40 protein-coding genes and 1 tRNA gene are annotated in these 46610 nt (G+C 48.0%); 18 read left to right on the plus strand and 23 right to left on the minus strand.

Translation table 11 applies throughout. The annotated features are described in order from the left end of the window. Window positions 1-267: LON peptidase substrate-binding domain-containing protein (locus ACFW2W_RS15115; protein WP_378179516.1), on the plus strand; the 267-nt coding region annotated here is incomplete at its 5' end. 92 nt (window positions 268-359) lie between these two features. Here the strand turns inward: ACFW2W_RS15115 and ACFW2W_RS15120 are convergent. After that, the gene (locus tag ACFW2W_RS15120) at window positions 360-1760 is read right to left on the minus strand and encodes a hypothetical protein (protein WP_378179518.1); all 1401 of its coding nucleotides are present in this window, start codon (window positions 1758-1760) and stop codon (window positions 360-362) included. A 71-nt stretch (window positions 1761-1831) separates the two neighbouring features. After that, window positions 1832-2677, minus strand: a complete 846-nt coding sequence (gene pheA / locus ACFW2W_RS15125) for a prephenate dehydratase (protein ID WP_378179520.1) — start codon at window positions 2675-2677, stop codon at window positions 1832-1834. A gap of 322 nt (window positions 2678-2999) precedes the next feature. On the opposite strand from pheA, the gene ACFW2W_RS15130 reads away from it, so the two are divergent. After that, window positions 3000-3581: a DUF1997 domain-containing protein gene (locus tag ACFW2W_RS15130; protein WP_378179522.1), complete on the plus strand. Its 582-nt coding sequence runs from the start codon at window positions 3000-3002 to the stop codon at window positions 3579-3581. Between the two features lie 104 nt (window positions 3582-3685). On the opposite strand, the gene ACFW2W_RS15135 is transcribed toward ACFW2W_RS15130, so the two are convergent. Continuing rightward, on the minus strand, window positions 3686-4315 hold the full coding sequence (locus ACFW2W_RS15135; RefSeq protein ID WP_378179601.1) for a ribonuclease HII: 630 nt from the start codon (window positions 4313-4315) through the stop codon (window positions 3686-3688). A gap of 189 nt (window positions 4316-4504) precedes the next feature. Then, a complete protein-coding gene (locus ACFW2W_RS15140; protein ID WP_378179524.1) occupies window positions 4505-6700 on the minus strand; it encodes an Rne/Rng family ribonuclease in 2196 nt (731 codons plus the stop codon). A 203-nt stretch (window positions 6701-6903) separates the two neighbouring features. Here ACFW2W_RS15140 and ACFW2W_RS15145 point away from each other — a divergent pair, with 203 nt between their 5' ends. After that, window positions 6904-7041: a hypothetical protein gene (locus tag ACFW2W_RS15145; protein ID WP_378179526.1), complete on the plus strand. Its 138-nt coding sequence runs from the start codon at window positions 6904-6906 to the stop codon at window positions 7039-7041. Window positions 7042-7334: 293 nt separating this feature from the next. Here the strand turns inward: ACFW2W_RS15145 and ACFW2W_RS15150 are convergent, their stop codons facing one another. Beyond that, window positions 7335-8504, minus strand: coding sequence for a cysteine desulfurase family protein (locus ACFW2W_RS15150; RefSeq protein ID WP_378179528.1), 1170 nt, complete (start codon window positions 8502-8504; stop codon window positions 7335-7337). Window positions 8505-8606: 102 nt separating this feature from the next. Between ACFW2W_RS15150 and ACFW2W_RS15155 the strand changes: the two genes are divergently transcribed. Continuing rightward, window positions 8607-9161: a Uma2 family endonuclease gene (locus ACFW2W_RS15155; protein WP_378179530.1), complete on the plus strand. Its 555-nt coding sequence runs from the start codon at window positions 8607-8609 to the stop codon at window positions 9159-9161. 60 nt (window positions 9162-9221) lie between these two features. Here the strand turns inward: ACFW2W_RS15155 and ACFW2W_RS15160 are convergent, their stop codons facing one another. The 5 genes from ACFW2W_RS15160 to ACFW2W_RS15180 form a co-directional block, all read right to left on the minus strand. After that, window positions 9222-11294 (minus strand): protein kinase, encoded by a 2073-nt coding sequence (locus tag ACFW2W_RS15160; protein WP_378179532.1) that lies wholly within the window; start codon window positions 11292-11294, stop codon window positions 9222-9224. A gap of 121 nt (window positions 11295-11415) precedes the next feature. Further along, entirely contained in the window at window positions 11416-13482 is a 2067-nt protein-coding gene (locus ACFW2W_RS15165; RefSeq protein ID WP_378179534.1) for a protein kinase, read from the minus strand. Between the two features lie 24 nt (window positions 13483-13506). Further along, on the minus strand, window positions 13507-13764 hold the full coding sequence (locus ACFW2W_RS15170; RefSeq protein WP_378179536.1) for a hypothetical protein: 258 nt from the start codon (window positions 13762-13764) through the stop codon (window positions 13507-13509). 91 nt (window positions 13765-13855) lie between these two features. Further along, window positions 13856-14287 (minus strand): phosphomannose isomerase type II C-terminal cupin domain, encoded by a 432-nt coding sequence (locus ACFW2W_RS15175; protein ID WP_378179538.1) that lies wholly within the window; start codon window positions 14285-14287, stop codon window positions 13856-13858. Between the two features lie 232 nt (window positions 14288-14519). Beyond that, window positions 14520-16694 (minus strand): phosphodiester glycosidase family protein, encoded by a 2175-nt coding sequence (locus ACFW2W_RS15180; RefSeq protein WP_378179540.1) that lies wholly within the window; start codon window positions 16692-16694, stop codon window positions 14520-14522. Window positions 16695-17473: 779 nt separating this feature from the next. Here ACFW2W_RS15180 and ACFW2W_RS15185 point away from each other — a divergent pair. Further along, entirely contained in the window at window positions 17474-22126 is a 4653-nt protein-coding gene (locus tag ACFW2W_RS15185) for a glutamate synthase-related protein (protein ID WP_378179542.1), read from the plus strand. Between the two features lie 99 nt (window positions 22127-22225). On the opposite strand, the gene ACFW2W_RS15190 is transcribed toward ACFW2W_RS15185, so the two are convergent. The 3 genes from ACFW2W_RS15190 to ACFW2W_RS15200 form a co-directional block, all read right to left on the minus strand. Then, window positions 22226-23203, minus strand: coding sequence for a polysaccharide deacetylase family protein (locus ACFW2W_RS15190; RefSeq protein ID WP_378179544.1), 978 nt, complete (start codon window positions 23201-23203; stop codon window positions 22226-22228). A 368-nt stretch (window positions 23204-23571) separates the two neighbouring features. Beyond that, the gene (locus tag ACFW2W_RS15195; RefSeq protein WP_378179604.1) at window positions 23572-25131 is read right to left on the minus strand and encodes a bifunctional pantoate--beta-alanine ligase/(d)CMP kinase; all 1560 of its coding nucleotides are present in this window, start codon (window positions 25129-25131) and stop codon (window positions 23572-23574) included. A gap of 347 nt (window positions 25132-25478) precedes the next feature. Next, the gene (locus ACFW2W_RS15200; RefSeq protein ID WP_378179546.1) at window positions 25479-26696 is read right to left on the minus strand and encodes a septal ring lytic transglycosylase RlpA family protein; all 1218 of its coding nucleotides are present in this window, start codon (window positions 26694-26696) and stop codon (window positions 25479-25481) included. A gap of 439 nt (window positions 26697-27135) precedes the next feature. Between ACFW2W_RS15200 and purM the strand changes: the two genes are divergently transcribed. After that, complete coding sequence (gene purM, locus ACFW2W_RS15205; RefSeq protein ID WP_378179548.1) at window positions 27136-28188, plus strand: phosphoribosylformylglycinamidine cyclo-ligase; 1053 nt, start codon at window positions 27136-27138, stop codon at window positions 28186-28188. Between the two features lie 2 nt (window positions 28189-28190). On the opposite strand, the gene ACFW2W_RS15210 is transcribed toward purM, so the two are convergent. Further along, window positions 28191-28262: transfer RNA gene (locus ACFW2W_RS15210), tRNA-Cys, on the minus strand. A gap of 463 nt (window positions 28263-28725) precedes the next feature. On the opposite strand from ACFW2W_RS15210, the gene cpdA reads away from it, so the two are divergent. The 5 genes from cpdA to ACFW2W_RS15235 all read left to right on the plus strand — a co-directional run bounded on the left by cpdA (window position 28726) and on the right by ACFW2W_RS15235 (window position 31464). After that, on the plus strand, window positions 28726-29523 hold the full coding sequence (gene cpdA / locus ACFW2W_RS15215) for a 3',5'-cyclic-AMP phosphodiesterase (RefSeq protein WP_378179549.1): 798 nt from the start codon (window positions 28726-28728) through the stop codon (window positions 29521-29523). 248 nt (window positions 29524-29771) lie between these two features. Beyond that, window positions 29772-30656: an AAA family ATPase gene (locus ACFW2W_RS15220; RefSeq protein WP_378179552.1), complete on the plus strand. Its 885-nt coding sequence runs from the start codon at window positions 29772-29774 to the stop codon at window positions 30654-30656. 3 nt (window positions 30657-30659) lie between these two features. Continuing rightward, complete coding sequence (locus ACFW2W_RS15225; RefSeq protein WP_378179555.1) at window positions 30660-30884, plus strand: hypothetical protein; 225 nt, start codon at window positions 30660-30662, stop codon at window positions 30882-30884. 8 nt (window positions 30885-30892) lie between these two features. Next, complete coding sequence (locus tag ACFW2W_RS15230) at window positions 30893-31099, plus strand: hypothetical protein (protein ID WP_378179558.1); 207 nt, start codon at window positions 30893-30895, stop codon at window positions 31097-31099. Next, window positions 31099-31464 carry a hypothetical protein gene (locus tag ACFW2W_RS15235; protein WP_378179561.1) on the plus strand — a complete coding sequence of 122 codons (366 nt, stop codon included), beginning with the start codon at window positions 31099-31101 and terminating at the stop codon, window positions 31462-31464. The genes ACFW2W_RS15230 and ACFW2W_RS15235 overlap by 1 nt, the downstream gene beginning before the upstream one ends. A gap of 176 nt (window positions 31465-31640) precedes the next feature. Here the strand turns inward: ACFW2W_RS15235 and ACFW2W_RS15240 are convergent, their stop codons facing one another. Then, complete coding sequence (locus ACFW2W_RS15240; protein WP_378179564.1) at window positions 31641-32171, minus strand: hypothetical protein; 531 nt, start codon at window positions 32169-32171, stop codon at window positions 31641-31643. A 300-nt stretch (window positions 32172-32471) separates the two neighbouring features. Here ACFW2W_RS15240 and ACFW2W_RS15245 point away from each other — a divergent pair, with 300 nt between their 5' ends. Both ACFW2W_RS15245 and ACFW2W_RS15250 read left to right on the plus strand, forming a co-directional pair. Further along, window positions 32472-34517 carry a GAF domain-containing protein gene (locus ACFW2W_RS15245; RefSeq protein ID WP_378179567.1) on the plus strand — a complete coding sequence of 682 codons (2046 nt, stop codon included), beginning with the start codon at window positions 32472-32474 and terminating at the stop codon, window positions 34515-34517. 946 nt (window positions 34518-35463) lie between these two features. After that, window positions 35464-37671, plus strand: coding sequence for a PAS domain-containing protein (locus ACFW2W_RS15250; protein WP_378179570.1), 2208 nt, complete (start codon window positions 35464-35466; stop codon window positions 37669-37671). Window positions 37672-37780: 109 nt separating this feature from the next. Here ACFW2W_RS15250 and ACFW2W_RS15255 read toward each other — a convergent pair whose 3' ends face one another. The 3 genes from ACFW2W_RS15255 to ACFW2W_RS15265 form a co-directional block, all read right to left on the minus strand. Then, window positions 37781-38257, minus strand: a complete 477-nt coding sequence (locus ACFW2W_RS15255) for a peptidoglycan-binding protein (protein ID WP_378179573.1) — start codon at window positions 38255-38257, stop codon at window positions 37781-37783. 834 nt (window positions 38258-39091) lie between these two features. Next, window positions 39092-39769 (minus strand): response regulator, encoded by a 678-nt coding sequence (locus ACFW2W_RS15260; protein ID WP_378179576.1) that lies wholly within the window; start codon window positions 39767-39769, stop codon window positions 39092-39094. 183 nt (window positions 39770-39952) lie between these two features. Further along, complete coding sequence (locus ACFW2W_RS15265) at window positions 39953-40567, minus strand: hypothetical protein (RefSeq protein ID WP_378179579.1); 615 nt, start codon at window positions 40565-40567, stop codon at window positions 39953-39955. A 176-nt stretch (window positions 40568-40743) separates the two neighbouring features. Between ACFW2W_RS15265 and ACFW2W_RS15270 the strand changes: the two genes are divergently transcribed. From ACFW2W_RS15270 to ACFW2W_RS15280, 3 genes are all read left to right on the plus strand, one after another. Next, window positions 40744-41091 carry a hypothetical protein gene (locus ACFW2W_RS15270; RefSeq protein WP_378179607.1) on the plus strand — a complete coding sequence of 116 codons (348 nt, stop codon included), beginning with the start codon at window positions 40744-40746 and terminating at the stop codon, window positions 41089-41091. Between the two features lie 103 nt (window positions 41092-41194). After that, window positions 41195-42706 carry an AAA family ATPase gene (locus ACFW2W_RS15275; protein WP_378179582.1) on the plus strand — a complete coding sequence of 504 codons (1512 nt, stop codon included), beginning with the start codon at window positions 41195-41197 and terminating at the stop codon, window positions 42704-42706. Between the two features lie 145 nt (window positions 42707-42851). Next, window positions 42852-43205: a DUF1257 domain-containing protein gene (locus ACFW2W_RS15280; protein WP_190415354.1), complete on the plus strand. Its 354-nt coding sequence runs from the start codon at window positions 42852-42854 to the stop codon at window positions 43203-43205. A gap of 283 nt (window positions 43206-43488) precedes the next feature. Here the strand turns inward: ACFW2W_RS15280 and ACFW2W_RS15285 are convergent, their stop codons facing one another. From ACFW2W_RS15285 to ACFW2W_RS15295, 3 genes are all read right to left on the minus strand, one after another. Beyond that, entirely contained in the window at window positions 43489-43875 is a 387-nt protein-coding gene (locus ACFW2W_RS15285) for a DUF6887 family protein (protein ID WP_378179586.1), read from the minus strand. Window positions 43876-43891: 16 nt separating this feature from the next. Next, window positions 43892-44155: a DUF6888 family protein gene (locus tag ACFW2W_RS15290; protein WP_378179610.1), complete on the minus strand. Its 264-nt coding sequence runs from the start codon at window positions 44153-44155 to the stop codon at window positions 43892-43894. A gap of 210 nt (window positions 44156-44365) precedes the next feature. Beyond that, window positions 44366-44569: a hypothetical protein gene (locus ACFW2W_RS15295; protein WP_378179589.1), complete on the minus strand. Its 204-nt coding sequence runs from the start codon at window positions 44567-44569 to the stop codon at window positions 44366-44368. A gap of 127 nt (window positions 44570-44696) precedes the next feature. On the opposite strand from ACFW2W_RS15295, the gene ACFW2W_RS15300 reads away from it, so the two are divergent. After that, complete coding sequence (locus ACFW2W_RS15300; RefSeq protein ID WP_378179613.1) at window positions 44697-44909, plus strand: helix-turn-helix domain-containing protein; 213 nt, start codon at window positions 44697-44699, stop codon at window positions 44907-44909. Between the two features lie 73 nt (window positions 44910-44982). On the opposite strand, the gene ACFW2W_RS15305 is transcribed toward ACFW2W_RS15300, so the two are convergent. Further along, complete coding sequence (locus ACFW2W_RS15305; protein WP_378179592.1) at window positions 44983-45171, minus strand: hypothetical protein; 189 nt, start codon at window positions 45169-45171, stop codon at window positions 44983-44985. A 78-nt stretch (window positions 45172-45249) separates the two neighbouring features. On the opposite strand from ACFW2W_RS15305, the gene ACFW2W_RS15310 reads away from it, so the two are divergent. Then, on the plus strand, window positions 45250-45846 hold the full coding sequence (locus tag ACFW2W_RS15310) for a COP23 domain-containing protein (protein ID WP_378179595.1): 597 nt from the start codon (window positions 45250-45252) through the stop codon (window positions 45844-45846). 123 nt (window positions 45847-45969) lie between these two features. Here the strand turns inward: ACFW2W_RS15310 and ACFW2W_RS15315 are convergent. After that, window positions 45970-46610, minus strand: a 641-nt coding sequence (locus tag ACFW2W_RS15315) for a tetratricopeptide repeat protein (protein ID WP_378179598.1), incomplete at its 5' end; no start/stop codon positions are given.

A 46610-nucleotide genomic window follows, 5' to 3' on the forward strand; every position in this document is an offset into this window, starting at 1 on the left:
TCTGAGGTTGAACAACTGCTGAGAGATGTGGTGCATCTCTCAGCCAAGTTGACCGACCAAGACATGGAGCTACCAGAAGACCTGCCGACTCTCCCTAGAGAATTATCCTACTGGGTTGCCAGCAATCTTTACGGGGTGGCAGCTGAACAGCAAGCCCTTCTGGAAATGCAAGATACGACAACCCGCCTGGAGCGCGAAGCCGAAATTCTCACCTCTACTCGCAATCACCTCGCGGCTCGTACAGTCCTCAAAGATGCGCTCAAGTAAGCGTCATTGGTTGTTAGTCATTAGTCTTCAATGATTAGTTCAGGGCAAAAGAAGCCTAACTAACTAACTGATTCAGGAGTAATGACTAAAAACTAAACACGAGCATCTGGTCGCAAGTCATACCAGCCATACCAGTGACGAACTGCAAGCCATACAGCGCCCAGGAGAGCGGCTACGCTGAGGGTGAGTCCGGTGTAGGGCACGACTAATCCCAAGACTGGGAGAACCGCACCAGCAATTGTGCAAATGACGGCGGCAAGAGAAGCACGGCGGTTTGACCCCAATCCCCACGCCAACGCTAGCAAGACGATAGAAATGACAGTCCAAGCCAGCTTGACATCAATTAGGCGGCTGAGATAGGTCAAAGTTAGCAAACAAGCAAAGAAAATTCCGCCAGCGATCGCTACATTTCTTAGGCTCATCGGTAGCGACATATAGAGCAATAATATCCACCACAAGAATACTGCTGGTGCCAGTAACAGCAACCGGGGAAGGATGCCGGTGTTGCGAATCGGGCCTGTCGAAGTAAAGACACCAAATGGATTTTGGACGGAAACGTTGTCGTCAAATACCCAGGTGAAGCGGGTGCCTTGTCCCTCAACCTTACTTTCTGTGGGGATAATCCCACTAGCAAAATCAGCTCCAGGGAAGTTAGCCAGTGCTGTGAGGCGGAAATTGGAGAGTAATTGCCCGGTGGCACTATAAACCCAGCGCGGCCCTCCTTGAGCTTTATAGGTGACTTTAAAACTAGCTGCTTGTCCGGGTTCGAGACGGAATGGAAAACCATAGTCACCTGGATTCGCTTGCTGGAGGCGAGTCCCGTCCCGCTCTACCTTATAGCTTTGCAGCAGTGAATAACCGCTAGGCGGCGGGACTTCAAAGAAAAAATTGCTAACATCGGTCAGCGGGTTGGTAACTTTATAATCGGCACTGTAGTCAACGCGATAAATTGCGCGACGATCTTGGGCATCTGTGCTTTGGTCAATTTTTACCTGAACTTGCGATTCGCTCAGGGTTAGCAAACGGTTGACTTCTCGCGTATCGTTGACTTTGACGATTTTGCCGTCAACTTGAGTGGTATAAGTGTAAGGCTCTTTGAGGACATAGCGCACTTGGGGTGCGGGTTGCTCTAGCCTGTCACCGGCAACGCTGGCAGCTACCTGAGCTACCCGTGCTTGTTCCCAGTGGTGGTAGCGATTGCCTAAAGTTGAGCTAAGAAAAAATCCTCCCACCATGAGAATTAAAACCAAGGCAGCGTGGGGTAAACTTCGCAGTAATCGGGAGTAGCGAACAACCCACTCATCCATGAAAATTGCTTGTTCTGGTTGATCTCGACGCAGAGAGAAATTTAGCAGCGCGATCGCAATTCCCAAAGCACCAACCAGGAATACGATGACAAGGAAGGTACTCAGTACCTGTCCCCCAAATTTCATTAGCTCAGCCGGATGCGTTAAATCGGGCAATCCGGGAATGCCTTGAGCAGATTGAAACATAAAAGTTTGGGATTTTGTAGAGACGCTCGATATGGCGTCTGGTTTGAGCTTTAGAGACTACAGTCCCAAGGCTAGAGTTTCCCTACTGGCAGAATTGAATAGCTACCAAAGATTTTCAGCGTTTCGGTATAGGTGGATAATTCTTCTAAGGCGGATTGAACCGATGCTTCTGTAGTATTAGCTTCCAAGTCAACAAAGAACAGATAGTCGCCAAGACTCCGCTTCGTCGGGCGAGATTCAATTCGGCTCAAGTTAATGCCGCGACTGGCAAACACTTGAAGCGGTTTGGCGAGTGCCCCAGGCACATTGGCAGGAACGCTGAACGCCAGCGAAGTGCAATTGCCGCCGGTAGCGGGTTGTAAACTCAGCACCCAGAACCGCGTGTAGTTGTCAATATAATCATTAATCGGGCAAACCAGAATCGGTAGATTGTAGAGTTGAGCGGCTCTAGAGGAAGCGATCGCTCCCGCTGTTTTGTCCTCATCCAGATACTGTAGCGCCTCCGTAGTCGCATTTGTCGGCACCAGCTGCACCTGCGGCAGAAACCGCTCCAGCCACCCCTGACACTGAGCCAAAGCCTGTGGGTGAGAATAAACCGTCTGAATTGCCTCTAAATTCGCCGCTCGTGACATCAGAGCATGAGAAATTGGCAGTACCAAAGCTTGCTGAATTTGCAGCGTATCCAGCTGCCACAGAGTATCCAACGTTGTCGTAACACTGCCCTCAACCGAATTTTCTACCGGCACCACTGCTAGATCCGCTTGTCCCTGTGCTGCTGCTCGGAGTGTCTGAGCAATGCTGGGATAGGGACACAACAACGCTTGCTTTCCCATTTGAGTTAGCCAGCTAACATAAGTCAAAGCAGCGGCTTCTGCGTAAGTGCCAGGAGGTCCTAAGTGTGCAACGGATACGACCATTAAAGCTAGCCCTTTATTTTTCCGTGATAGTCATTCTGACACCTTTTTAACCTTTCTCAGAAAGCCGGTGTCAACTGTCCTGTCCCTCGCAAGGGATAGGCTTGTGGAGCTACTTTAGACCCAACCCCAGTGTCTATTTCTTATGCCTCAGAAAGAGGAAACCTGCTCCATAAATTTTTATGATTACAGAATGCTTTAGTTGATGCATTATTTACTAGGACGGGTTTTAGCTCCAGAAAAAATTCCGTCTACTTTTTTAAGAAGTGTAAAGTACAATTAATTTAATTCAGCGTACAGAATGTAATTCTGTTACCATCCTCTCATGCAAACTCAATTTGTTGCCTCCCAATCTGTTCAAATTGCTGTTCCGGAACAACCAGTTCCTATTCAGCATTATTTGCGCCAGCCCCAACGTCTTGTGCAGGCTCTGGTCGATCCGACTCGGATTGAAGAACTCAGTGACGAGCTTTTTCGCCTGAAAATGCGTCCCTTAAGCTTTATGACACTGAGCATTCAACCGATTGTGGATTTAAGAGTATGGGCAGAGTCGGATGGAACGGTTCACTTAACATCTACAAATTGCGAACTTCGCGGTGTTGAATATATCAACCAACGCTTTGCTCTCAATTTAATTGGTAAGCTTTCTCCGTGCCAGTTTAATGGAACAACTCATCTCAAAGGGAAAGCAGATTTAGAGGTCAAAGTTGAGTTGCCACCGCCTTTTTCGTTTACGCCTAAGCCGTTTCTAGAAGCGACTGGAAATGCTCTGCTCAAAAGCGTGCTGCTAACTATCAAACAGCGATTGATGCATCAGCTGCTTTTAGACTATCGTCGGTGGGCAAGCGCTACTAACCCTCAGCCCTCTGCGATTAGCAATCAGGCTTCGGAAAGTTTTGAGTTTTAGAATTGTCAGAGCGGGTTTGCTTGCCTTATCTGTTTTGTCAGCAATAGGTTTGATAAACCCGCTTGTAATAAATTGGCAATGAGTAGGACATCAGTAAATTGTTTTTATTGATTACCCACCCGGCAAGGACTAAAAGACATTCGATGTAAGCGCGAAGGGCCGTATTGTTGCAGCGCCAATAGATGCTGGGCGGTACCGTAACCTTTATTCGCCGCTAAATGATAGGCAGGATACTTGGTGGCAAAACGCATGATTAGGTCGTCGCGCCACACTTTGGCAACAATGCTAGCAGCAGCAATTACCAGCGATCGCTCATCACCCTTCACGAGATTCTGTTGCGGTACCGACAGCTCTGGCAGCGACCACTTCCCATCAACCAAACACATCTGCGGCTGCACCTTTAGCTTAGTTACAGCCCGCTTCATTGCCAACAACGACGCTTGAAAGATATTAATTTGGTCAATTTCCTGGTTGTCGGCATAGCCAATTTTCCAGTCTAGAGCGATCGCTTGAATGTGTTCTGCCAGTTTGCTGCGCCGATAGCTAGACAGCTGTTTGCTGTCTCTAACGCCAGCGGCTGCAAGTTCCTCAAAAGCAGACTTAGGTAAAATTACAGCCGCCGCCACCACCGGCCCAAATAAGGCTCCGCGCCCCACTTCATCCACACCAGCAACCAGTTCCCAATCGCCAGCTAACTCTGGCAGATCCCCTAGATTAAAATTTGGTTTACGGATTCGCTTAACGACGGCGGGGGCATTTTGCACTTCCGGCGACACGATCTTTGACTCCTTGAGAATTTAGCTTCTGAAGAATGAAGGGTGAATCATCACAGCATGAAAAGACTGAATTTTTAGGTAAATACCAACAATCTTTCTTGTTTCATCCTTCATCCTGCGAAGAAAGCGCCGCAACGCTTACATCCTTCATCCTTCAGAAGCCTCCGTTGCAGAAGACCGACGACGACGCCGCCGGTTGATCGTGGGACTACTCTCGGCTTCACTGGAGGATGCAGAGGAAGCGCTCTCCATCTCCACAGTGTCTTCTTCCCTGGTGTCTTCTTCGCTGGGAGCTTCCGGTACCGCAGGCGTTTCCCACTGAGTTTGTGGTTCCTCGTCCGTTGTCTCATCTTCCCCATCTCTCATATCTTCTTCCTCGTAGGCGGAGGATATATAAGAGAATTTCTCGTCAAGCGCAGACTCTACGCCAGGAATCTCCCTATCTATGACGCTGACAGCTTCCCGGCTTGGCTCTACAGACGGTGCAGTTTGGGCACCGGGTAAGTTGACAGAGACAATCGCTGATTTAGGATTTTTGACCTGCCGATTCAAAAGTACCAACGGAGAAATTCCCATCAAAGCATAGATATCTTGTTGCTCTGGGGTCATTTCAATCGAAACAATCTCCGGCGGTTCAACTTCCTGCCTGGAAGGCTTAGGACGCTCCGGTCTTGACCCTCGACGACCTTCTTCCACAGCGGGTAAAACGGGCAATGGCCCGACTGTAAATGCCTCGGTGTCTCTGGATACTTCTGGTTCTGCCACCGGACTCTGTCTGAAATGGTTCACCAGTGGGGGAGAAGTCGAGACTCGAACGGGATTTTTAGTGACTTCCTCTCTTACCGGAGGTTCGCCGACACGGCGGCGACGACGACGGCGATTATTGTTATTGACTCCTCCCTGTTCCTGATAACTGGGATGATGCATCAAATCCATTGCGTCATCATCATCATCATCAGCAGCTAAATCTAAGGCTTCGCTGCGACTTTCACGGATGTCTGGGAGGGGCATTTCCCGGACGCCTTCGTTTCGATAAGGTGCCGTCCGTACTTCCCTAGCAGGCACTGGCACAGAAGGCTCGGCAATTTCCCCGCCATTTCGGGGAAGCTCTCCGGGTAGGCGAACCTGATGCCCCAAGCCGCCGCAGGTCGGACACGCCTGACTAAACAATTCGTAAATATTTTGACCTTGGCGCTTGCGGGTCAGTTCTACTAAGCCGAGTTCTGAGAGTTGAGCAATCTGCGGTCTTGCTTTATCTACTTTCAGTGCCTTATTAAAGTGTTCCAGCACTTGCAGCTGGTCTCGCCGCTGATCCATGTCAATAAAGTCAACAATAATCACACCAGCGATATTCCGAAGCCGCAGTTGGCGGGCAATTTCCGTTGCTGCCTCGCTGTTTGTCCACAAAACGGTTTCGCGGGCTGTTGCGGAGCGGGTGAAGGAACCGGAGTTGACATCTATGACCGTCAATGCTTCCGTCGGCTGAATGATAATGTAGCCACCGGAAGGAAGATCGACTCTGGGCTTGAGGGCTTCTCGAATGGCGGCATTGACGCGGAAGTATTCTAAAATTGGGAGACGCTCGCGGTGATGGTCGATCAAAACCCCTTCAGGCGATCGCCCTCCGCTCCAGCTAAGTAAGTATTGCTTGACTCGCTTGACTCCAGTATGGGAATCTACCACGATGCGATTGACTTCCGCACTGTACATATCCCGCAGGACGCGCTGAATAAAATCATCGTCCCGATTCAACAGCGCCGGTGCCCTGGTGGAGTTTACCTCTTGCTGAATTGCCTCCCACTGTTTTTGCAGAGACTCCAAATCTTCAATGATGGCTTCTTCCGAGCGTCCTTCCGCTTCTGTCCGCACGATAAGCCCCATGCCTGCGGGTTTAATCAGAACCGCTAACGCTCTCAGGCGGTTGCGTTCGCTTTCACTCTTGATTTGCCGGGAGAGACTCACACCCCGCCCGAAAGGCATCAACACTACATAGCGTCCGGGTAAGCTGACGTTTCCGGTAAGCCGGGGGCCTTTGTTCCCCGTCGGCTCTTTCATCACTTGTACCAAGACTTTCTGCTGGGGTGTCAGCAGTTCTGTAATCGCACCGGCAGAGCGTTTTAGCCGCAACGGCCCCAAGTCTGTAACATGGATAAAGCCATTGCGCTCTGTATCTCCAATGTTGACAAATGCGGCATCTATCCCAGGTAAGACATTTTCGACAACGCCAAGATAAATGTCTCCAACTTGATGGTTGCCAGTCGCAACCACGAGTTCTTGAATTTGATCTTCCCAAAATACGGCAGCGATTCGATGCTGCTCGGCGATGATAATTTGCTTTGGCATTCAATTTCCTCAAAATTTGCAGCAAGCTTAGGCACAACAGACAGGCGGAAGTTGCTCACTGGCAGAAGGCGGAATGTATTCATCTATCCTTCCGTACCCTTCGGGGTACAACGAAGGGCTGCTCTTCGAGAAGACCTTCGGTCTACGCCCCACATCCTTCATCCTTTCGAGGTGACTCTTACTTTTGCTCAAAAAAAATAACAGTGTCAGCCAGAAACAACTTTGTACGGGCCGGTTTTGTTTTACCTTCTGGTTCAATGACAGCAGGGATAGATTCTCGCACCCGCCCCTACCTAGAGAGAAATATTGGTGCGATCGCCCATAGTCACTGGAATCAGTAACCGACAAGCTGGGTCAACTCTTCCCCGATGAATTTAAGTTGCCAGTGCCATCCTTTTTCAAAAAGGTTGAACGCTGGACTTTGCCAAGAATGAACAGAAAGTCTCAAAGAAAAGCTAGCTGCGCGAGGGCCACCATGATAGGTTCACACGAGGGGCAACCCAATGGAGCCTCGATCCGCAATTGCTTCTATTGTGATGTATTATATCGCGCTGTTACTCCGATCGGACGTAACTTAGATTGGCAATGGTGTTAGCTGGAACTTTGTTAGCCTAAGTTTGCACAATTGGGTCGCCTAACCAACAATCGAAGCTTGCCTACGCAGGCTGGAAATCGTAGCGATCGCGTGCTGTGCTACTCGCTCGATCTCCTCCTGTGTATTCTGCCGCCCAATCCCAAACCGCACCGACGCATAAGCCAGCAGTTCCGAGCGCCCCAGCGCCGTCAGGACGTGAGAGGGAGACACTTTGAGTGAGGTACAAGCCGATCCAGAAGACACCGCCACCACTGGCTGCAATCCCAGCAATAGCGCCGCTCCATCTACACCCTCGACACTGATGTTAAGGTTTCCCGGTAGTCGCTGGGTAGGATGCCCATTCAAATGAATACCTGCCAAACCGCTCAGTTGCTGCCACAGGCGTTCCCGCAACTGGACGAGGCGTTGCGTCTCTGATTCCATTTCCGAAAGTCCCAGTTCTACTGCCTTGGCAAACCCGACAATTTGCGGTGTATAAAGAGTCCCAGAGCGCATCCCCCGCTCATGTCCACCTCCATGCAGCTGTGGTGCCATTTGGACTCTAGGGTTGCGGCGTCGAACGTAAAGAGCGCCGATTCCTTTAGGGCCATAGACTTTATGGGCAGTCATTGACATCAAATCAATGTTCATCGCCGCTACATCTAGGGGAATTTTGGCAATTGCTTGGGCTGCATCGGTATGGAAAAGTACCTGATGCTGGCGACAAATTGCCCCAATTTCTGCCAACGGTTGTATAATCCCAATTTCGTTATTCGCCGCCATCACCGAAACTAAAATCGTGTCGGGACGAATCGCTTTCTCTAACTGGGTTAAATCAATTAGTCCATCACTTTGGACTGGAAGGAAAGTCACCTCGAAGCCAAGCGATCGCAAATAATCACAAGGGTCAAGAACCGCGTTATGTTCCGTCTCTACGGTAATAATGTGGCGTCCTTTTTGAAAATAAGCTTCCGCGACACCCTTAATCGCTAAATTATTCGCCTCCGTCGCACCGCTGGTAAAGACAATTTCTTCCGGTGTGGCGTTGATAGCATCTGCCAAAATTGCTCTAGCTTGTTTGACAGCCGCTTCCGCTTCCCAGCCGTAGATATGGGTGATACTGGCAGGGTTGCCAAAATGCTCGGTAAAGTAAGGCAGCATTGCCGCTAACACCCGCTCATCAAGAGGTGTCGTCGCGTGGCAATCGAGATAAATAGGGCGCTGAGTCAATTGTTTCGTTAAATGGTTCACAATACCATTTTGGCAAATTGTAGGTTCAGAAATTGAGGATACGATAGCCATAGCCTCAGATAAGTGCATGAGAGGGTTCCCATGAGTCTAACTATCCAAGATTTAGAAAGACTGCAAGAAAAGCTGCAAGAAAGCGATCTCGATTACCAACTGGAATTACAGGACGGGAATATTGTCGTCATGGAGCCATCTGATATAGAATCTAGCGAAATCGGTGCTGAGTTCATCAGACTTTTAGGTAATTGGGTTAAGCCTCACCGACTGGGAAGGGTGTTTGATTCTAGTGGTGGGTTTATTATGTCCAATACAGACTTGCGGGCACTAGATGTTTCGTTTGTTTCGGCTCTTCGACTCAGGAAAACCGTGCGCGACTTTGCCAAACTGGTTCCAGACTTGGTGGTAGAGATCAAATCCAAAAGTGACCGCATTCGTCCTTTAGAAGAGAAAATTCAGTTATTTCTGACCCTTGGGGCGCGGGTGGGGAGACTGATCGATCCAGATCAGCTGACTTGTACAGTTTATCGTCCCAGCAGTGAGTCGGTAGTGCTGGCTGATGAAGATAAGCTCACGATTCCAGAGTTATTTCCTGGTTGGGAAATTTCGATTTCTCAATTATGGCCCCCGGTATTTGAATAGTTGGCACACAACAGGTATATGTTTTAAGGCGATCGCTTGCTTTGCCGCCACAATATTACTTTAAGGCGATCGCCAAACTTTAATTTTTCCGCCTCCAGCACTGACGAGAACTTTCCCATCTGGACTGAAGGTGACAGCATCAACAGAGGCTGAACGATTGGGGATAGTGCTTTTCAGTTGCCCTGATTGCAAATTCCATAGCTTAATCGTTTTGTCCCAACTAGCACTAGCTAAAGTTTGACCATCCCGGCTAATAGCGAAGGACACAATCCTATCTGAATGAGTGAAAGTGCGTGTAGGCTGACATGGTTGTATATCCTCACAACTGTTCGGAAGATTCCCTAGTTCCCATAAGCTAATAGTGTTTCCAATACTGCTAATAATTTTCTGTCCATCTGGGCTATAGGCGACTATTTCTCCACCGCGATTTTTAGAATCAAAAATAGTCTTTTCCAGGTGTCCGCCTTGCAGATTCCACAACTTAATTGAGTGGTAATTACTACTAGCAATTGTTTGACTATTCGGGCTAAAAGCAACGAATTCAACCGCTTCGTTGGCAGGATCGGTAAGGGTACGCAGCAGTTTTCCTGTGCTTAGATTCCAGAATTTAATTGTTTTATCCCGACTACCGCTAGCGAGAGTCTGACCATCCGAACTAAAGGCAATAGAATTAACCCAGTCTGAATGACCAGTCAGTGGAGGTAGTGCTTTTCCCGTGTGGGGATTCCAAAGTTTAACAGTGTTGTCACGAGTAGCACTAGCTAAGATTTTTCCATCTGAACTAAAGGCAAGTCCATTATCAGGATTACCTTTGGCATCAGCGAGTGTATACAGTAGTTTTCCATCACCTAAATTCCATAGCTTAATGGTGTTGTCATTACTGCTGCGACTGGCGAGAAACTGTCCATCCGCACTGATAGCGAGAGCCTCAACCGAGCCTTGTTCTGAAAGGGTATAGACTAAAGAAATATTTTCCACCCGATTCCAGGAACTATTTGCTGGTTGCAATAGCGGTAATAGATTATTATTTTTGTAAAAGAAGGAAATTCCTGCTGTCAAAGCTAAAGCCGTGGTAATACCTGCTCCAATTTTCATCAAACGACGAGATTGATTTTTAGAAGTAGCAACACCAACATTACTTTTTGGTGAATCTACCTGAGAACGCGATAAATTGGCAGCAGTATCCAGGTTTATTTGCCCCTCAGATGGCGAAATTTGCGGTGGTAATGTAGACGTGACGATTGCTTGGATAGCATCTACTGGCAGACTTGGCTTATGGGTAGAGATATTATTATAAGTTTGCGTTGCTATTTGGGAATTGACTAACTCAAACGCTTGCAAAGCTTCTGTTGCGGTTTGATAGCGGTGGCGATAATCATAGCGCACCATTTTGTCTAAAACGTCTGCGAACTGTTGGCTGACTTGCACCTTATCTCGCCAAATAATTTCGCCTGTTGTAGAATCTTCTGGTAACTGGCTGGGCTGTATCCCTGTAATCGCTTGGATACCAATCATTCCCACTGCATAGATATCGCTGCAAAATCGCGGTTTGCCACCGAGTTGTTCGTTCGCCATGTAACCGGGTGAACCAATCGCAACCGTTAAAGTTGTGTTCCCTTCATTAGTTTTTTGAGCGCTAACTTGTTTAACTGCCCCAAAGTCAATTAAAACTATCTTTCCATCTTGTTTGCGCCTCATTAAATTTGAGGGTTTGATATCGCGGTGAATGACATCTTGCTGATGGACAAATTCTAATATTTTTAAAATGTCTCCGCAGAGAGTGATTACCTGATTTTCACTCAGCTGCTTGCCAACGGGTAATTCTTGCTTGAGTTCATGCCCTTCGATGAATTCTTGTACTAAATAAAACTCTTGCTCTTGTTCAAAATGAGCCAAAAGTTGGGGAATTTGATCGTGTTTGCCCAACTTGTAAAGGACTTGGGCTTCTCGATCGAATAAACGGCGCGATACCTGCAAAGTTAAGGGATCGCTAGCCTTGGGTTTGAGTTGCTTAACGACACACAGTGGATTGCCTGGTAGCTGCCGATCTTCAGCAAGGTAAGTTTGACCAAAACCCCCGCATCCCAAGTGTTTGACGATGTGATAGCGACCACTGAGCGTTTTTCCCAGCATGACATTTGTACAGTGTAGTTGTCTGATAGTTTAGCCTTGGGAACCGGGAAATCCATGGAGTGCGCGATCGCTTTCCTCACCCTTGTTTCCTCACCTTTATTTCCCCACCCTACTGAGTGCTTTAGGGCACGCGCCAAACCTTAATGGTTCCGTCCAGACTGCTACTGTAAATCGTCTGCCCATCCGGACTAATGGCAATTGCGAAAATGGTGTTGGAATGCCCCGTCAGGGTGCGAATCAATTCTCCAGTCCGCAGATTCCACAATTTGAGGCTGTTTTCCCCAGTACCACTGCCACTAAAGAGCGTCTGACCATCTGGACTGAGGGCAACCGCATACACCCTCCCGGAAAAAGAGCCATTCGGCAATCTAGATCCATGAGGAAACGTATTCAGCAGTTCGCCTGTTTCTAGATTCCACAATTTTGTAGTTCCATCTGGACTGCCACTCGCTAGGGTTTCACCATTCGAGCTAATCGCAATCGTCTTCACTGCCTCTATATGCCCCCCAAAGGTGCGGCGCAGTTCACCCGTCTCCAAATTCCACACATTGATGTCATAAACGTTACTGCTGACCAGCGTTTGTCCATCTGGGCTAATGGCAACATCACGAACTCCCTCATCTAGCCCTTCTTTTATACCGATCAGAGTTCGTACCAATTCACCCGTTTGCAGGTTCCACACCTTGATGGTCTTGTCCTGACTACCGCTAACAAGTGTCCGACCATCTCGGCTAATCGCAACGGAATACACATCCCCCGAATGCCCCCTCAGGGTGCGAAGCAGTTCCCCCGTTTGCAGGTTCCACACCTTAATCGTTTTATCGGCACTCCCGCTAACGAGGGTCTGACCATCCGAGCTGATGGCAACAGAATAAACATATCCTGAATGCCCAGTCAGCGTGTGAATGATTTCTTTGGTGCGGATGTTTCTAATCTTAATCGTCTGGTCGAGACTGCTACTGACAAGGAACTGACCATCCGGGCTAAGTGCAATCGATGTAACGCCGCCTGCATGACCGGGGAGAGTATTGACTAAAGCAATTTCTTGTGGTTTTTCTCCAATGCTATGAGGTTTTTGAAAATAGAAAATTCCTACTGTCAGAACTAGAGCTGTGGCAATACCCGCGCCAATTTTTAGCAGTACAGGAGCCTTATGGATAGTAGAAATACCTTCTTTATCAGGCTTTGGTGGCGCTTTTGGAATGACCGATGTGGCAACAGAATAATTCTGGTTTTTCGGTTGCACTGCTGATGAGATTTGAATCGACAGAGTCTGCGTGACGGGTAGCAAAGCAGCAGTAGGTGATGACCTGACGTTATCAGTAGAGGGTGTCATCAGCTGCGTTACTACATCATTATTGAGCTGCTGGAGCGCCTGCAAAGCTTCTATTGCTGTTTGGTAGCGTTGGCGGTAGTCATAGCGCACCATCTTGTCTAAAACGTCTAGTAGGGGCACGGTATACCGCGTCCCGACCGACAGGCGATCGCGCCATAAAATTTCACTGGTTTTGGAGTCTTCTGGCAGTTGGGATGGCGGTAATCCGGTGAGGGCTTGGATTCCCAGCATCCCTACAGCATAAATATCACTGCTGAATCGGGGTTTGCCGCTGAGTTGTTCGTTCGCCATATAACCGGGCGAACCAATAACCACCGTTAAAGTTGTCTCCCCTGGGGAACTGACTGTCTGAGTGCCGACTTCTTTAACGGCTCCAAAATCAATCAAGACTAATTTGCCATCTTGCTTGCGCCTGATTAAATTTGACGGCTTAATATCCCGGTGGATGACATCTTGCTGATGGACAAACGCTAAGATTTCTAAGAGGTCTTGTAAAAGGACAATGACTAAGTCCTGACTCAGTTGCTTCCCAACGGGTAATTCTTGTTTGAGTTCATCGCCTTCGATGAATTCTTGTACTAAATAAAACTCTTGCTCATCCTCAAAATGAGCTAAAAGTTGAGGAATTTGATCGTGATTGCCTAAGCGATAGAGAACTTGAACTTCCCGATCGAATAAACGTCTGGCTACCTCCAAAGTTAATGAATCGCTAGCCTTGGGTTTGAGTTGCTTAACGACACATTGTGGATTGCCCGGTAGCTGCTGATCTTCGGCAAGGTAAGTTTGACCAAACCCTCCGCCTCCCAAGTGTTTGATTATTTGGTAGCGACCACTGAGCGTTTTTCCCAGCATGAGGTAGATGCAGTGTTCTGGCAGTTATTCTAGATTAGTCCCCAAGGCTCTGGTTTTGCTTGCCAGCCTTAGATGTTTTAACGCCTGACCGCTACCTCTGCCAGAGAAATCAGGAAACTTTTCCAGTTTCACCGATTGCCTAACAGAGTAGAAACACTCATCTCGCTTTAGATGACTCCTGACTCGTCCAGGAGTGACAAGAGCCTTGGAAGTGCAACAATTGATAAAATTCACGTCGGCGCGATCGCACACCTTCAGGAAACAATCTAGGGCGACTCCCACATGATTATGGAAGAACGCCCTAGAAATTTGCTTTCAAAAAAATACTGAAACCGGGCAGTCGATCGACTAGCTACCCAATTTTAACGCTAGCCTACTTTTTTGCCGCCTGCTGACTGCGGGAGTAGTCATCTTGAAAACGAACGATGTCATCTTCTCCTAGATATTCCCCATTCTGAACTTCGATTAATACCAGAGGAATCACACCAGGATTTTCTAGGCGATGCGTGTGGCATTGAGGAACATAGGTCGATTGATTACTGCTAAGGGTCAGTTCTCTATCGCCACAAACAACCTTCGCTGTGCCTGAAACCACGATCCAGTGTTCGCTGCGGTGGTAGTGCATTTGCAGGCTGAGCCGGTGACCAGGCTTCACTTCAATGCGCTTAATTTTGTAGCCTCGCCCTTCTTCCAGAATCGTGAAAGAACCCCAAGGACGCAATTCCGTTGCAGCAATTCCGCTGGTGGTTATCGAACTGGGTAAGGGTAAGACAGAAGTTTGAGAAATTTCTTGCGCCTGAGCCATTGGTGTTTCTCCTTAAAACCGCTGCTTTATCAGCATAGTGAATACATTTTGAGAATGGACGATTCTTTTGAGCGATCGCTGACACATTGAGGCAATCTTTGCCAAACATAACAAATCAAACCGGGCTGCTGTAACCGTAAACTACGGAATTCCAGCAATCTACATCAAGTCTTCATAGAAGTTTTAACGGTTGACAAATTGGCTAAATCGTCAATAATTCCTAAGTCAGTGACTACCGGCGAGGCTGGAGGAAGATGCCAAGACCGTTGTGAACGCGGGCGGCAGTGGAGGGAGGGCGATCCAGGAGTTGTCCCCCCAAGTAGAGGCTGGTAGAGCTGCCACCGTCGAGGTTGAGGGCGTCAATAACACCCATTTTTTGCATCAGGGCAGCCATTTCTCTCAAGGTAGGTCCGGTTCCACCAGTGCGATTGTGAACGGTAACAATCATCAGGTTGCCGTCTGCGGTCGTTCCAATCGCACTGCGAATTGCGGCAAGCCGATCGAAGGCGTCGCTAAATTGCTCGCCTTTGGCATCTAGCACAATTTGCCGATTTTGCAACAAAAGAGGGCCAGCACCAACAATGTGCGGGTAGCGGTTAAAGTCATCAGGGACAGTAGCGCCCTCTACCCGTACTTTCGTGCCGAGAGGGAGGGAACCTGCTGGCCCTCGGTTGGCTCGTAGGGTGAGTAAGAAACCATTGCGGGGAATGGGAAAGGCATTTTTACCCGCAATCCCTCCAGCTAGAAGGCTGGTGACTTGGTTGTTCTGAACAACGACAATGATTTCATCATCAATTAGAGGCGCGTAGGTCGCTCCCCACTCCGGGGTATAGCGGGAAATTCCTGCCTTGACGTAGCCACTGTTGAGGAAAAGAATTGGTAAACGCGCCCCCGTTGCGGTAATTAAAGTTTCTTGGAGAGCCAGACGCCCGATTTTCACAGCTCCCGTATCATTCCAGGCGATCGCGCCTCGATTCAAAATCGGCCCGGATAACCATCGCCCATCCCGCCGAATTGCGCCTAAAGGCAGCTGGTTCTTGCGATTAAAAAAGCCCCCGTTGACTGCCGCCGAGGCGTGCCACATCTCGGCTGTCTCGCTCAGGAGACCGACTCCCACCATCTTCGAGGGATGGCTCCAGATCGGTTTAAGTTTAAAAAAGGGCAAGTTTACATCCTCCTGAAGACGGAGATTCAGTGTCAGCCCGACCACCGGAAATCGGGAAGAACCCAAGCTCACATACTGCTGTCGCCAGCGGATTCCTTTCGCCCAGAGAATATCTCGCTCTACCATCGCCTCTGGTAGAAAATCGATAATCAATCGATTGGGGTTGGGTAAGGTGGAAAAGCGAGGAGACAAACCTGCTGGAATGTTGATGCGGATTTGGGTTTGGTTCTGAATCGATTTCACCACAGGAGCGGGTAATTTCCAGCGATGGGGAGATGGAACCATCGAGGGAATATCTCCTTCTGTTTCCCTGTCCTTCTCTCCTTTCCCTTGCTTCAGTGCCTGTGGCAGCTGTGCTGGTGAAAGGAGAGAAAAACGCTGGAGGAGAGCTGGAGCAGCGGCTGCATCCATTGTGACGACTAATTCCCGACCTTTTTTCCTGACTTGCCACGGAGTCGAGCGATCGAGATCGATCGTCATGCGCGAACCCCTCGGTTGCAGCGTTGGTTGAATATCTGCCACTTGCGCTGGCTGAGAGGAAATCAAGAGCTTGGTGCCCTTTACCTCAAGCTGCCAACCCGCTCTCTGGGCGAAATCGGTAATATCTAGATAGCGATACGACCCCACTGCCTGCGTCGCCAACATTAGCGGCTGTGTTGCGGGTTGGGAAAACCACTGCACCGGCTGTCTGGTAACATCCCCAGTGTTTAAAAGCTCTACCCCCAATGTTTGGGTCATTCCGGCGTCGCTAATTCCGGTGCGGACAGACGCTCCCAGCCGCCACTGACTCCAAGTGGCTGGCAAGGTGCGACCATTGATCGAAACCTGATAACCCTGGCGATAGACCTGAGGCGATGCTGAAGGCACCAACGCCTGTGTAGTTAGGGGCAATTCCCGTGCCGGTAATTTTTGAAGTCCCCCGATGGGAGCTGCAACCGGCGATACTTGACGGGACAACCCGTTGGGCGAGGAGCTGCTGAGAGCGGCATAGGTCTGTAATCCTTTGGGGGACCTCTGAGGGGCTACGGGCATCTGCTTGGCAATCGGTAGTGCTATCTGGCTCTTTTCCCTCTCCGGTGCCTTTAACACCGGCTCTTTGGTGATTCCGACCGGGGAAGAAGTGGCTATGTAAACTGTGAGGGCAATAATGGACGGGAGCGAGAAAGCGATTAGGCGACCGGGGGCAATTATCCCCACCACACCATCGAACGTCTCACTCTGTGACGTCGTTCTCCTGATCATTCGACAACATCAATAAATAGGGCGGCTCTTCTGTAGGGGCGTAGTGCCATACACCTGGATAACGCTGGATGCGTGTCTACATCAAGACTTCTAAAGTAACCCAGCGCGTCAGCAGCACAACTATCAAAAAACAATGACTTTATCTTCTCAAGCCCGCTTTTTTAGCTTCATAATAAAAAGCATAACCGCAGGGTTCGGAAAGACGCTTTATTCAACAACTCAATAGGGCGAAGTATTCGCTCTCAATGTAGCGGCTAAAGACATAGCCCAGGCTAGACTTGGTGTTGACGATAGCCCCTACAAATTGTTTGTCCTGGCTCTATGTCTTGTGGACGCTTATCAGTCCCTTGACCGGCGTCGGGGATTTATGTTAGGCGTCTTTAAAAAATGATAAGATGTCTAATCCGTCACTCTTGCAGACTGCTGGGATAGGAATCGGGTTAGAACGAGGTTCTTAACAGCACCTTGCCAGAGCGATCGCTCTGGCAACAAGTTTTGTCACCCTTGGCTCTAGCGCAAAAAAGTAGAAAAAGTAGTAGTGTCATTTAGTTGCAGCCTTCATGGTCAAATGGCATCTAGATATAGATAGTTAGACTTTGGAGGCATCACCTAGTCTCGGCGAGAGAAGACTGAAATGAGTGTTTAAATACATTGATGACGAGTTTTGTCATAATTTGACAATTTTGAATCCGGTTGTTTAGTACAGTCTTGCCACAGGGTTAACAACCTGAGAACGGGAAATTTAGATCGGTAAGTAAAGGAAAAACGTGGATCAGCTCATGGAGAACAGGAGTGTGAATGATAATCAACAATTACAGGGAGCGCTAAAGGGGGCAGAAACCTCTCCTGGCCCACGATGGTTGGTAGAGGAGCGGGATGCCTGCGGCGTCGGCTTCATTGCCAACCCAAAGGGAACGCCAGAGCATGAATTAGTCGAGAAGGCTTTGTCTGCCTTGACTTGTCTGGAACATCGAGGCGGTTGCAGTGCCGATCGGGATTCTGGGGATGGAGCCGGTTTGATGACCGCCATTCCGTGGGAAGTGTTGGGGGAATGGTTGGCGACTCAGGGCAGGGAAATGCCGCCTACCGAGCAGACAGGGGTAGCAATGGTCTTTTTACCCCAAGATGCCGAAGCCGCCAGCATAGCCAAGGACATTGTTCAGAAAACTCTCGAACAGGAAAAATTAACTGTACTGGGGTGGCGAGAAGTGCCTTGTCAGCCCCAGGTGTTAGGGGTACAGGCGCGAGAAAACCAGCCACGAATAGAGCAACTGGTTTGTACCTCGACCCATTTACAGGGAGATGAACTAGAACGGCAGTTATATCTGGTTCGCCGCCGGATCGGATCGGCGCTTAAAACTAATAGCGACCTCAAACTCAAAGGGTCTGAGGATTTTTACGTATGTTCGTTTTCTAATCGCACGATTGTCTATAAGGGCATGGTGCGCTCCGCCGTGCTGGGAGAATTTTATACAGATTTAAAAAACCCAGCTTATAAGAGTGCTTTTGCGGTATATCACCGACGCTTCAGCACCAACACCATGCCTAAATGGCCCCTCGCTCAACCGATGCGACTTTTGGGGCACAACGGCGAAATTAATACGCTGTTGGGGAATATTAACTGGATGATGGCGCGAGAGGCAGAGCTAAAGCACCCGCTTTGGGGAGAACGCATCAACGACCTGAAGCCACTCGTTCATCTCGATAACAGCGACTCGGCAACCCTCGACAACGTGCTAGAGTTGCTGGTACGCACGGGTCGGAGTCCCCTGGAAGCCTTGACGATCATGGTGCCAGAGGCGTACCAAAATCAGCCAGAGTTGGCGAATCGTCCGGAAATTGTTGATTTTTACGAATACTACAGTGGACTTCAGGAAGCTTGGGATGGCCCAGCCTTGTTGGTATTCAGCGATGGCAAAAAAGTAGGCGCGACTCTCGACCGCAACGGCTTGCGACCGGCTCGATATAGCATCACGCGGGATGGATATGTCGTCGTCGCTTCGGAAGCTGGTGTTATCGACTTACCAGAAGCTGACATTCTAGAAAAAGGCCGCTTGGGGCCAGGTCAAATGATCGCAGTCGATCTGCAAACCCACCAAGTTCAGAAAAATTGGGAGATTAAAGAACAGATTGCCGCCGCTAAGCCTTATGGGGAGTGGCTGGCATCTTACCGACAAAATCTGGCAGCGGAGCCTTTTGCACAAGAAACGAAGCTGGATAGTCAAACTTTACTGCGCCAGCAAATTGCCTTTGGCTACACCACCGAAGATGTGGAAATGGTGATTGAGGAGATGGCGTCTTCTGGGAAAGAACCGACATTCTGTATGGGAGATGACATTCCCTTAGCAGTGCTTTCACAAAAGCCGCATTTGCTTTATGACTATTTCAAGCAGCGCTTCGCCCAGGTAACGAATCCGGCAATTGACCCCCTGCGCGAGGGTATGGTGATGTCGCTGTCGGTTTCTTTAGGGATGCGGGGAAATCTCTTGGAAGTGAAACCGGAGTATGCCCGGTTGCTGAAGTTAGAATCTCCGGTTCTGAACGAAGCACAACTAGAGCAAATCCGGGCTTCCTCTTTCCAGACAGAGCAGTTCTCAACGCTATTTGAAATTGAGAAAGGGCCAGAAGGTCTAGAGGCAGCGGTTAGAAGCTTATGCGAAGCAGCGGCACAAGCAGTCCGTGCTGGGAAAGAGATCGTAATTTTAAGCGATCGCGTCCTCAATGGTATTAGTGCCGAATCTAGCTATATTCCACCGCTGTTAGCTGTGGGAGCAGTACACCACCACTTGATCCGGCAGGGTCTGCGGACTAGGGCATCTCTGATCGTCGATACCGCTCAGTGCTGGAGTACGCATCACTTTGGTTGTCTGATTGGCTACGGTGCTTCTGCGGTTTGTCCTTATCTGTCTCTGGAAACCGTGCGTCATTGGTGGAGCGATAGCAAGACGCAAAATATGATGCAGCGGGGCAGAATCAAGAGTATTAGCTTAGAGCAGGCACAAAAAAATTACTGCAAAGCGGTAGAAGCTGGATTGTTGAAAATTCTCTCAAAAATGGGGATTTCTCTGCTGTCTAGCTATCAAGGGGCACAAATTTTTGAGGCAATTGGCATTGGCGCAGATTTGCTGAAGCTCGGTTTTGCCGGGACGGCGTCGCGCCTCGGTGGCTTGAGCGTGGCAGAACTTGCCCAAGAAGTGATGTCCTTCCATTCGGCGGCTTTCCCAGAAGTGCCGCGCAAAAAGCTGGAGAACTGTGGCTTTGTGCAGTATCGTCCGGGGGGCGAGTACCACATGAACAGCCCAGAAATTGCCAAGGCGCTGCATCAGGCGGTGAAGAATCCGCAGTACGACCACTACGAAGTTTATCAAAAGCACTTGCAAGGGCGACCCGTAACGGCGCTCAGAGATTTGCTGGATTTGGAGAGCGATCGCGCCCCTATCCCACTGGCAGAAGTAGAGTCAGTAGAGGAAATTTTCAAGCGTTTCGCCACAGGTGGGATGTCTCTAGGGGCGTTGTCGCGGGAAGCGCACGAAACCCTGGCGATCGCCATGAACCGCATCGGCGGTAAATCCAACTCCGGTGAAGGCGGCGAAGACCCGGTGCGTTACAAAGTCCTCGATGATGTCGATGAAATGGGTCATTCCCAGGTATTGCCGCATCTGAAAGGGTTAAGGAATGGGGATACAGCTTCTTCTGCGATTAAGCAGGTCGCTAGCGGTCGCTTTGGCGTCACCCCTGAGTACCTGATGAACGCCAAGCAGATTGAAATCAAAATCGCCCAAGGTGCCAAGCCGGGAGAAGGCGGTCAGCTACCAGGGACAAAAGTTAGCCCTTACATCGCCATGCTGCGCCGTTCCAAACCTGGGGTGACGTTGATTTCGCCGCCGCCGCACCACGATATATATTCAATTGAAGATTTGGCGCAGTTAATTTTTGACCTGCACCAAATTAACCCGAAAGCGGGGGTATCGGTGAAGCTGGTGGCAGAAGTCGGCATCGGTACGGTTGCGGCTGGGGTGGCCAAAGCAAATGCCGATATTATCCAGATATCCGGTCACGATGGGGGTACGGGCGCTTCTCCGCTGTCGTCGATTAAGCACGCCGGAAGCCCTTGGGAACTGGGGTTAACCGAAGTGCATCGCGTCCTGATGGAAAACAGCTTGCGCGATCGCGTGATTCTGCGAGTAGACGGTGGCTTCAAGAGCGGCTGGGATGTAGTCATCGCCGCTTTAATGGGCGGAGAAGAATACGGCTTCGGCTCGATTGCCATGATTGCTGAAGGATGTATCATGGCGCGGATTTGCCACACCAATAACTGCCCCGTAGGCGTAGCTTCTCAGCAAGAAAACTTGCGGAAGCGCTTCCCCGGAATGCCAGAACACGTCGTCAACTTCTTCTACTTTGCGGCACAAGAAGTGCGGAGTCTGTTGGCGCGGTTGGGATATCGGTCGCTCAACGACATCATTGGTCGAGCCGACCTCTTGAAGGTACGCCCAACGGAACTCACCAAGACACAGGCGCTGAATCTAGATTGCATTACCCGTCTGCCCGATACCCGTGAAGACCGTTCCTGGCTGGTTCACGACCCAGTTCATAGCAATGGCCCAGTTTTGGACGATCAACTGCTCAACGATCCGGAAATTAAGGATGCGATCGCTTTCTCTACGAGCGTCACCAAAACTATAACCGTGGTGAATACAGACCGGACGATTGGGGCGAGGATTGCCGGAGCGATCGCATCTCAATATGGCAACACCGGCTGGAGTGGTACTATTACCCTCAACTTCCAAGGCACTGTGGGTCAAAGTTTTGGTGCCTTCAACCTCCCTGGCATCACCCTCAACCTGGAAGGCGAGGCAAATGACTACGTGGGCAAGGGGATGCATGGTGGCGAAATTGTCATCAAGCCGCCCCAAGCAGCCACCTACGATCCAGCCCAGAACGTGATTGTCGGCAATACGTGTCTCTACGGTGCCACGGGCGGCATCATGCTTGCCAATGGTCAAGCCGGTGAGCGCTTTGCCGTTCGCAATTCCAAGGGTATGGCAGTGATCGAAGGTGCAGGCGACCACTGTTGCGAATACATGACTGGCGGCGCGATTGTCGTCTTGGGCAAAGTAGGGCGCAACGTGGGAGCTGGAATGACCGGGGGTTTAGCTTACTTCCTAGATGAGGATGGCAGCTTTACATCGAAGGTAAATCCAGAAATTGTCAAGCTGCAACGAGTCAGGACACCTGCGGGTGAGCGACAACTCAAAGAGCTGATTGAGCTGCACGCCGAACGTGCGGGTAGCCAGAAGGCGAAGCATATTCTAGCCAACTGGGCTGAGTATCTACCCAAGTTCTGGCAGGTCGTGCCTCCCTCCGAGGCTGATTCTCCAGAAGCCAATCCTGAAGCAACACCAGAAAAGGTGCTTAGCTCGGTACAGTAAAAAGTTAAGGGGAACCTGGCGGTTCCCCTTACAAGCATCATAGAGAAGAAATTCTTTCTCTATAAATTCTATAAATGCCTGCTACAACGCTATACTCCTTTATTCAGTTTTGGGAACAGCCGGTTGAGCTTTCGGAGGAGCTGGTTTAGCAGCGGCTGCCAACTTAACTTCTTTGTCTTGCATCTCCATCAATTCTGGCACGGTGACAAACCTGTAGCCACGCTTTTTGTATTCGGCGATTAGTTGTGGTAAAGCCCGCACCGTATGGTCGCGATTGCCTCCTCCGTCGTGCATCAAGACAATTCCGCCTGATGTGATTCCTGCTAGCGCCTGCTTGAGGAATATTGGCACCGAAGGACGGCTATAGTCTCTTGAGTCAGAAGACCACATTACAACCGCGTAGTTTTTCTTATGGGCGTAGGCAGCTAATCCATTTTTAAGATGACCACCGGGTGGACGAAATAGAGTTGTCTTGATGCCTGTAGTTTGATAAATCATGTCAGATGTACGGTCAATTTCACTGGAAGCTCCAGCTTCGTTGAAATAATGGTAAAGGTGGCTCCAAGTATGATTACCAATCGCGTGACCATCCACGGCAACCTGACGCGCCAAAGGGGGAAAATTTTTCACGTTCTTCCCCACCATAAAGAACGTTGCCTTGATGTTATTTTTCTTGAGGATTTCCAGCACTTCCAACGTGCTTTTAGGCCAAGGGCCGTCATCAAATGTCAGGGCGATGACTTTCTCTTTGCTGCTTAATTTTACTTCCCGAAAGGTTTTTCCCTGAAATTGCGTAGGCGCAGAAAACGTCAGGCGTCTGTCTTGTGCTTCCTGTTCCAATCGAGCGAAAACCTTTATAAACGCCTCATCTCGCTGCGCCTTTAAGGCTTGGATATCAATGCCACTTTTGTCTAGGGTGTGATGCCCCATTTTTTCAGTGGCGGATAGAAGAATCCCTGGATCGCTACCTTGTTGGTTTACTGGCAACATGAGACCAGCGATAAAACTACTAGCAGCCGCAGCCAGAGCAATTAATGTTATTTTTTCCCGCCAGACCGATCGGTCATACTTTGCCACGTTAAGTCCCCTCCACTCCTCCTTTCATCAGGGCGGCAATTCACAGTTTTTCCGCCACTTCTAGATACCATGCTTCTCAAAAATTTCTTCACAGCTAGCGGCGCGACTGGCGTCAGCATGACTGCTAGCTAGAGGACGTGCGTCTGCTGTCCTTTGTTCGTCTCTAGAGTTACTGTCTAGAGCGCTAAAAGATCAGAAACTATATCATTTATCGTTAATTGCTTGTTTGTTGAACAGGGCAGTGAAGTCCGCCCTGTTGGTTGCAGGCTACAGCAAAATACTAACCAACCGAAAGTCAATCCGGGTAACAAAGTTAGTTTTTACAGCTCTTGACATTTTTGTTAAACCGTGCAATTTGAAAGCATTTGCTAGACAGGCACAGACAGCTTTTGATGATAAAGGCTGACAATTTGTGCAGTGACTTCGGCAATACTCAGACCGTCGGTTTGGATCTCGATGGCATCGGCTGCCTTTCGTAGGGGTGCCAAGGCGCGGGTACTGTCGCGGGTATCGCGTTCTTGAATGTCCCGCTCCAACTGATCTAAACTGACCTCTATCTGAGCTTGGTTTTTCAGGTCTTGCTGACGGCGTTGCGCCCGCGCTTGAGCGGAGGCGGTTAAGAAGATTTTGAGTTCCGCATCCGGGAAAACGTGGGTGCCGATGTCGCGTCCTTCGGCGACGACACCTCCTTTTATTCCCCAGCGCTGCTGTTGTTTTACGAGTTCGCGGCGGACGTAGGGTTGGGCAGCGATCGCTGATACTTGAGCCGTGACTTCTCGCGAACGAATTGTCTGGGTCACTTCGCGGTCATGAATCCAAACCCGCACCGGCGTCTGGAGGTCGTCACTGGTGCTTAGCTGGATCTGAGAATGGCTGGCTAATTCAGCGATCGCCGGTTCATCTTTGACGCTGGTTCCCGATTCCAGAACCAGCCAAGTCAGGGCGCGGTACATCGCCCCCGTATCCAAATAAAGCAGCCCTAAAGACTGGGCAACCGTGCGGGCTACGGTGGATTTTCCTGCCCCGGCAGGGCCATCAATCGCCAAAATTGGCTGGCGATCGCGTAGGGTTACATTATCAATCAAACGGGTTGTTCCCAGTCGCGCCGCGACGCTTAACAGTCCCGTCTCGTCAACTTTTTCCAATCGCATGAGAGTTGTTGGGTGAACCAGTTCAATATACTCGATCTGTACCTCTGGGACGAGTGCTAATTCCTTTTGAACTGCCTCAATGAGAACAGGGCGCGAGCGATCGCCCGATTTAAATTTTTTCTGCGCTTGCCGCAAGCCGCGATACAACACCGACGCCTGCTGTTTCTGCTCAGCACTCAGATACTGATTGCGGGACGAGAGTGCCAGTCCAGACGCCTCCCTGACGATGGAACACCCCACAATCTCCACCGGCAAATTGAGATCCGCCACTAGACGCCGAATAATCGCTAGTTGTTGGGCATCTTTCTCGCCAAAATAAGCATGAGTCGGCTGTACCAGGTTCAATAGCTTCGTCACTACTGTCGCCACTCCCTGAAAGTGTCCGGGTCGAGAGCGACCGCACAATACCGAGGTCATAGACTCTGGTGGAACTACCTGAGTTAAGTCATTGGGAATTGGTAATTGGGAATCGGGAACAGGCGCAATTGTGTACATTTCTTCAGCGGCGGGGGCAAAAATCGCATCTACCCCAGCTTGTTCGCACAATTGCCAATCCTGCTCTAACCGACGAGGATATTGTTGAAAATCCTCTGTCGGGCCAAACTGTAGCGGATTGACGAAGATGCTAACGATGACGCGATCGTTCTCGCGTCGAGCTTGTTGGATTAAGCTAAGATGCCCTGCGTGCAATGCTCCCATTGTCGGTACAAACCCGATTTTCAAGCGATGCCGGTATAAATCTAAGTAGCAGTGCAATCCAGCAGTTGTCGTAAACAGGCGCACCAAACCCCCCCTTTTTTGGTTGTTAGTGGTTAGTAGTTGGTTTTCCAGCAACTCACTACTAACCACTAACACTACTCTCTGCCCAGTAGTCTATCTCCAGAAAAGGGGATTGGGTGGTTTAGATCAGGACTTACGCAACATCACCACATCTGAGGGCAACCACAGGGGGATTGCCCCTACAAAACGCTATATGTATAAGCTTTGCGTAAGTCCTGACTTGTTTAGTGTGCTTTCGGCACACTTATGCAAGTCTAGCCCCGACTTGAGTCGGAGGGCTTCGCTAGATTCGTGCAGGAGGTTCAATGTCAAGAGTCTGGGCTTAACATCTTTCTGGCTAAAAGTTAGTTGTCATCAACTGCTACCTGCTGCGGTTTGCCTAGAATTTCTACACGCACTGGTGCCACACCACTGCTCATCATGCCTAAAACTCTAGCAGCACCGGCTGACACGTCAATGAGCCGACCCCGAATATACGGCCCCCGATCGTTGATTCGCACGACGACAGAAAGCCCGTTGTTCATGTTAGTCACGCGCACTTGGGTTCCGAAAGGTAAAGTACGGTGAGCAGCGGTTAATGCATTCTCATTAAATCGTTCACCGCTGGCACTTTGAGAACCATTGTCGGCGTAACCATACCAGGATGCCATGCCCTTAAACTCGGAGAGTACAGGTCTGTAGGCAATGGCGGTGGTTGATTGTTGCATGATGCGCGATCGCTCGTTAGCGACTCTGGAGGAGCTAGGGCGATTGGCGATCTGGCGTGGCTTGGGCTTAGATACCGGTACACCGGCAATCTCCCGTAGCGGCGGCGCATTGCCCATCAGGCGTCTCAGTCGATTGGTTGCTTGTAAGGCATCGGTGGCAACGTTGCGAGTGGTGTCGGGCAATCTTGTTTTCCCGTTCACCTCCACCAGTTCCTCACCATTCACTTTAATGCTGTAGTTTCTCTTGTCACCATTCCAAATCACCGCGATCGCTTTAGCATCCACATGCTCTCGGCTCAACTGATTCAGCTTCGCAGCAACAGCAGTGGCTCGCCAAACCGGATCGTCCTGAGAAGTGTTGGCATCCGCTTTACTTGACCTTTGCTGACGAGAAACGTCCGAATTTCTCCAGGTTTCCCCTACTTTTGTGCTTTGTGCGGGAGCTAGACGGGAACCGAGAAAGGTTAAGACTGGGATGCTGCGGACATAGAGTGTCGCTGCCTGATACCCGTTTAACTCATGGGGAAGAATTTTAGCAACAACCGCCCGATCCATTGCGCTTGGACAAGGTGTTACCAAGCAACGGATTGCGGCTTGAGACTGGTATTCTCCCAATTTGACACCGTCAGGCGGCTGAACGTTTGATGGTGTTGAGACAGATAAGGGCGACGAGACTGCTTGCCGAAGGTCGTTTTTAGTCACTCTCGATTTGCTTGTCTGTTGCGCCTGAGAAACACGGGATTCGGAAGCTTGGTTAACCCCCTTGATTGACTCCGCATAACTAGATGTAGTCGTACCCAGGAGGGCAGTCGTTAACAGGGTTGCAAGCATTCCGAAACAAAGTCTTTGATTCATAGAGTCCTTGTGAAAAGTACTGGGAAGTCGAGCGTAGAGCCATTTGCTGGCGGCAGTGCCAGACGGCTTCATTTGCCCAATTGATAACTCGTACTCGTTCTGTGTTCACTCTGGTGTGTGGAACTGCAACAGACTACCATGAAGTTTTTGAAAAGGGGATCGGGGATTTCCTCTAGGAAGCAACAACTTTATGAAAACTTTACACTGTAATTTCCGAAAAAATGCGGTTATGATGTTGATGTCAATATGTTTTGGGGAATAAATCAGGTTTCCGGAACTTCATCAAAACTTCACAAATGACCGAGCCAGTTTGTGAATAATTCGTTACTCAGTAGGGGCATGGCACTGCCCATCCGTACTAAATTGCGATCGCTGTCCCATCTGTCGCGTTAGCCAAGTAAAATACGTCTCTTGATCGCTGCTGAACAGGTTTGAATTCATGGATTATCGAGACGCAGGTGTAGATGTTGAGGCGGGGCGGAGTTTTGTAGAAAAAATCCGCAGTATGGTGCAAAGTACGCACCGCTCGGAAGTATTGGGTGGATTGGGCGGCTTTAGTGGTTGGTTTCAGTTGCCAACTGGATACAAAGAGCCGGTTTTGGTTTCAGGGACGGATGGCGTCGGCACCAAGCTCAAACTCGCCCATCAGCTCAACTGTCACCACACCATCGGAATTGACCTTGTAGCAATGTGCGTCAACGATGTGTTGACGTGTGGCGCAGAACCGTTATTTTTTCTAGATTATTTAGCTACAGGGCAATTAAATCCAGAGCAGCTAACTCAGGTGGTTGATGGCATCGCTGCGGGATGTCGTGAGTCGGGGTGTGCCCTACTGGGAGGAGAAACCGCAGAAATGCCGGGTTTTTACCAAGTGGGCGAGTATGACTTAGCAGGTTTTTGTGTGGGGATTGTGGAAAAGAGCCAGATATTGGATGGTTCTCTGGTGCAAGAGGGAGATGTCGCTCTTGCTCTTGCTAGCCAAGGTATCCACAGCAATGGCTTTAGTCTGGTGCGGAAGATTGTCGAACGTAGCGGCGTTGACTTGCACGCTTCCCCAACAGATGTCAGGCGGGAAGGCTTTGCGCCCTTAGATGGTAAGAATTTTGGCGAAGTTTTATTAACTCCCACCCGGATTTACGTCAAACCCGTTTTAGCGGCACGTAAGGCTGGGCTTGACATTCATGGCATGGCTCACATCACGGGTGGCGGCTTGCCAGAAAACTTACCTCGCTGTATCGGTGCCGATTTATCTATCCAGATCGATCCCAAATCGTGGGTGATTCCGCCTATTTTTAACTGGCTGGCTGACGCCGGTGAAGTCAAACCTGCCGATATGTTTAATACTTTTAATATGGGCATCGGTTTTGTATTACTCGTGCCCCCAGACCAGGCAGACCAAACCATCAACTGGTTTGAATCCCAGAATATCGCCGCCTATGCCATCGGCAAAGCGATCGCTGGTAGCGGGGGTCTGATCGGAATCCCAGATTAAAAAGGCGGCACCCGGATTTGAACCGGGGGATAAAGGTTTTGCAGACCTCTGCCTTACCACTTGGCTATGCCGCCGCGATCGCAGATTCTTAGTATACCAAAATTTTTTCCGGGCGCATTGACTCTGTACTCATTGGAAGGCTAGTAGCTGTATTCAAAGCAGATGCGGATTGTCTTATGTGATGAAGATCACAGGAACGGGGTTCCTAGATCGCAAGTCTTTGATGATCTGAAACGCTAATCTAATACGAATCTCCAAATGTAAGTGTATTTACGGAATGGTTGACGTTCGCCTACGGCTGGGGAAGTTCGTCAGCTTTGGTTGTATCCCAGGGAGAATCTCCCTTGGATCTACCAAAAACAGCCATCGGGGTGTAGTGACTTGCTAAGGAATGTGGATTAAATAATTGGTATAAATTCACATTTTGTAGGGGCATGGCACAGAAAAAGCCCCTACGCAGGCAATTAGAGGTTAATAAATCCACGCTCCTAAGTATTTTTTGAGCAGCTACCAGAATACCTTTTTATTACAGAAACTATGACTCAAGCCAACCCGCTTCTGATTGCTCAAATCACAGACATTCACTTGTTTGCAGATACCAAAAAGGAATTGCTAGGGCTTCCTACTGCTAAGTCTTTTGATGTAGTTTTAGAGCAATTGCAAAGAATGTGCCCTCAGCCAGATCTGCTACTGCTGACGGGAGATTTGTCCCAAGATGGTAAGCCGCAATCTTACACGCGGTTGGCAGAACTACTGAGTCCTCTGGGAATTCCTACTTACTGGCTACCAGGCAACCATGACCAACCATTGGTAATGCAGGAGGTATTAAATGAGGCTCCGATTTGTCCGGAGAAGTCATTTGAAGCGGGAGGCTGGCAGTTTTTATTGCTCAACTCTCACGTACCGGCTTGCGTATATGGCAAACTATCTTCAGAAAGCTTAGTTTGGCTAGACCAGCAGCTACAGCGGGCAGGTAAACGTCCTACTCTGATTGCTTTACACCATCCGCCTTTTGTCGTCGATTCAGATTGGCTGGATGGCAGTTCATTACAAAATTCAGAGGAACTGTTTGCCGTTATCGATCGCCATCCTCAAGTGCGGTTGGTTGTTTTTGGTCACATTCATCAAGAATTTTATCGGCGGCGTGGTGACGTTCATTACTTGGGTAGTCCCTCTACTTCGATTCAGTTTGAACCTCACAGCCACCAGTTTTCTTTAGATGAGGAAGCGCCGGGATTTCGCTTATTGAATCTGTATCCAGATGGCACGATTGAAACTAGGGTGGAACGGGTTGCTTACGCGCATGAGTTGGATTTGGCAGCTAGTGGTTATTAGGGTGGAAGTTGGCATTTTTAAAAACCCGTTTTCTTCAAGAAAACGGGTTTTTTTGGATGCGATCGCGCTTTCAAGCGATATTTTTACCTACAACAGTTGCGCGATCGCTTGAAACATGGGTGAAAACACTGAGCCGTTATTCACTGAGACGGGAGTATCTTGAAAGAGCGATCACTAGCAGGACTGAGCAGCTAGTATTACTGTAAAGCCGCAGAAAAATTTCAAAATTTTGAGATAAGGTCGTCAATATGAGCAGTATTGTTCAAGGGGCTAGCGGATTTTTGCAGTTAACTCATGCAGAGATTAAGCGTAAAATTGCCCACCAGAAACTATTTGGGTTAGATGAATTACAGAGATATCTCTTTCGTTTTTGTAAAACTATGGTGACTGCTGACGACTCTCTGCTCAGTCAGCTTAGCATTTACAACCTTGCACCATCTGCTCTTCTGTACGGACCACCCAATACGGGTAAGACCACTCTATGCTACTTGCTTTTTGATCAGCTCAAGCAAGAAGTTACTAATGAAATAAATTTCTACACGGTTGATGTTGGTAGAATGCTTGATCCAGCGTTGGGTCAATCTTCCAGGAACCTAGAGCAGATATTTCAAGATTTACAGAAAATTTGTTCAAATGGTTCATCAGTGTTTTTACTATTAGATGAGCTTGATGCCTTTTGTATGAGTCGCAGCCGCGCTCAAGAGCATGATGCTGTTCGTCGAGCGATGACAACATTAATGTTAGAACTTGACAAGCTTCAGCCATCCACAAGTAACCATTTATTGGTATTTGGCATTACTAATGTACCTAACCTGGTAGATACAGCGGTAGTGCGAAGATTTTCTTTAAAACATTTTGTTGATCCTACTTTGTCTAGGGATGACTTTAAAGCATATCTTAGTTATTTAAATCAGCCAATTAAACACAATCCCACAGAAGAAGATTTAGACCAGATATATGATATTTACAAACGCCGTGGCTTCACTGCGGGGGATATAAAAGCTTTGTATAGAGTTTTACTAATCGATATAAGATGTGCTGATAGTAATACCTCTGTTAAGCAAAGGCTTTTTGAGCTTTTTGAGAAAGAATTCTCAAGCCGTGAACACTTAGCAAGAACTTATAAGGAGTGAGTTATGACTCAGAAGGAATGGGAAACAGATGAAGATATGATGATGCATAAATATGAAGTACATAAAAAGCTTACTGGGTGGGTTATCGAGAAGTTGAAAGAAGAAGGAATTTCAGCTAAAAGAACGAGAGGGAATGACTCAAACGGTGATATTTTGCTTATTAATCCCGATGACATTCCACGAGTAAAAGAGATAGTCTGCCAGATTCAAAATAAGTATAATCATTAGATAGGGTCATGACACACATAGAAATTAAGGCAAAACAGAATATTTATCCAGGTGAAGCCCAGAAAATTATCGACAAAGGGACTGTTATTGGGGTTATTACGACAGGAACAATCTCTGCTAGCGCTAAAGAATTGTTTAACAATGCAAATATAGCTTGGGCTGAGAATGTTCCAGAAAAAGAGTTTATGGAGTCAGAAGCTCAGGAGGAAGGCTAATGTTAGATATCAGCTTTTACCCAAAAAATGGTCATTCACCGTACACTGTAGAAGTATCAGAAGAAATTTACAAGTGGTTGACCAAATCTGAATTTTCTAAAATCGGTAAATCTCGCAAAACCAAAATCAAAATTGATGAAGAAGAAGAGAGTTTACCTTTGGTCAAGTTAGGTAAGGAGAATCGTAGAAAACTGAGGGCTTTTTTCCTAGAAGTGATTAGTCAGGAAAGCGATACTTTACTTAATCAGCTTGGAGATTCTCCTTCAAAACAAGAGTATCAAAATGCAACTTCCCGTCTGAGAAAGCTGCAAGAGTTACGGAAGTGTACGGAAAACGAAAACTATCAGTATCTTCAGCGAGGGTAGTGGAATAATCGGAAATACGCACAAAGAGATCGCTCTCTTTTCTTAAGAAGCGATCTCTTTCTCCTTAATCTCCAGTGACAAAGGCACGCAACGAGCACTTACTACTCGACTTCACAAAGACGAGCGAGATTTCAAAAGCTGATAGATAAAGCGATTTTGAGCGATTTTGCACGGCTTTATTCGCTGGCTTGCCAATGCACGAAAGGACGCCCAGATGCCACGGTTTTAGAAACAATCTTAGTATAGCCAGGAACCCAATCGAGATTCACGCGAAAATAGACTTTACCATTGCGAAACTCGAAGCTATAGGAGTGTAAATCTGGAGAACTTGCCTGACCGACACAGGAGGCATAAGCTTCTTGCAGTGGAGCTTCATATTCCACAAACGTATTGCCTGAAGACGAAATTTTCCCGTTACTAGCGATCGCTTTCGTGTCAGCAACAACTGTATGATCGGCTGCACCTTCAGAAGGCAGCAAGACTGTCCAAAGTCCGACTGATTGGGGACAGGTCCCCGATTGCCGTTGTACAGTCAATTGCTGGTTTGGTTGTTCTGGAGACACATCGGATGCTGACTGAGCTAACGTCGAAGTAGATGCATTCAGCAGCAGTGCAGACAAAATTCCTAAAGTGGTGGCGAATTGTACGGGTTGAAAAGGGGGAATTTTGAAGAGAAGTTTTTGGAGAATTAAAGTCGTCAGTGTCATTTAAAGTGCCTGCAAGCGTCTCAAGTGAAGAGCCTCTATAAATAGGATCGCTTGACGCAGGCGCGATCGCCTTCCTACAGATGGTTAACCCGATCGGGTGATAGATCCGTATTTTTTCGGAAAAAGGAAGGATAAATCTTGAAGCATAGATGATGAATTGGGAACAAATTCATCATTTTTAATTCTGCCTTTGGAAGATTCATTCTTCTGACTGCTGCCTTTGGCTTTCAACCCAACAAAAGACTTTTATCGGCGCGAAGGATGAAAGCCTCCACTGCAATCGAACAAAAGGGTTAAAGAGTGAGCGAGACTATCGGTCAGAGTCAAAAAATTTGCTATCTACAAGAGCGTGTTTCCACTACGCCGTATGCGAAAGCTAACACGATGTATGGGTCTAATCTCCTGCAAGGTGTAGCAGAAGCGACTCACCAACTGCTGACGAATAGCGATTTTGCAGTCGGCGTCAATCAAGCTTTAGCAACTCTAGGTAGAGTAACGGAAGTGGATCGGGTTTATATTTTTGAGATTCATCCTCATCCGGAAACCCGTGAATTAGCCTTCAGCCAACGATTTGAATGGACAAAAGAGTTTGTGACGCCTCAAATTCACAATCCCAATTTACAGAACCAAGCGTTAGCGGCTTGTCGCATCAGTCGGTGGTACGACGATCTGCAAGCTGGGAAGGCGATTCGGGGTTTAATTGGCGAACTTCCAGATAGCGAACGGGAAGTTTTGGCTCACAAACAAATCCGCTCTATATTAGTTGTCCCAATTCTTGGCGGTGGCAAACTTTGGGGCTTTATTGGCTTTGATGATTGCCACTACGATCGCCGATGGTCAAAGGATGAGGAAGCTTGTTTGATGACGATAGCGGCAAGCTTAGGGAAAGCGATCGCTCATCAGCAAACAACTGAAACTTTACGGCAGAGCGAATTACGGCTGCAACAAATTACCGCTAAGCTGACGATTGGGAACGATATCACTGAACGCAAGCAGGCAGAAATGAAGCAGCGTCTGGTGCAAGAACGCGATCGCTTGTTAGCAGAAATGGCGCTGCGAATCCGCAAATCGCTGGATTTGGAGGAAATTTTTAACACCACCGTGGCGGAAGTCCGGTCGTTTCTGAAAGCCGACCGCGTCTTCATCGCTTCCGATGTGACGGGAAAAGGCAGGGTAATGGTTGAATCGGTAGACCCCAATTACCCGCCGATTATGGACTGGGTACTTGACGATCGAAGTTCCCTGGAGGAAATGCGAACCTTGTTTGAGGCGAATCAGGTTCGAGTCGTTGAGGATACAACCCAAGTGACGGTTCACCCAGCGATCGCATCCTACTACCGCGATTATCACGTCAGAGCCGCCTTGGCTGTCCCGATTCGCGTGGAAGGCGATCGCTTATTGGGTGCATTAATTGTTAATCAATGCAGTGGTGCGAGGCGCTGGGAACCGATGGAAATTGATTTGCTGGAGCAGTTGGGAACCCACGTAGCGATCGCCATTCAGCAATCTTGCCTCTTCAAACAGGTACAGGAACTCAATGCCAACTTGGAATGCCAAGTTCGGGAACGCACCGCTCAACTAGAGCAAAAAATGCAGGAAGTCCAAGAACTATACGAGCTGAAGGATGTCTTCCTCCACGCCGTTTCCCACGACCTGCGGACGCCGCTCACCGGCTGGTTACTGGTGTTGCAGAATTTGCTCATTGCTAATGGCAATGAACAATTAGCTATTAGCAATGAACAAAAAACAATTCCAGTTTCTTGCTCAATTTTAGAGCGGATGATTCAAAGTACCGATCGCCAACTCCGCTTGATTAACTCCCTGTTAGAAGTTCACACCAGTGAAGTGCGAGGTTTTGTCTTGCACCGCGAACCAGTCCAACTCCACTCTCTCATTCAAGAGATTGTTGAGGACTTTGAGCCGCTATGTGCCAAAAATCAAGCAATTCTTATCAATCAAATTCCATCTAAACTGCTCACAGTGAACGCCGATCCGCTTCAGCTGCGGCGCGTGTTTGAAAATCTGCTCACCAATGCCTTCAACCATAACCCGCCCGGACTCAGGATGATTCTCAGGGCGAGTGTTGAAGAACAGGTGATTCGCTGCATCATTGAAGATAACGGTGTTGGGATGAATCCAGAACAATGCGATCGCGCTTTTGAACTTTATGCCCGTGGTTCGCAAGCACGACGCTCAACTGGTATCGGTTTGGGATTATATCTTTGTCGGCAGATCGTAGAAGCTCACGGCGGCAAAATTGGCGTGACTAGCTCCCCAAAAGCCGGTACAACCTTCTGGTTTACTTTACCTCTTGCAATGTCACCAGAAGCAGAAGGATGTTATTAGTCTTAAGAGCTGTTTCATGCCTGCTTAATATAGCAATCTTATTTAAGTTGTGAGATCGGGACTTACGCAAAGCTTATACATATAGGATTCTTGTCGGTTCAATCCCCTTGTGGTTGACCCAGATGTCGCGCAAGTTGCGTAAGTCCTGAGATACTAGCGCCTCAGATCCCCGACTTCGTAAGAGTTGCCCTAGGATCTCGCCTTCAATAGCAATTCAAGGGTTGGGTGCGGTACATCAGTAGGGGCTTTTTGATTGTTCATTGGTGTCAACTTAAGCCCTGGCGACTGGAAGTCGCCGCATCAGCAAACTAAGTCCGTCTGGCGCGGACTAACGAAAAATCATGAGTCAGGACTTACGCAAAGCTTATACATATAGCATTTTGTAGGGGCAATCCCTCTGTGGTTGCCCTTACTATGTGGTGATGTTGCGTAAGTCCTGATGAGCTTTAAACCGGAGAAGGCAGGTGCGAGTCTGTATAGCTGCGGTTTCAACTGTCAAGCCAATCTTAAATTGACTAATCAATGGCTAAGGACGCATGACTAAAAATCACCCGATTGGGTGATTCACTAGAAGGAAGTTAAATGCGTTACCTGAGCTTAAATTAGAAAATAAACCTTTGAGCGATCGCTCAGTAGGTGAAGACAATTAAAAATCAAGTTTTGCTTTTGATCGTGACCGAAAAATTCTTCCTTTTGGCAGAGGAAAGAGATTAGAACTTAGATTTTCTGTGCCAGTTTACTTACAATCACCTATCGACTGCATTTTTAAAGCTGAGATGGGAATACTAAAGAATGAAGGCTATAGAAAAATGAAAAATCAGAGGGGTTGAAAGTTACAGCACGCGGCTCTTCACACTTCGGACTTCATTTTTAAGAGTTGTCAGCCTGTTAATCTGGTGAAATTGTTTAAAAATGGTTGAGTTAAAAAGAAGTGAAGTAATTGCTAATGCCTGAATATCTAGAAGCCATACGGGAGTGTTGTCGGGACGAAGCCGCCTTTGAAAAGCTCAAACAAATTCTGGCTGACGGCGGGATTGAAACGATTGAAAAAACGACAGACAAGCTCAGACAGCAAGAGTCCAGATTTCAAAGAATGGTTGCCAACATACCGGGCATGATTTACCAGTACCTGCGGTGCCCAGATGGTCGTGAATCCATCGTCTGTGCCAGTTCCGGCTACCAAGAATTGTTTGAATTAGAACCCGAAAATATTCAGGCAAATTTTCAACTGCTTAAGGATTTAATTCATCCCGATGATGTCAAAGGGTATGAAGAATCTGTAGATATTTCTGCCGCCACGCTGCAACCTTGGGCTTGGGAAGGTCGTATCGTCACGCCTACTGGCAAAATTAAGTGGGTACAATGCGCCTCCCGTCCGGAAAAGCAGGCGAACGGTGATATTCTCTGGGATGGCTTGCTGATGGAAGTGACAGAACGCAAGCGAGCCGAAGCAGCACTGGAGCGAGAACGCAGATTATTTATCAGGGGACCCGTTACGGTCTTCCGCTGGGTTGCCCAAGAAAATCGACCCGTGGAATACGTCTCGCCCAATGTATGTCAGTGGGGCTATCAACCGGATGACTTCATCAGTGGCAGGGTGACGTATGGTAGCATTATCCATCCCGATGACTTAGCTCAAATCGAGGCTCAGACTCAAGCGTATGATGCGGCTGGCTTAAATTTTCAGGAACAGGACTATCGCCTGATTCGCTCCGATGGTGAGGTGCGATGGGTTTATGAATTCACCAGCGTTGTCCGCAATGACCAAGGGAACATCACCCACTACGAAGGATATATTCTGGATATCACCAGGCGGAAGGAGGCGGAAGTCCAACTCCGGGCGGCGGGAGAACGCGATCGCGCTAGCATCTGCGCTCTGAGTGCTGCTCGCTTACTAGGAGAAATTGCTCTGAGAATTAGGCGATCGCTGGATCTCGATCAAATTCTCAATAACACCGTTCGGGAAGTTCGGCAATTTCTGCAAGCCGACCGGGTTTTCATCGGTCACTTGGATGCCAATTCTCAAGGCAAAGTTGTAGCAGAATCGGTGGCACCGGATTGTCGATCAATTCTCGGATGGGTGACAAGCGATCGTTATCTCAAAGAACTTAAATCCTTCTTTAAACAAGGTCAGGTTCAGGCAATTGATGATACAGAGAAAGTAGTTAAATCTCGCTTTCATACTGCATACTACGCCCAATATCAAATTAAAGCCAGTTTATGCGTTCCCATTCTGGTGGGAAACGAGTTTTTTGGAATGTTGATCGCCAATCAATGCAGCGGATCGCGTCATTGGCAGCAGTTTGAAATTGAATTGCTCTGTTCGCTGGCAACCCAAGTAGCGATCGCAATCCAACAAGCACAACTTTACGAACAAGTCTCCACCCTGAATACCCGTCTAGAGCGCACTGTCGAGGAGCGCACTGCCCAGTTACAGCAGGCAGTGGCGGAACTCCAAGAAATGAACCAACTCAAGGACGTTGTTTTACATACAGTTTCCCACGAACTCCGGACTTCGGTAATCGGAACTGTTATGGTGCTAAAAAATTTGCTCAATCAGCCAGGGGAAGAAATCACGCTTTCTCGCTCAATTGTCGAGCGCATGATTCAAGGTAACGATCGGCAATTGGGAATGATTAATTCCTTGTTAGAAACTCATTCTAGCGAGGAAGAGGGCGTTATCCTCCATCGTGAGCCTGTTCAAATAAAGACCCTGTTTGCAAAGATTCTCCAAGACTTAGAGCCAATGCTGTCGCAAAATCAAGCGACACTGACGAATCTAGTTTCCACTGATTTACCCTTGGTCATGGTCGATCCGACTCAGTTACAGCGAGTTTTAGAAAACTTATTCAACCATGTTTTGAAGCATAATCCGCCTAGACTGAGCCTAAGGCTGAGCGCCACCGTTGAGACTCAAATGCTGCGATGCACGCTTCAGGATAACGGTATCGGGATGAGTCAACAAGAGTGCGATCGCTTATTCGATCTTTATATCCGAGATCCGAGATCCAGTTGCTCGACTGGCACTGGTTTAAAATTGTATCTTTGCAAGCAAATTATCACAGCCCACGGCGGGGAAATTGGGGCGAATAGCAGTCCTGGATCGGGGACAACTTTGTGGTTTACATTACCCCTGAATAGGCTTGCTTCTTGACCTTTTAGTTTTTGAAGTTATATCAAATCCGGTTAATTAATCAACCTTACATAAAAATCTCTTCACGCCTCTCCGTGAAGAGAGGCGTGAAGCGAGTGAAGTTCCTTCTTTAGTGAGGAATCTTACTCAAAGCGTGCCAAGTGCGATCGCCGACAATTCCATCTGCAATTAAACCAGAGCGCTTTTGGAAAGAGCGCACCGCTGCATCTGTTGCTGAGCCGAAGTTCGGGCTAGTTGCAGCAGTAAAATCGCCAGTTGTCTGTAAAAGACGCTGAAGCGTGACTACGATTTGACCTTTGCTACCTTTTTGTAGCACCGGCATATTGACGGGCGCACCCTTGTAAAGCGCCTGCCAAGTCACATTCCCAACGATGCCATCTTCTTTCAAAAAGACGCGGTGCTGGTAGGCTTTTACTGCATTTTCAACTACGATGTCGAAGATTCCATCAATGTCACCGTTATAACTTCCCCAGTGAGTTAAAAGTCTTTGCAGTTCTTCAACTGCTGCTCCTTGGGAACCGCGCTGAAGTACAGGTTTGTTGGTCTGAGCATTGGCATTTGCTTGAGTATTAATTGGAGCTTGCATGGTTAGTGTTCCTTGAAGTGATTTGGTGTTCCTTACACTTACTAAGGTAATGTTCAGTTCCCAGCTTCCACTTCACCCAACCAGCTCATTCTTTTGGATGATATTGATTATCGGCTCCTCTTTGAAAGGCTTTTATTGATTGCTACAGTTCGTCCTTTATCGAAATCATCCATTCGGGTGAATCAAGAGCATGAGGTAGATAAAATAAATCAGATTATTTTAATAATTACTCTTTCTTTAAAGAGCTGAATTGTATGGATAAGTAGGTAGACATAATTAAACTCGCGCATCTGAAGTAGGGAATGGTTGAGAAACGAAACCCAACACTGAAATGGGTTTCGCTTATGTTCTACCCATCCTACAAATATTAGATCCATCTACTTAAGACTTTTTTAAAGTATTGTTTACCATCTAAGTAGCTGGACACAATTAAACTAAAGACCCTGCGTAGGTTGGGCGAACGGTACTCAACCTTTTATCTAGCTTAAGGCAGAACTTATTTTCACCCAGTTGGGTGAGACAAGGGGATGAAGTGCGATCGCTTCTATTTGTCTTAACTTGAGACCTGACGCTGAATTCAAGGGTGCATTGTCATGTTGTCATTCTACTTATACGCTCGACGCATGGGGCTTATTTTGATTCAGCCAGAGGCGATTACAAAATCTCCCCGTCTAACCAGCAGAAAATCTTTAATCGAGCCAAAATCACAGGTTTCGACGCACCAACAGTCAGCACAGTTTACTGCAAGTAGACATCAAATCGTAAAACTTTATCACTTGGAGCGTCGGACATTTCTGTAGAAATACGATGAATCGCGTTTCTACAGAATTTAGTTCACACCAGTCCAGAACGAAGCGCCACGACAGCTGCCTGAACCCGGTCATCTACAGACAGCTTGTTCATGATGCCACGGACATGGGTTTTGACAGTGTTGGGGCTGAGGTAGAGGACGGTAGCAATCTCCGGATTGCTTTTGCCTTCTACCATTAATTTCAATACCTCTAACTCACGCTGCGATAGTGTGGAAATACTGCCGCTCATTGAAGGCGGTTTAAGATGGTCAATTACTCGTCGTGCAATTTGCGGATCGAGGTAGGTGGCCCCTTCTTGGGCGGCAGCGATCGCAGAGAGCAAGCGTTCTACACTGGCACCTTTGATGCAGTAAGCATCCGCACCACTAGAAAGGGCGGCAATAATTTCGGTTTCTGTAGTGTGGGAGGTTAATACCACCACCCGGACATCAGGAAGCGCTGCCTTGATTTGCTGGGTGGCAGCAATTCCATCCAGTCTTGGCAGACCAATATCCATAACCACCAGATCCGGTTTCAGTTTAAGAGCGGCTTCAACGCCTAAATAGCCATCTTCGGCTTGTCCTACAATCGTGAACTGCGGATAAGCGGCTAATGACTGCTCTAAACCCAACTGCATCATGGGATCGTCTTCTACAATCAAAACCCGCAATGGGTTTGACTTGGTTGGTAGATTCTGGGGTGATTCTGTTTCGGAGGGCATGGAATTAAATGGCACTTTATACTTAGGACAAAATCACGCGGATTGGCAGGTAATCGGATAAGGCGGGTTTCCTCAGACCAATCCTAATCCCTTCTAGAATTTAAAAAGTAAAAGTTTAAATTAAAAATTGCCAAAGCCCTATATTTTTAGGGAATTTTGCAGTTTTATACCATTTTGCGCTGATTACTGCCTGGAATCTCCTTCTGTTAGCCTTTCCCCCTCTCCTGATTTTGATTGCAAGGGGATGCGGTATTGTCCGGCAACGTAATAGAAGAAGCGATAATAATTGGAAAATTCTTTAGAGGGCGATCGCCCCTGCCAATAGTAGCGTATCCTTCCCTGAATCAACGTCAGTCGCATCAAACTGATATCTGAACGCAGTTCTACGTAAAGTTTTCCTGTAACTCCTTGTTGGGTAGTAAAGTTCTGCTGCATGAATTGATGGGGGTTTTTTTGCCCCGATGGCGCAAGTTCAATTTCTGGCAAGCGATCGCCTGCCACTCCTAATATTTCCACCTCTGGAGCTTGAGGATCTCTAAAAGCTCGTCCATCCCGATTGTCTGGCATTGGCGCAGCAATCCAGGTACTGGGATAAGGAAACTCGAAGCTATAACGCGGGTTTTTATAAGTTTTCCAGGTTGGCGACTGGGTATCCGAGGCACGACAACCCCACAGCATTATAGAGAGCGCGATCGCATAAGCAACGACACGCCATCTGCAACAAGCTTCTATTCTCTGACTTTTAACAACCGATCTAGGACGCCGGATGCCTCTGGGAACGTATTTAGCAATGGACACCGCCGAAACCTATCTCCGTTCTGCCTGCTTATATTCCTTCGCCAGTTCGCCCGACTCTGCCGGAGAATATTAAGCAATGTAACAATATTGCCGTTATGCTGGCATGATGTCTTGACAGCCCGGAATAAGGCAGATAACCTGTGAAATATACCCGGGTAGAACAACTGAAAAGTTATATGCAAGATAAGCAAAAGGTTACGTTGTATCTTCCTCCAGGTCTCCATCGCCAGATCAAAATTCGCGCAGCTGTTGACACGGAACCCATGTCAACAATTGTCGAAAGAGCGATTGTCTTCTACCTGGCGAACCCAGAAGTGGTTGATGAGGTAGAAGCAACCCAGGGGAGGACTCATCGAGTCTATTCCTGTCCGGAGTGTACTAGCTCTGTGGTACTGCGAGATGGAGAAATGGTTTCCCTGGATAATCAACCAGGCGTAATCGCCCAAGAGCTGACTACTCTTGAAGGTGCCAGAGGTGAACTCGGCACGGATTCTCAGGGAGAAGAGGCGTTGGTTCCCTGTTAAAGTTCCAATCCTCCAGACTGCTTGATTTCCTCGCTTGCTCACGTTGGTTGCGGTTGATGAATGTTTGGCTAGTGGTTGTGCCGTCTCTAATGGGTCGATAGTTATGAAAGAAGAGCTAGATATTCTGGTTCAAGCTCAATACCCCCTAATCTACCTAGTGACTTCCGAGGAAGAGCGGGCGGAGCGAACAATTGCTAATATTGCTCAGACGAAATCCCTGGCTCGGCGCGTTTACATCTGGACTGTCACCCACGGCATAGTCGAGTACGGTCAACCCCGCAATATTACCCAGCACAACACCGTCTCCCCAGAGGCAGCGATTGAATGGGTAGTGCGCCAAAGAGAGCCTGGTATCTTTATTTTCAAAGACTTACACCCCTTTATAGACTCACCGGCAACAACGCGGTGGCTGCGGGATGCGATCGCTAGCTTCAAAGGGACGCAGAAAATCATCGTTCTCATGTCACCCATTCAGCAAATCCCCATTGAGCTGGAAAAGGAAGTCGTGGTTCTAGACTATCCTTTGCCAGACTTGGCAGAACTGAACCAAGTGCTATCTAGTCAGTTAGAGCAAACCCGCTCTCGTCGCACCACTACTGAAGTTCGGGAAAAACTGCTAAAAGCAACCTTGGGTCTGACGCGGGATGAAGCCGAAAAAGTTTATCGGAAAGCTTTCGTCAAAACCGGGCGTCTCACGGAAACAGAAGTCGATATTATTCTTTCTGAAAAAAAGCAGCTGATCCGCCGCAACGGCATCTTGGAATTTATCGAAGAAGATGAAACCATAGATTCAGTTGGCGGTTTAGAAGAGCTAAAGCGATGGCTGAGACAACGTTCTAATGCTTTTACAGAGAAAGCAAGGGAATATGGTCTGCCCCAACCCAAGGGGATGTTAATCTTGGGGGTGCCGGGATGTGGTAAATCTTTAATTGCTAAAACGACTGCCCGCCTCTGGAGTCTGCCACTTCTGCGCCTAGATATGGGGCGAGTGTACGACGGCTCAATGGTGGGGCGCTCAGAAGCTAACTTGCGGAATGCCCTGAAAACGGCTGAATCAATTTCCCCAGCGATTCTCTTTATTGATGAACTGGACAAAGCATTTGCCGGTACTTCTGGGTCTGCTGACTCAGATGGCGGTACTTCCAGCCGCATCTTTGGTTCTTTCCTTACCTGGTTGCAAGAAAAAACGTCTCCGGTGTTCGTGATGGCAACCGCCAACCGGGTTGAACGTCTACCGGGTGAGTTTCTCCGCAAAGGACGCTTCGATGAGATTTTCTTTGTAGACTTGCCTACTGCGGATGAACGCAAAGAGATTTTCAATATTCACCTTAGCAAGCGGAAGCGAGACATTTCTCGCTTTGACCTCGACCAGCTGGCTAAGGTATCCGATGGATTTTCCGGGGCAGAAATTGAGCAGGGATTGATCGCGGCAATGTACGAAGCATTTGCCCAAGAGCGAGAATTTACCCAACTCGATATCATTGCGGCAATTAAAGCCACTCTGCCGCTTTCCCGAACCATGAACGAGCAGGTAACGGCCCTGAGGGACTGGGCCAGACAGCGAGCGCGACCTGCTGCGTCCTCCGTCGCCGAATATCAGCGACTGGAGTTTTAAAAGCTTTCTCCTGCTCCCAACAGGAGGAAAGGCTAGCAGTTTGCTAGCAGTTTGACAAAAAAAAGCCGCCCAGTAATGTGCCCAGGCGGCAGACTCAAATCCACAAGTTGTCGTTTCTCTTAACTCTCTACTGGAGGAAATCCAAATGTCTCACTTTAGCACTCTGCGTACCAAAATCACCGATGCCGAAATCCTGAAAGCTTCTCTCCGCGACCTGGGTATCAGCGTCAAGACCGAAGCAGATGTTCGGGGTTATAACGGTCAGCGGGTTCGTTCTGACATCGTTGCAGTTCTGGAAGGCGAGTATGACCTCGGTTGGTCTCGCAACAGCGATGGCTCTTTCGACCTGATTGCTGACCTGTGGGGCGTCGCCAAGAAGCACAACCAAACCGAACTGATTAACTCGATTAATCAGAAGTATGCCGTGAACAAGACCTTGGCTGAAGTCAAGCAACGCGGTCTGCAAAATGCCAACGTTAAGTTGGTTGTGCAAAAGTAATTTGTGTGCGCGTTCCCAAGCTATCGGGTTAATCAACTCTAGGTTAGCCCGTTTTTCCTATTACCCAGCTATAACTAGCTGGGTATATTTTTTTATAGCAGTAATGACACAATAGCGGGGCGATCGCGCCTCAGCAGTACAATAACCTACTATCCAGGCAAACACCTCGATAGCCTATTTCTTCGCCCGAATGCGAAAGCCCCTACAAAGATGCAATGCGATCGCTTACACCAAGAAAGGCACTGCCATAGCGATCGCCCCTACTTTGATTTACTCTTAAACTCTAAGAACCTTGGTCTTTTTCTTTCTCGAATTCCTTCCGCAGCTTTTCTTCTACTTCTTTTTCAATTTGCAACCGTAGCTTTTCTTCCACTTCTTTCTCAATTTTCTGCCTAATTCTTGCTTCTATTTCTCTTTCTTTTTGTAGTTCTTTCTCTATTTGTTTTTCTCGGTCTTTATCAGCTCGTTGCCGAATCGCCTCTTCAGCTATTTGGATGTTTTCTTCAATTGGCACACCTTCTGGAGTAAACATTGGTCCGTACCATGTTGCTTCCGAATCAGGAGGATTACGGCGACTAAATAAGACACGCAAAGCCTCATCATCATCCCGATGTGCAAGCACATAAGCTTTGAGTTCAGCTTTGCTCATTTCTTCAAAATTCGGTTTCATCTAAAAACCTCAGGACTTACGCAACATCACCACATCTGAGGGCAACCACAGAGGGATTGCCCCTACAAAACGCTATATGTATAAGCTTTGCGTAAGTCCTGAACCTCCAAAGTCCATCAGAGGATACAATAATCTCTAGTTCATCGCTTGCTCCTGCCAGAATGAAAACATCTCCTGTTTGGCTATTAAAACGGAATAGGTGGATGTCCCGGTAATAGTTGGACAACATCTGACAGACTATCAGGCACTTTAACGCTTGTTCGTTAGTTGGAAAAATAATTCTTCCTCAATTCTGGCATACATATTAAAATACTATCGAGCTGTATCGAAAGAGTGCGAGATCGTTCATTTCTGTCTCTTGCAGGCATTGGAAAAAAGGGCGTTGCTTAAAACAAGTATGAATTATTGAATAAAAGCGATCGCCTTCTCAAATTAAGCGCGTAGCGAAGCGAATGCTAAAGCATATCGCTTCTTATTAAGACTCTCAATTCTAATTGTCTTCGTCGTTTACAATTGCATCAAAAATGACTGCATAGCTATCAGTGGGTATCAATTGCTGGACTAACTGAAGATGCGCTACTGCATCATTGCGGCGGCGAAATCGCGCTACAGTCAACCTTTGTAAGTTTGGCAGATGACGAATCACGCACCAAGGATGAAGTCTGTCTCGGTAGGTCTGCGATGTTGGTATCATAGAGCTATCCTTCCCACAATGTGGGTTGTGTTAGGAGCGATCGCCCTTGATTTCTCAGGTCGGAGGGCGATCGCTTATTTGGATAATATTATTAAATGCTGCGAACGCAGCAGTTGTCAAGTATAGAATGGGGTTAATTAGGTTAAAAGTTCGGGAACTAGCTACAGAGAAGGGTTGGACGCTCAAAGAAGTCTCAGATAGAACAGGAATTCCTTACGGTACAGTCAGAAGCTATGCCCATTCTCTGAAGCTGGCAACTGTAGACTATACGGCTTTACTGAAATTAGCCCGTGTATTTGACGTGATAATAGAAGACTTGGTGGAAGTTTTGGAAGAGTAAGCGATCGCATTCTACAAAAATTGGTCGAGAGCGCGATCGCTTGTATGGAAAAATGCGATCGCTTTCCACTTGACTAACTGATACAAAAAAGGGCGATCGCCTCCTGAGTTGGTAAAATAAGTGAGGAACGATCGCCTGTTGGTAGAGTAAGTTGGCGCGATCGCATTCTACAAAAATTGGTCGCTTGACGAATGAACCCGCGCAGGCGGGTTTCGTCTGTGTAGACGCGGTTTCTAACCGCCAAGTTTTGCAATCTCTTCATAAATCCTCCTTTAGATAGCTGTGTAGATGAGTTATCTTAGGAAAATCAACATCTCTACGGGGTTTTAGGGCAAGTCGTATGTCTTTAGTAAAAACAGGTTTGGTGGTAGCCATTATCAGTGTTGTGATTGGTGCTGCTGCCTTGGCAAACGATATTATTAATAACCAGAAGCCGCCGTTACTATTCAGCGGAAAGAATGACCGCTTTACTTGCGAACTCCGACCTTACTCCAACGAAGGTGAGATTTGGACGGTGGTTTATCATAACGACAAGGGTAAGCAACCTTGGCTGAGAATGGTAAACACCTTTGGTGGTGACTGGAACACTCTAAAAAGGTGCGGTGAGATTGAAAGCCGTTTGGAACGTTATCGCCAACATGGTCTGACTGCATTTGATTATCGCCCTGACCCCAAAACCCCTAGACAATCTGTTATCTGTGCTAAAACTAAGCTCAGTGGCGATAATTGCAACCTATTGGTAACGCTGGATGTTGGTGTTGATCCCTACCAGTCTCTGAGCAAGATGATTGAGGCTTTAAAGAATAAGAATACTGTGGATCAAAACAGTAACGGGGAACCATCTGCTCCTCTTTTGTCCCCAGCTTCGCCGTCTGTTCATTTGGGGAACTTTTTGGCAACTCAGGATCTGAATGCTGGAGAAACTGCTAAAAAATAATCTGCTGTGACTGGGACAACATAGCTATTTATGACTATTCCGCATAGGCGCTAATTGAGAAAATCCGAAGCTGCTGTCTATGACAAGTTATAAGTTGAGCGATGTTGTCCTCATAAATCTCCGCTATTTTGAGCGTCCCAACTGAGTTAGTAACTTCTTGCGATTATCTATTGCTAATTGGTAGTTAGGCTTGAATTGAATCGCTTTGTCATAGGATGCGATCGCCTCTTGGTACCGTTGCAACTTCCCTAGCGCCACGCCTCGGTTATACCAAGCTTCATGCTTGTCAGGCTTGAATTGAATCGCTTTGTCATAGGATGCGATCGCCTCTTGGTACTGTTTCAACTCCCCTAGCGCCACGCCTCGGTTATACCAAGCTTCATGCAAGTTAGGCTTGATTTGAATCGCTTTGTCAAATGATGCGATCGCCTCTTGGTACTGTTTCAACTCCCCTAGTGCCACGCCTCGGTTATACCAAGCTTTGTGGAAGTTAGGCTTGAATTGAATCGCTTTGTCATAGGATGCGATCGCCTCTTGGTGCTGTTGCAAATCCCCTAGCGCATTGCCTCGGTTATACCAAGCTTCAGGGTCGTCAGGCTTGAATTGAATCGCTTTGTCATAGGATGCGATCGCCTCTTGGTACTGTTTCAACTCCCCTAGCGCCACGCCTCGGTTATACCAAGCTTCATGCAAGTTAGGCTTGATTTGAATCGCTTTGTCATGGGATGCGATCGCCTCTTGGTGCTGTTGCAACTCCCCTAGTG

This window comes from Coleofasciculus sp. H7-2, assembly GCF_042747725.1.
Lineage (GTDB): Bacteria > Cyanobacteriota > Cyanobacteriia > Cyanobacteriales > FACHB-T130 > FACHB-T130.

Bases quoted from the DNA above. Each gene is read 5' to 3' on its own strand.
- ACFW2W_RS15120 (WP_378179518.1), bottom strand. From the start codon at position 1,760: ATGTTTCAATCTGCTCAAGGCATTCCCGGATTGCCCGATTTAACGCAT.
- pheA (WP_378179520.1), bottom strand. From the start codon at position 2,677: ATGGTCGTATCCGTTGCACACTTAGGACCTCCTGGCACTTACGCAGAA.
- ACFW2W_RS15130 (WP_378179522.1), top strand. From the start codon at position 3,000: ATGCAAACTCAATTTGTTGCCTCCCAATCTGTTCAAATTGCTGTTCCG.
- ACFW2W_RS15140 (WP_378179524.1), bottom strand. From the start codon at position 6,700: ATGCCAAAGCAAATTATCATCGCCGAGCAGCATCGAATCGCTGCCGTA.
- ACFW2W_RS15155 (WP_378179530.1), top strand. From the start codon at position 8,607: ATGAGTCTAACTATCCAAGATTTAGAAAGACTGCAAGAAAAGCTGCAA.
- ACFW2W_RS15160 (WP_378179532.1), bottom strand. From the start codon at position 11,294: ATGCTGGGAAAAACGCTCAGTGGTCGCTATCACATCGTCAAACACTTG.
- ACFW2W_RS15165 (WP_378179534.1), bottom strand. From the start codon at position 13,482: ATGCTGGGAAAAACGCTCAGTGGTCGCTACCAAATAATCAAACACTTG.
- ACFW2W_RS15175 (WP_378179538.1), bottom strand. From the start codon at position 14,287: ATGGCTCAGGCGCAAGAAATTTCTCAAACTTCTGTCTTACCCTTACCC.
- ACFW2W_RS15180 (WP_378179540.1), bottom strand. From the start codon at position 16,694: ATGATCAGGAGAACGACGTCACAGAGTGAGACGTTCGATGGTGTGGTG.
- ACFW2W_RS15185 (WP_378179542.1), top strand. From the start codon at position 17,474: ATGGAGAACAGGAGTGTGAATGATAATCAACAATTACAGGGAGCGCTA.
- ACFW2W_RS15200 (WP_378179546.1), bottom strand. From the start codon at position 26,696: ATGAATCAAAGACTTTGTTTCGGAATGCTTGCAACCCTGTTAACGACT.
- purM (WP_378179548.1), top strand. From the start codon at position 27,136: ATGGATTATCGAGACGCAGGTGTAGATGTTGAGGCGGGGCGGAGTTTT.
- cpdA (WP_378179549.1), top strand. From the start codon at position 28,726: ATGACTCAAGCCAACCCGCTTCTGATTGCTCAAATCACAGACATTCAC.
- ACFW2W_RS15220 (WP_378179552.1), top strand. From the start codon at position 29,772: ATGAGCAGTATTGTTCAAGGGGCTAGCGGATTTTTGCAGTTAACTCAT.
- ACFW2W_RS15225 (WP_378179555.1), top strand. From the start codon at position 30,660: ATGACTCAGAAGGAATGGGAAACAGATGAAGATATGATGATGCATAAA.
- ACFW2W_RS15230 (WP_378179558.1), top strand. From the start codon at position 30,893: ATGACACACATAGAAATTAAGGCAAAACAGAATATTTATCCAGGTGAA.
- ACFW2W_RS15235 (WP_378179561.1), top strand. From the start codon at position 31,099: ATGTTAGATATCAGCTTTTACCCAAAAAATGGTCATTCACCGTACACT.
- ACFW2W_RS15240 (WP_378179564.1), bottom strand. From the start codon at position 32,171: ATGACACTGACGACTTTAATTCTCCAAAAACTTCTCTTCAAAATTCCC.
- ACFW2W_RS15250 (WP_378179570.1), top strand. From the start codon at position 35,464: ATGCCTGAATATCTAGAAGCCATACGGGAGTGTTGTCGGGACGAAGCC.
- ACFW2W_RS15255 (WP_378179573.1), bottom strand. From the start codon at position 38,257: ATGCAAGCTCCAATTAATACTCAAGCAAATGCCAATGCTCAGACCAAC.
- ACFW2W_RS15260 (WP_378179576.1), bottom strand. From the start codon at position 39,769: ATGCCCTCCGAAACAGAATCACCCCAGAATCTACCAACCAAGTCAAAC.
- ACFW2W_RS15270 (WP_378179607.1), top strand. From the start codon at position 40,744: ATGCAAGATAAGCAAAAGGTTACGTTGTATCTTCCTCCAGGTCTCCAT.
- ACFW2W_RS15275 (WP_378179582.1), top strand. From the start codon at position 41,195: ATGAAAGAAGAGCTAGATATTCTGGTTCAAGCTCAATACCCCCTAATC.
- ACFW2W_RS15280 (WP_190415354.1), top strand. From the start codon at position 42,852: ATGTCTCACTTTAGCACTCTGCGTACCAAAATCACCGATGCCGAAATC.
- ACFW2W_RS15285 (WP_378179586.1), bottom strand. From the start codon at position 43,875: ATGAAACCGAATTTTGAAGAAATGAGCAAAGCTGAACTCAAAGCTTAT.
- ACFW2W_RS15295 (WP_378179589.1), bottom strand. From the start codon at position 44,569: ATGATACCAACATCGCAGACCTACCGAGACAGACTTCATCCTTGGTGC.
- ACFW2W_RS15300 (WP_378179613.1), top strand. From the start codon at position 44,697: ATGGGGTTAATTAGGTTAAAAGTTCGGGAACTAGCTACAGAGAAGGGT.
- ACFW2W_RS15305 (WP_378179592.1), bottom strand. From the start codon at position 45,171: ATGAAGAGATTGCAAAACTTGGCGGTTAGAAACCGCGTCTACACAGAC.
- ACFW2W_RS15310 (WP_378179595.1), top strand. From the start codon at position 45,250: ATGTCTTTAGTAAAAACAGGTTTGGTGGTAGCCATTATCAGTGTTGTG.